The 45,221-nt window shown below is 60.7% G+C and carries 39 protein-coding genes and 6 pseudogenes; 24 read left to right on the top strand and 21 right to left on the bottom strand.

The window, feature by feature from the left end:
- Both RT91_RS00335 and RT91_RS00330 read left to right on the top strand, forming a co-directional pair.
- The coding region (locus RT91_RS00335) for a transposase (protein WP_035184985.1) at window positions 1-596 on the top strand (596 nt) is incomplete at its 5' end.
- A gap of 84 nt (window positions 597-680) precedes the next feature.
- Window positions 681-1,925 (top strand): RNA-guided endonuclease TnpB family protein, encoded by a 1,245-nt coding sequence (locus RT91_RS00330; protein ID WP_035184960.1) that lies wholly within the window; start codon window positions 681-683, stop codon window positions 1,923-1,925.
- Here RT91_RS00330 and RT91_RS21900 read toward each other — a convergent pair.
- A complete protein-coding gene (locus RT91_RS21900) occupies window positions 1,905-2,072 on the bottom strand; it encodes a hypothetical protein (protein ID WP_160321833.1) in 168 nt (55 codons plus the stop codon). The genes RT91_RS00330 and RT91_RS21900 overlap by 21 nt on opposite strands.
- A gap of 140 nt (window positions 2,073-2,212) precedes the next feature.
- On the opposite strand from RT91_RS21900, the gene RT91_RS00325 reads away from it, so the two are divergent.
- Window positions 2,213-3,358, top strand: coding sequence for a hypothetical protein (locus RT91_RS00325; protein WP_082468500.1), 1,146 nt, complete (start codon window positions 2,213-2,215; stop codon window positions 3,356-3,358).
- Window positions 3,359-3,411: 53 nt separating this feature from the next.
- On the opposite strand, the gene RT91_RS20035 is transcribed toward RT91_RS00325, so the two are convergent.
- Window positions 3,412-3,858, bottom strand: coding sequence for a hypothetical protein (locus RT91_RS20035; protein ID WP_035184954.1), 447 nt, complete (start codon window positions 3,856-3,858; stop codon window positions 3,412-3,414).
- 161 nt (window positions 3,859-4,019) lie between these two features.
- Window positions 4,020-4,577, bottom strand: coding sequence for a hypothetical protein (locus tag RT91_RS00315; protein WP_051788106.1), 558 nt, complete (start codon window positions 4,575-4,577; stop codon window positions 4,020-4,022).
- A 242-nt stretch (window positions 4,578-4,819) separates the two neighbouring features.
- On the opposite strand from RT91_RS00315, the gene RT91_RS00310 reads away from it, so the two are divergent.
- The 4 genes from RT91_RS00310 (at window position 4,820) to RT91_RS00295 (ending at window position 8,042) form a co-directional block, all read left to right on the top strand.
- Window positions 4,820-5,374, top strand: coding sequence for a nucleoside 2-deoxyribosyltransferase (locus tag RT91_RS00310; protein WP_035184980.1), 555 nt, complete (start codon window positions 4,820-4,822; stop codon window positions 5,372-5,374).
- 167 nt (window positions 5,375-5,541) lie between these two features.
- Window positions 5,542-7,017: an AAA family ATPase gene (locus RT91_RS00305; RefSeq protein WP_035184952.1), complete on the top strand. Its 1,476-nt coding sequence runs from the start codon at window positions 5,542-5,544 to the stop codon at window positions 7,015-7,017.
- Window positions 7,018-7,170: 153 nt separating this feature from the next.
- Complete coding sequence (locus RT91_RS00300) at window positions 7,171-7,524, top strand: MbcA/ParS/Xre antitoxin family protein (RefSeq protein ID WP_011930676.1); 354 nt, start codon at window positions 7,171-7,173, stop codon at window positions 7,522-7,524.
- On the top strand, window positions 7,521-8,042 hold the full coding sequence (locus RT91_RS00295) for an RES family NAD+ phosphorylase (protein WP_011930675.1): 522 nt from the start codon (window positions 7,521-7,523) through the stop codon (window positions 8,040-8,042). The genes RT91_RS00300 and RT91_RS00295 overlap by 4 nt, the downstream gene beginning before the upstream one ends.
- Before the next feature lie 3 nt (window positions 8,043-8,045).
- On the opposite strand, the gene RT91_RS00290 is transcribed toward RT91_RS00295, so the two are convergent.
- Window positions 8,046-10,670, bottom strand: coding sequence for a sigma factor-like helix-turn-helix DNA-binding protein (locus RT91_RS00290; protein ID WP_035184950.1), 2,625 nt, complete (start codon window positions 10,668-10,670; stop codon window positions 8,046-8,048).
- A 644-nt stretch (window positions 10,671-11,314) separates the two neighbouring features.
- Entirely contained in the window at window positions 11,315-11,452 is a 138-nt protein-coding gene (locus RT91_RS21895) for a hypothetical protein (protein ID WP_155856302.1), read from the bottom strand.
- 276 nt (window positions 11,453-11,728) lie between these two features.
- Between RT91_RS21895 and RT91_RS00285 the strand changes: the two genes are divergently transcribed.
- From RT91_RS00285 to RT91_RS00270, 4 genes and pseudogenes are all read left to right on the top strand, one after another.
- Window positions 11,729-11,995, top strand: a complete 267-nt coding sequence (locus RT91_RS00285) for a helix-turn-helix domain-containing protein (protein WP_035184947.1) — start codon at window positions 11,729-11,731, stop codon at window positions 11,993-11,995.
- Entirely contained in the window at window positions 11,992-13,305 is a 1,314-nt protein-coding gene (locus RT91_RS00280; RefSeq protein WP_051788103.1) for a type II toxin-antitoxin system HipA family toxin, read from the top strand. The genes RT91_RS00285 and RT91_RS00280 overlap by 4 nt, the downstream gene beginning before the upstream one ends.
- Window positions 13,281-13,559 (top strand): annotated as a pseudogene (locus tag RT91_RS00275) (ATP-binding protein); the annotation flags it as partial. The gene RT91_RS00280 and the pseudogene RT91_RS00275, both read left to right, overlap by 25 nt.
- A gap of 166 nt (window positions 13,560-13,725) precedes the next feature.
- A pseudogene (locus tag RT91_RS00270) lies at window positions 13,726-13,969 on the top strand (IS3 family transposase); the annotation flags it as partial.
- Between the two features lie 47 nt (window positions 13,970-14,016).
- On the opposite strand, the pseudogene RT91_RS22410 reads toward RT91_RS00270, so the two are convergent.
- Window positions 14,017-14,281 (bottom strand): annotated as a pseudogene (locus RT91_RS22410) (hypothetical protein); the annotation flags it as partial.
- A gap of 260 nt (window positions 14,282-14,541) precedes the next feature.
- On the opposite strand from RT91_RS22410, the gene RT91_RS00265 reads away from it, so the two are divergent.
- The 3 genes from RT91_RS00265 (at window position 14,542) to RT91_RS00255 (ending at window position 18,404) form a co-directional block, all read left to right on the top strand.
- Window positions 14,542-17,004, top strand: a complete 2,463-nt coding sequence (locus tag RT91_RS00265; protein WP_035184944.1) for a phosphoketolase — start codon at window positions 14,542-14,544, stop codon at window positions 17,002-17,004.
- A gap of 210 nt (window positions 17,005-17,214) precedes the next feature.
- Window positions 17,215-17,607, top strand: a complete 393-nt coding sequence (locus tag RT91_RS00260; protein WP_035184941.1) for a hypothetical protein — start codon at window positions 17,215-17,217, stop codon at window positions 17,605-17,607.
- Window positions 17,608-17,846: 239 nt separating this feature from the next.
- Window positions 17,847-18,404 (top strand): DUF2867 domain-containing protein, encoded by a 558-nt coding sequence (locus RT91_RS00255; protein WP_240314125.1) that lies wholly within the window; start codon window positions 17,847-17,849, stop codon window positions 18,402-18,404.
- Window positions 18,405-18,985: 581 nt separating this feature from the next.
- Here the strand turns inward: RT91_RS00255 and RT91_RS20015 are convergent.
- The 4 genes and pseudogenes from RT91_RS20015 to RT91_RS00240 all read right to left on the bottom strand — a co-directional run bounded on the left by RT91_RS20015 (window position 18,986) and on the right by RT91_RS00240 (window position 24,180).
- The gene (locus tag RT91_RS20015) at window positions 18,986-19,231 is read right to left on the bottom strand and encodes a WGR domain-containing protein (protein ID WP_240314127.1); all 246 of its coding nucleotides are present in this window, start codon (window positions 19,229-19,231) and stop codon (window positions 18,986-18,988) included.
- Between the two features lie 1,172 nt (window positions 19,232-20,403).
- Window positions 20,404-20,652: pseudogene (locus RT91_RS22775) on the bottom strand (GDP-mannose 4,6-dehydratase); the annotation flags it as partial.
- A 170-nt stretch (window positions 20,653-20,822) separates the two neighbouring features.
- Window positions 20,823-22,580, bottom strand: a complete 1,758-nt coding sequence (locus RT91_RS00245) for a thiamine pyrophosphate-dependent enzyme (RefSeq protein WP_240314124.1) — start codon at window positions 22,578-22,580, stop codon at window positions 20,823-20,825.
- Complete coding sequence (locus RT91_RS00240; protein WP_035184934.1) at window positions 22,552-24,180, bottom strand: FMN-binding glutamate synthase family protein; 1,629 nt, start codon at window positions 24,178-24,180, stop codon at window positions 22,552-22,554. Before RT91_RS00240 ends, RT91_RS00245 begins: the two co-directional genes overlap by 29 nt.
- 589 nt (window positions 24,181-24,769) lie before the next feature.
- Between RT91_RS00240 and RT91_RS00235 the strand changes: the two genes are divergently transcribed.
- The 3 genes and pseudogenes from RT91_RS00235 to RT91_RS20005 form a co-directional block, all read left to right on the top strand.
- Entirely contained in the window at window positions 24,770-25,636 is an 867-nt protein-coding gene (locus RT91_RS00235) for a MipA/OmpV family protein (protein ID WP_011930660.1), read from the top strand.
- 78 nt (window positions 25,637-25,714) lie between these two features.
- Window positions 25,715-26,002 (top strand): transposase, encoded by a 288-nt coding sequence (locus RT91_RS22770; RefSeq protein ID WP_082468498.1) that lies wholly within the window; start codon window positions 25,715-25,717, stop codon window positions 26,000-26,002.
- A 45-nt stretch (window positions 26,003-26,047) separates the two neighbouring features.
- Window positions 26,048-26,475: pseudogene (locus RT91_RS20005) on the top strand (transposase); the annotation flags it as partial.
- A gap of 71 nt (window positions 26,476-26,546) precedes the next feature.
- Here RT91_RS20005 and RT91_RS22765 read toward each other — a convergent pair.
- Window positions 26,547-27,446: a hypothetical protein gene (locus RT91_RS22765; RefSeq protein ID WP_256363786.1), complete on the bottom strand. Its 900-nt coding sequence runs from the start codon at window positions 27,444-27,446 to the stop codon at window positions 26,547-26,549.
- Window positions 27,427-28,860 carry an Orn/Lys/Arg decarboxylase N-terminal domain-containing protein gene (locus tag RT91_RS22245; protein ID WP_205408935.1) on the bottom strand — a complete coding sequence of 478 codons (1,434 nt, stop codon included), beginning with the start codon at window positions 28,858-28,860 and terminating at the stop codon, window positions 27,427-27,429. Before RT91_RS22245 ends, RT91_RS22765 begins: the two co-directional genes overlap by 20 nt.
- Before the next feature lie 127 nt (window positions 28,861-28,987).
- Between RT91_RS22245 and RT91_RS00225 the strand changes: the two genes are divergently transcribed.
- The 4 genes from RT91_RS00225 to RT91_RS00210 all read left to right on the top strand — a co-directional run bounded on the left by RT91_RS00225 (window position 28,988) and on the right by RT91_RS00210 (window position 34,542).
- Window positions 28,988-31,309 carry an Orn/Lys/Arg decarboxylase N-terminal domain-containing protein gene (locus RT91_RS00225; RefSeq protein WP_035184971.1) on the top strand — a complete coding sequence of 774 codons (2,322 nt, stop codon included), beginning with the start codon at window positions 28,988-28,990 and terminating at the stop codon, window positions 31,307-31,309.
- 67 nt (window positions 31,310-31,376) lie between these two features.
- A complete protein-coding gene (locus RT91_RS00220; RefSeq protein WP_035184929.1) occupies window positions 31,377-32,609 on the top strand; it encodes an arginine deiminase in 1,233 nt (410 codons plus the stop codon).
- Between the two features lie 14 nt (window positions 32,610-32,623).
- Window positions 32,624-33,619, top strand: coding sequence for an ornithine carbamoyltransferase (argF, locus tag RT91_RS00215; RefSeq protein ID WP_035184927.1), 996 nt, complete (start codon window positions 32,624-32,626; stop codon window positions 33,617-33,619).
- Complete coding sequence (locus tag RT91_RS00210) at window positions 33,619-34,542, top strand: carbamate kinase (RefSeq protein ID WP_035184924.1); 924 nt, start codon at window positions 33,619-33,621, stop codon at window positions 34,540-34,542. The genes argF and RT91_RS00210 overlap by 1 nt, the downstream gene beginning before the upstream one ends.
- Before the next feature lie 82 nt (window positions 34,543-34,624).
- Here RT91_RS00210 and RT91_RS00205 read toward each other — a convergent pair whose 3' ends face one another.
- A complete protein-coding gene (locus RT91_RS00205) occupies window positions 34,625-36,265 on the bottom strand; it encodes an amino acid permease (RefSeq protein ID WP_205408934.1) in 1,641 nt (546 codons plus the stop codon).
- A 42-nt stretch (window positions 36,266-36,307) separates the two neighbouring features.
- Here RT91_RS00205 and RT91_RS00200 point away from each other — a divergent pair, with 42 nt between their 5' ends.
- Both RT91_RS00200 and RT91_RS21890 read left to right on the top strand, forming a co-directional pair.
- Window positions 36,308-38,710 (top strand): HAD-IC family P-type ATPase, encoded by a 2,403-nt coding sequence (locus tag RT91_RS00200; RefSeq protein ID WP_240314123.1) that lies wholly within the window; start codon window positions 36,308-36,310, stop codon window positions 38,708-38,710.
- A gap of 79 nt (window positions 38,711-38,789) precedes the next feature.
- Window positions 38,790-38,954 carry a hypothetical protein gene (locus RT91_RS21890; RefSeq protein ID WP_160321832.1) on the top strand — a complete coding sequence of 55 codons (165 nt, stop codon included), beginning with the start codon at window positions 38,790-38,792 and terminating at the stop codon, window positions 38,952-38,954.
- An 82-nt stretch (window positions 38,955-39,036) separates the two neighbouring features.
- Here the strand turns inward: RT91_RS21890 and RT91_RS00195 are convergent, their stop codons facing one another.
- From RT91_RS00195 to tnpA, 8 genes and pseudogenes are all read right to left on the bottom strand, one after another.
- Window positions 39,037-39,852 carry an amino acid ABC transporter ATP-binding protein gene (locus RT91_RS00195; RefSeq protein WP_082468497.1) on the bottom strand — a complete coding sequence of 272 codons (816 nt, stop codon included), beginning with the start codon at window positions 39,850-39,852 and terminating at the stop codon, window positions 39,037-39,039.
- 2 nt (window positions 39,853-39,854) lie between these two features.
- On the bottom strand, window positions 39,855-40,631 hold the full coding sequence (locus RT91_RS00190; protein WP_035184920.1) for an amino acid ABC transporter permease: 777 nt from the start codon (window positions 40,629-40,631) through the stop codon (window positions 39,855-39,857).
- Window positions 40,632-41,498 (bottom strand): ABC transporter substrate-binding protein, encoded by an 867-nt coding sequence (locus tag RT91_RS20000; protein WP_160321831.1) that lies wholly within the window; start codon window positions 41,496-41,498, stop codon window positions 40,632-40,634. It lies immediately after the preceding gene.
- Complete coding sequence (locus RT91_RS00180) at window positions 41,449-42,198, bottom strand: GntR family transcriptional regulator (RefSeq protein ID WP_082468496.1); 750 nt, start codon at window positions 42,196-42,198, stop codon at window positions 41,449-41,451. The genes RT91_RS20000 and RT91_RS00180 overlap by 50 nt, the downstream gene beginning before the upstream one ends.
- Window positions 42,199-42,347: 149 nt before the next feature.
- Window positions 42,348-42,512: pseudogene (locus tag RT91_RS22945) on the bottom strand (zinc ribbon domain-containing protein); the annotation flags it as partial.
- A gap of 12 nt (window positions 42,513-42,524) precedes the next feature.
- Window positions 42,525-42,842 carry a transposase gene (locus RT91_RS22235; RefSeq protein ID WP_205408933.1) on the bottom strand — a complete coding sequence of 106 codons (318 nt, stop codon included), beginning with the start codon at window positions 42,840-42,842 and terminating at the stop codon, window positions 42,525-42,527.
- A gap of 136 nt (window positions 42,843-42,978) precedes the next feature.
- Window positions 42,979-43,362 carry a helix-turn-helix domain-containing protein gene (locus RT91_RS22230; RefSeq protein WP_205408932.1) on the bottom strand — a complete coding sequence of 128 codons (384 nt, stop codon included), beginning with the start codon at window positions 43,360-43,362 and terminating at the stop codon, window positions 42,979-42,981.
- Window positions 43,363-43,764 (bottom strand): IS200/IS605 family transposase, encoded by a 402-nt coding sequence (tnpA, locus tag RT91_RS00170; protein ID WP_035184912.1) that lies wholly within the window; start codon window positions 43,762-43,764, stop codon window positions 43,363-43,365.
- 1,041 nt (window positions 43,765-44,805) lie between these two features.
- Here tnpA and RT91_RS00165 point away from each other — a divergent pair.
- Window positions 44,806-45,221 (top strand): transposase (locus tag RT91_RS00165; RefSeq protein ID WP_035184962.1); only part of this gene is annotated, 416 nt, incomplete at its 3' end.

The following is a 45,221-nucleotide window of genomic DNA, read 5'->3' as shown; positions in this document are numbered from 1 at the left end:
GGGGCGCCAACGTCGTCGCGGAGGTAATGGACGGCCATCGCCCCGCTATCTGGATCTCCGATCTCTATGGCGCCCAGCGCGGTCATGCCGATGACTGGCAGATTTGCCTCGCCCACCAACTCCGGGACTGCAAATTCGCGATCGAGGCGGGTGATACGATCTTCGCACCCAGAATGAAGGCCCTGCTGCTCCGCGCCGTCGTGCTGGCGCGGCGCCATCGCACGCTCGCGGACGCTACAAGACGCGCCTGGCGGCGGCGCCTCGACCATGATCTCGACGCCGTCATGGCGCTCGCCCCGATCAACCACCACGGCAGACGATTGCGCCGACGATACGGCAAGGTTCGTGATCATCTCTTCACCTTCCTCGACCACCCGGATATCGCCGCGGACAACAACGGCTCCGAGCGCGAACTCCGGCCTACCGCGACATATCGCAAGGTCACCGGAGGGTTCCGATCCAACTGGGGCGCCGATTTCTTCGCCAACGTCCGATCCGTCGTCGGGACCGCCGCGCGGCACGGCCTTGATGCCTACACCGCTATCAAAAACGCCGTCACCGGAGCATCACTGCCCATCGCCCCCCTACCGGGTTGAGCAGATACGGGCGGGGAGGAAAGCGACATCTACCGCAGAAATAGGTTGAATTGGCTGGACCCGTTTCTTTAGAATGAACGGTATATGTTGAATAGAGCGTTCCGCTACAAGCTGAAGGTCGATGCTGCACAGGACTCTGTGTTTCGCCAGTACGCAGGTGTAGTGCGTCTGATCTATAACGTGGCCCTTGAGCAGCGCAGTGTCTTCTGGCGACAGCACCTGGCTCGCACGGGGAAAGCAATCTCCGTAACCACGCAGTGTCGCGAGTTGACCGCGCTCCGCGCCGAATACGACTGGATCCGGGCGTTGCACGTAACCCCGCAGCAGCAGGCGCTACGGGATCTCGACAAGGCGCTCGGGAACTTCTTTGCAGGCCGGGCCGACTATCCAAAGCCACGATCTCGTCGTGAGAACAACGCCTTCCGGTTCCAGGGAAGAGAGGTTGACGTCGAGACCTTGTCCCGGAAGTGGGCGAGAGTTCGCCTCCCGAAGATCGGGTGGGTGAAGTTCCGCCTGACACGACCGCTCCGCGGCACGATCAAGAATGTCACCGTCGCCCTGGACCCGCTGGGCTGGCACGTCTCGTTCGCCTGTGCGATCGAGCATGAGGCCGCAGAGAGCAATCTCCCGGACGTGGGCATGGATCGGGGTGTTGCCATAACCGCGGTCCTCTCCAGTGGTGATCGTCTCCGCATCCCGGGATCTCTCGCCTTGATCGAGAAGCGGAGACGCCAGGCACAAAAGATCGTTGCCCGGAGGAAGAGAGGTTCCAACCGCAGAGCCAAGGCTCTGCGTCGGGTAGCTAAGCTCTCAGCCAAATCCGCTCGTATCCGCCGGCATTGGCAGCACCGCGTGAGCCAGAACCTTGCCTCCCGCTTCGGTACCGTCGTTGTCGAAGACCTCAAGGTCCGGAATATGACGGCATCCGCCGCGGGGACCGTGGCGGAGCCGGGACGCAGCGTCCGTCAGAAGAGTGGACTCAACCGGAGCATACTGGAGCAGGGCTGGCACAGCCTGACCACACTCCTCGAGTACAAGCTTTCCGAACATGGCGGTCACCTTGTGGCCGTCGATCCCAGATACACGTCGCAGACATGTTCGTCGTGCGGAGTCGTGGACCCCAGAAGCCGCAAGAGCCAAGCGCGTTTCCAATGTGTCCATTGCGGCTTCCGAGCCCACGCCGACTACAACGCTGCGGTCAACGTGCTGCGCCGGAACACGGCGCCTATGCTCGTGGAGGGATGCGGTTGCGCGCCCGTCGAAGCGAGAACTGGACGGAGCCGAATGGCTCCCGAAAATCCTCCGCCTTCAGGCGGGGGAAGATGTTAAGTCGTTGGCCAGGATGAAGCGCGGCGCCGAGGGCAGCATGTCCGCGACCGAGATGATCCGCCGGATCGAGGCTGTTGCCGATTGCAGCGCCCCCGGAACCGCGAGGATCCTGTCCCGCATCGCGACGACCTGATCGCAAAGAAGCATCCGAAATCTCCCGCCTGCGCCCGTTAAAGCAGTCGGCTAACGCCTGCTGCAATACAAAATTGGTGGATATTTCCGAAGTTTCATCTTCGTTTTTTGCACATGCAGGATGTATCCTGGCCAGGAATTCCGGAGGCGAATCAATGAGCGGACACAGCCAGCCAGGCCCGGCGCACCCGGAAGCGGGCAATCGCGAGCACTATGTGTGGCACCACATGCGGCAGCCGAACGGCTTCACCTGCGGATCGACCTGCGTGCGCATGCTTTCCAGCATCCTCCTTGCTGGCGAGCCCGATCCGCCGCGCCTCCATCCCGAGGTCATTGCCGGCATGATGGGGACCAACCCCCGGACCGGGACGACAGAGATCGAGATGAAGCGCGGCCTCGATCTCTATGGCATCCCGCACGAGCGGATGCCGCCGACCGCAGACGGTGCGGGGCCGGGCCGGATGGAAGACCTGATCGGCTGGCTGAAGGCCGGCAACATGGCCATGCTTAGGTGCCTCTTCTTCGGCATGAAGCACTGGATCCTCGCGACCCACGCGGACGCTCGGGGAATCCATGTCCTCGATCCAGCCGCCCAGAGTCCCGGCATCCTCTCCCCCGACCGCGTCGCCTCGCTCATCCAGCCGCGTGGGTGGGAGTTCTGGAAGATCCCGGCCAACGCGCCCTGCCGGGAGTTGCATTTCGGCCGGCTGCCAAGACCCGGCATTGCGACCGAGGTGATGCAGGACGCGGTCGTGGGGCTCCTCCTCGATCATGGCGACCTCGATCGGCGGATGATCCCGCCCGAGGCAGCCGGCTGGCTCGTCGGGCAGCTTATGCGCTCCGAACGGAGCTATGGCCTGTGGGATGGCAACCGGCTCCTGGCTACCCACATCGCCAGCGGCTGCCAGCCGTGGAAGGTCCTCGAGGATGCCGGCTTCACGGTCGACGAGGCGACCATGGAGCGTCTTCGCGCCCAGCTCGCCCGCCTGCCCGGCGCGGTCTACCATTCGCTCGCCACCGCAGTGCATCCGGACGTCGAGGAAAATGGCGGCCGATGGCTGGTCGATGCCGCGCCAGGGCTCTTCGGCTTTGCCGGCGTCCACGGCATTGAGCGCGCCGATGAGGCAGCCGGGGGGAGGGCTGGCGACACGCTTTTGGAGCTCCGCCATGACGAGATGCGATACTTCGTCCGGGAGGCGCCGAATTTCGACGGAGTGGCCGCTCTTGAAGAGGTTGTGACGGGCCCGACACGCGGGCCGTCCGATGAAGATGCGCAGGGGCCCGGGCCATCTCCGGGGTGAGAAGGCGCGCAGGCCCTCCGGCCTGTCCCCTCATGCAGTCGCAGCCGAGGCGTCTACGCCTCCGGTGATGGCGATCCGCGTGGCCGATCAAGCCCGTAGCGCCTGCGCATCAGGCCAGCATCGATCATGACATCGGCCAGCCGGTCATGATAGCCGAGATCAGCGCCGATCCGGCACCCGAGCTCATAGCCGCTGATGGCCGCAGCCAGGCCGCCCGGAGAGTAGAGGTGCGCTCCATGCCCGTCATCATCCTCCAGCATCCTGGAATAGAGGGAGAGTTCGGCGCCGAGACCCAGGCCCCGCCACGGAGGAGCGACGAAAATCATGCCGTAACCTGAAACGGCGACGACGCCCCCCTCGTTTGCGCGGCATGCAATGAAGGGTATCCCAGTCTCGGTGTCACGAGCATCGGCAAGGCAGATGGAAATCCCCTCCGCCCCGCAGGCATCCGACGAGAGAACCTTCGCATCTTCCACCTGCCGTAAAAGGGGCCGCAGCATCCGCTCCGCAGAGGCCGCGTGCGCCTCGCCAATTTCGAGCCGTGAGAGACTCCCGTGCCTACCCAGCAGAAATGCAGGGGCACCAGTCTGCCACGGGCCCCGCCCTGACGCTGCCACCGCGGCGATGGCACGGGCGAGGTGCGGCCGGGCGAAAGCCGGGGTCACGGCTGCGGCTCGGGCCCCGGCTCCGGCGTGACCTCGTCAAGATGTCCGATCTCCTGGCTGGCCTCGTCAATGAACTGCGCCATCAGGCTGTCCGTGCTGCCGCGGAAGATCGACTTCGGCGTGACCAGCATCGCGCTGCCGCCAGTGGCCTGCGGCTCAGGCTTGCTGCAGGTCCAGGCCGCCGTGACCCGGATCATCTGCTGGGGCATGCGCGCGGAGATGTCCTGCAGCACCGACAGCCACGCGTCCTCGTCGATATCGACCGTGACCATGTCATCGTCGCCGCTGCCCCCAGCCGCCGCGGCTTCCAGTGCCGCGGCGAGGGTGCGGCCGACACCGGTGGCCTTGTCCGGAAGGCTCTCGAATGCCTTGCGCAACTCCGAGAGACGCATCTCCAGGAAGCCCCCGGCCGTCTCGCTGGCAAACAGATGAATCAACTCACCGTCCGGCTGTGCATCCTGAAAGGCTGCGTCCAGGATCTCGCGCTCCAACGTGGAAAGCAAAGCCAGCGGCAGCGGCTCATGAACGGCGACGGTGCTGTAGTAGTTGGTCATGATGGGTCTCCAGTGGCTTTCCATGCTATAGAAATTGGAAGTCGTTTTTCAATGTATGATTGATTTTTGTCGGGTCGCCGCCCATAATGCCCGACACCCGGTTCTCCTGCGCTGGAGAGGTGCCAAGCAATGCCGTTCGCCATCCCTCACGAGCCCCTCAGCCGGGGCTGGCTCCCCTTCGAGCATGTCGGCGGGGAGGAGGCCATCACACATGAGACCGTGGCCGAGGCGCAGGCGGCATGATGAGGAGCGACAAGCCCCGCATCTATCTCGCAGGCCCGGACGTCTTTCGGGTCGATTCCGACACCCATGGTGCACACCTCATCCAGCTTTGCGCCGCGCATGGCGTGACGGGCGTCTACCCGGCGGACAATGATATGGTCGCCGGCATCAACGCGATGCTGCGCGCCGGCCAGCCACCTTCAGAGGTCGCGCGGGCGATCTTTCGAGCGAATGCCGATCGCCTCCGCACCTGCGACGCGGTGCTTGCGAACATCGACCCCTTCCGCAGCCCGGGTGCGGATAACGGCACGGCGTGGGAGATGGGGATGGCTTATGGCCTCGGCCTCCCGGTCTTCGCGTACGCCTCAGACCTGAGGACGACCCGCGAGAAGATCTCGAACTGGCATTGCGCACCATTCTCGGTGCAGGACGGCATCACCCGGGACCGTGATGGCATGATGGTCGAGGACTTCGGCGAGGTCGACAACCTGATGCTCACCTGCTCGGTCGTCGGCGAGCGCGTTCACCCCGACTTCCTCTCCGCGCTCCGCGCGGCAGCCGCCCATCTCGCCTGACACAGATCACCACATGTTCTCATCTTGTTCTGGATATGCGCAATATATTGTGGGCAACGGGCGCGCGCGACCGCTTGTTCGCTTGCTTTCGCCTTGGCCGTCTGTTTGATTCGCGGCGTGGCGCTGCATTCGGCATGCGCCCGATCAAAACTGACGGGCAGAATTAGATGACCAAGGCTTCCGGCAATCCGACCGACGATATCAGCGGCTTGCTGGAAGATGGTATTGGCGTTTTCGACGACGCTGGCGAGCTTCATGTGCCCCTGCGCCGCGGGCGTGGCGGTACACCGGTGGCAGGCACCCGCGGCGACTGGGGGCTCGAAGATCCACCCGCGCCACCGATTGTCCCGGCGCCCGGCATGAATGACCGGGTCTCGAACTGGGCGGCCCGCAACATCATCGCGCCCGCGATCCTTGCCATCATCCAGCCCACCGGGCTCGACCGCGAGCAGGCCGGGCGCGTGCATGACGCCGTGCGCCGGCTGATCCCGGCCGGCCTGCCGCCGGGGGCCCTGAACCTGCACGGCGCGGTCAAACTACTGTTCGGCATGGAGTTCCGCTCGCTGCCGCTGAAGACCCGCTGCGAGACGCTCGAGATGTTGCTCGCGTGGATGGGGCTCACCGAGGAGGTCGGCCTCGAGATCTTCGGTGAGGACATATGGCGAGCGCTGCCGTTCCACTGGAACCAGCGCGTCGCCGAGCTGGACGCGAGCGACGATGCAGTCGCACCGGCGGAGGTGGCTGCAGGCGCGACCGACCCCAGGCGGGATGTCGCCACGGGCGTCATCGTTGTGCGCGAGATCGGCAACAGCGACAATGACAGCGCGAAGCGGGCGGACAAGGCAGTGACCAGCCTGGTGCAGAAGCCGCTTCCGCTGTTCCGCTCGAACCGCCTGGATACGTTCCGCGAGCGGATGCTGGCCGACTTCCCTCATGCCGCCACCGCGATCGACGATCTCTACTGGGACCTGACGACGCGCGATCACGTCGCATGGACGCCCCGGATCCTGGTCGGCAACCCGGGGGTCGGCAAGACCAGCTTCGTCGAGGCGGCCTGCCTGGTGCTGGAGATCCCCTACCTGAAATATCCGTGTGGCGGCGATACCGACTCCGTCTCGTTCCGCGGCGCCTCCCGGAAATGGTCCACCACCTCGCCGTCGCTGCCGCTGAGCCTGATCGCCTCGCACCAGATCGCCAATCCGGTGATCATCCTCGACGAGATCGAGAAGGCCGGCACCAGCCGCTACAACGGCAACCTGCTCGACGTGCTGCTGGGCATGATGGACCGCAAGCAGGCGTCCGGCTGGTACGACCCGCATGTCGAGGCCCCGATCGACCTGCGCCATGTGAACTGGCTGGCCACGGCCAACTCCACGAAGGACCTGCCGCCCGCGATCCGTGACCGGTTCCGGATGGTGAGCCGCATTGCCGATCCGTCTGCCGAACACGGTCCCCATCTGGTGAAGGCGCTGCTCCGGCAGGTCGTGGCCGAGCGCGGTCCAGGAGCTGCGATGATCGAGCCTCTCGGCCTCGATGAGATCGAGGCGATCACCGGGATCTGGGGCGGTGGATCCGTCCGGCAGCTCCAGACGGTGCTGGAGCACTGGCTGCGTCAGCGGGACCGGTCAGCCAGCCGGCATTGAGAGTTTGACCAGCTCAAAACCTGGCTTTGACAGAACGACCACGCGACCATTCGGCGTCAAGTCGGCTGGCGGTCGGAACGCAGGTTTGCGGCCTTGAAAGCCACGGCGATTGACGCTATTTAGCGTCAGAACCCGCGGTCGATTAGGTGACACATGTTCAATATCTTGCAGTTCTCTGATCATGGCTACTTCGCGCCGCAGAAGATTGCGAAGGAGTTGAAAACGTCGAGCGAAGACGTCGCCCGCTCGGCGGGTCTCGGACGTGATGCTGTGCAGCGCGCCAATCGGGTCCAATCTGACAGAACCCAGCGCCGTCTGCGTGAAATGGTGGAGATCCTGAACAAGTCTACACCACGGTTCGGATCACTCCTGATGGCCTACGCCTGGTACCGCTCACAGCCTCTTCCCGGCTTTTCGGGGCAAACACCAATGCAGTTGGTCATGCATGGCCGAGCCAATGAAGTGCTCGAATATCTTGATGCCGTGGACGCCGGTATTCACGCTTGACGGCCGCTTCCTACAAAGGGCTTCTCTACCGGGCAATCAATCCGATTTATGCAGCCGACCCCATGTCTGGTGAAGGAGCGCGTCTTTACGGCGGTAGATTCAATCCGCGTGGCGTTCCTGCGATTTACTGTTCCATTTCAGTTATGACGGCTTTGCGCGAAGCCAACCAGGCCGGTGCATTACAGCCGACCACACTCGTTTCATACGACGCCGAGATCGAGCGTGTCTTCGACGCTCGTGATGTATCTGCCGTCGAAGCCGAGGGGTTCTCGCCGGGGACTCTTGCCTCTCAAACATGGCGCGATGAGATGAAGGCCGGCAAGCAGTCGCAAACGCAGGTCTTTGCGAGCCGTCTGATTGCCAAGAACTATTGCGCGCTGCTGGTTCCAAGCTACGTGGCGGGGGCTACACCGAGTGACCTTAACCTCGTGCTTTGGAAGTGGGGCTCATCAACACCGTCTCGGCTTGTGTTGATTGACGACCAGGGACGGCTCGCCGTGCCCCCTCTTCCCGCCTGACCGTCAGCCGTTAACCGGCTGCAGCACGCGTCCCCGTCGCACCTTGGTCCGGCCGTAAACCGAGAGCTGCGGGTCACCTGGCCGCTGAAGCGCACGGCTCACGGCATCGTTGTCGACCCAGCCCCCGGGCCCCGCATCACGCGAAAGCAGGGCTCGCATCTCCGGGTTACGCCAGCTGATGCCATCAGCGTGCACCGCATCGCGGATCACTGCCTCCAGCGTCGGCCGCAGGTCGGCGGTCGGCAGATGGCGGTCCTGCCAGTGCTTCGGTGCGCGGGCCAGGCCGAAGCGCGCGAGGAGCGCCAGGTGAGAGGCCGGCGTGTGCATATCGCGCTGGTTGGTGGTCCGTCCGATCAGCGTCCAGGATATCTCCCCCATCCACCATAGGGTGATCATGGAGGCGAGGAACCGGTCCGCCGGCGGCAGGGCATACTCGTCCGGCTGCTCGGTCTGGTGATGCTGCTTGCGATCAGACATCTCGGCCTTGACCGCCTGCCACCGCGTGATTTCGTCCTCCGCGATCGGCCACATCCGCGGATCGACCACGTCGAAAAGGGCTCCCGCGACCTTCTTGTTGGCGTGTTCGGCCGCCCAGCGAGCCAGCCGGTATTCGAACGCCATGTCCCAGATCGGGTAGATCCGCGCCGCGGCCGGCGATACGCGCCTGGCGTCAGCGTACGCCCGGGCAATCCGGTCGGCGAGGAACACCTCCGGAAGCGCCCGCCGCGGGTCGGTCAGTTTCGGCAGCTGCTCGACGAGCCCGTAGATCCCCGGCGAAAGGTGCACGAAGTTCGGATTCATCTTCATGATCGGCTGGGCCCCGCTGAGCGTCTCGCTGCGCGACCCATAGTTCTCGGGCAGGGTGAGTTCCGCGAGATCCAGCGTGCGGATGGGACCGTGGCGGGTGATCTGGCCATGCAGGAAATGGGCAACCGTGTTCTCGCCGAATGGCCGCCGCCAGATGGAGGTCTGCGACATGTCCGGCCGGATCGTGTAGGGCAGGGGGGCGTGCCCGGCCGGGCGTTCAGGCAGCTTCTCCTGTAGCGGGAACCAGATCCGGTCGATCACATTGAGGAACATGCCCTTCGCCCCGGCAATGGCGCGCGGGACGCAGTTGGGCATGTTGTTCTCTTCCGGCGTGGCCGCCGCATAAGCCTCGCAGAGGCGCGTCAGGTCGAACGGCGCGCCGTCGTCCAGCTTGATCGCGAGGTCATAGAGCTGATAGGCGCGGCGCTCGTTGAGCTGGTCGATGTCCCGGATGATGTGGCGGCCGACGATCGCGGCGCCGGGAACCATGGCGACGGCAGCACTGATCTCGCTCGTCGTTGCGCCGGCCGCCTCCATGGCGTCGGACACCAGGATGGCGTTGCGCCGGCCGCGCAGCCTGGTCGACAGCAGCTTGCTGGTCGCCTGGGCCCGCCCGCGCGCCTTGTCGTCGAGGCCAAGCAGCCAGCCATTGCCTTGCCGGGTGCCGTAACGGTTGGCCAGGTCCGACGCGCTCGGGAACAGGGCCTCGAGGCCCAGTACCACGGTTCCCGGCACGCCGTGGGCGATCATCGCCTTGCGGTTGATCTCGCCGGATGCCTCATCGGGCAGGTAGCCGGTTCCGTCGGTCAGGATCTCGATCAGTTGAGGCAGATGCGCCTCGATGATCGGCTCGACCTTCTGCCGCGAAGGCTCGCGGCCGAGATGCTTGACCGCCTCCACCTCGATCTGGCGCACGCGCTCCTTGGTGATCCCGACGGTATTGGACACGACATCGAGCGTCGCCGGCTTGTCGAAGAAGCCGTAGCGCATGGCCAGGATCTGCGCCTGCTTCTCATTGCGCATGATGACGCCGGGGAAGCCGGGAAGCTCGGTTGCGCGGTTCTTCCGCCCGTGGCTGCCACCGAGAAGGTGATGCGCGGGTTCAGCGAGGAAGGCTGGGAGCGCATCGCGGACCTTGTCGAGGTCGGCGCGCCCGATCATGTGCTGCAGCGGAACCGGAATGTCGCCGGCCAGGATGCCGGCAAGGTTCAGCCGTTCGGTGGCGACATCCTTCTTGCTGACAACGCTGGCCACGGCCTCGGTCGCGCGCAGGAGCGCGCCGTCGACCAGCAACTTGAGGTCTGTCGTGCTTTTGGCCCCGAAATTGTCGGCTTGCTGGAGGCGGGTCATGATCCCTTTCCAGTCCGAGAGCAGGTCGGCCAGCGTGCGGACGCCAGCCCGCCAGTCATCCTTGCTGTCCCGTGCCGCGACGAAATCCTCGAGGATCCGGCGCAGCCGGATAGCGGGGTCCGCCTCCATCAGCGCTTCGGGGAAGGGAACAAGGGCAAGCACGCGGAAAACCGCCGCGAGAGCCGCGACGCGCGCGTCGTCTTGCTGGCGCGCATTCATCTGGGCCCGGGCCGCGCCGGCATGCGAGTAACCCGCCTCGTCGAGGTGGCTGAAGATCTGCTTGAGGATCGGCACGGAAAAGCCCCTGAAGGAGACCTCCCGGCTCAGCAGCGCGTTTCTGAGGTCGAGTACGTTCGCGACGCTCATGGTCATCAGCGGGCTGTCGGGATTCTCAGAGACCGCCTGGGCGGCGGGCCGGGTCAGCTCGATCTCGTCCAGGGCGTCTCGAAGCGTCGTGCCGGAAGCATTCATGTGTTTCAGCCTGCTGACCCTCTGGAGTTGGGATAAAAATAGAATATATATAGAATGCATTTATATCAACAAATACGCGACTGCATTTTCGGAAAATCTGATTTAAATATTGAAATTCAGATGACTCACAATCGATACAATATCGATCTAGATTTGGTAGTATATTAGGTGGCTTAGTTCACGATGTTCTATAGAAATACTTTTCTGATCCCCGTAAGAAATTATGAAATTCCTGAATGCAATGCTTCAAACGTTCGAAGCGGGACGAATTAAGACACAAACGTACTGCATGCCTTGAATCATAAAACCAGTTTGTGTGGCCAACATAATTTTGAAACGGCGGTGGAAATATAGAATTATCTGCTCAATTCACACTTTTCATGATTCCGAAGCCATATACAGTGGAATCATCTATGATCAAGACTAATAGGACTCTGATCCGACCGGCTCAGGCAAGACAACAGTATTGGGCAGCCTCCATCGCCGACGCGATGCGTCGAAAGCCCGGCCTGATCGCTTTCGGCGAAGCTCGCGACGGTCCGACGACCGAAGAATCGGTCACCGCTTTCACCACCGCCCCCCTTGCATCTCGACCATGCACCCGATCGGCGTGTCGAAAACCGCCCGGCGCACGATCATGGCCATCAGTCCAGACCAGTCGCGCGGGCATTGGCATTGAACTCATCGATTTGACGCGCTGCTTTGTCGCCCAGATCTTGGTGTTCAAAATCGGAGGTGGTCGTGTTGCCGTCCCAGAGCACCTTGTCTTCGATGCGGCTCATCTAGGCCCGATGGAGCAACGGATCTTCGACTGGTCCGACCGGCGTAACGACCCGGAGATGATGGAAAACCTACTCGATTGCTTGGACGAACCAGATCGGATCTGCTCCGGCGGCGCATCGCCGGAACATCGCGCGCCTAACCCTATGGCTTCCCGAACGGTAAAAGCAAAACCGCCCTGCCCGGGTTTGTCGAATTTCATACCGATCGGGCAGAATTGCGATTGAACACCCTTCCAAGGTCATTTATCTTACCGATCGGTATGACGGATTAATGTAATGATCAAAGACGCCCAAGCTTTTGGTGCGCTGGTCCAGGCACGCAGGAAATCACTGGGGCTGACACAGCGCCAGTTGGCGCTGGCGATCAATTCCGGCGAGCGGTTCATCGTGGATCTCGAGGCCGGGAAGACAACCTGCCAGCTGGGCAAGGCACTCGCCGCTGCCAGCGCCGTGGGGATCGAGCTTGCCGACACTGGGGCGCGGGGCGCGTCAACAGAGCGACGGGGTGAGCAAGAGCTCGACCTTCCTGAGGTCGACTTATGAGCGACCACACGCCGGTTTTCTATGAGGCCCTGCTGGTTGGTATGATCCATACGGACACCAGGGGCTCTTGCTTCACCTATGACGAGAGCTGGCTGTCACGGACAGGCAGCTTCCAGATCTCACTCAACATGCCGCTTGGCCGCCCAGCGGTGGAGCACCATGTCATCATGCCATGGCTGGCAAACCTGCTGCCAGAAGGCGATGCCATCAGCACGATCGCGAGGCGGTCCGGAATAGCCACCGGCGATATTCTCAGCCTCCTCATGGTCGTCGGCAGGGACACCGCGGGCGCGTTGAGCATTGGTCAGCCTCGCAGCCGCGAGGGGCGCCATTATATGACGATCGCCGGTCAGGACGCGCTGGAGCGGCTCATCGAAGATTTACCGCGCCGGCCGTTGCTGTCGGGAGATGACGGCGTCTCGATGAGCCTGCCCGGCGCGCAGGAGAAATTGCCCGTCGTTCTCAATGACAACGATATTGCGCTTCCGCTAAACGGGGCGCCGTCAACCCACATCATCAAGCCCAACAACCGAAGACTGCCAGGCAGCGTTCAGAACGAGGCACTCTGCATGGTTCTGGCACGACGGGTTGGGCTCGATGTGGCCGGCGTCACCACCGGCCAGGCCGGCAAGCGCTCCTATCTTCTGGTTGAGCGCTATGACCGGATCCAGCGTGGCGGCGTGTGGCGCCGGCTACACCAGGAAGATTTCTGCCAGGCACTGTCGCTACCTCCGGCGTCGAAGTACCAGCACAACAGAACGGGTATCCCTGGGCCAGGACTGGCCGACCTCTTCCGGACCGTCAGGACTTTCATGACGGCGCGCGATACGATCAGGCTTCTCGATGCGATTATCTTCAACGTGCTGGTCACGAACGTCGATTCCCATGCGAAGAACTATTCGATCATGTTGACTGGGCGTGCCCGGCTCTCGCCACTTTACGATCTGATGGCCGGCGATGCGTGGTCCGAGGTTACCCAGAATCTCCCTCAGGACATCGGCGGCAAGAACCGCGGCCAATACATCAATCATTTGCACTGGCGTCGGATGGCGGAGGAATCCGGTCTCAGCGCCGGCGCCGTTGTCCGGCGGGTGATCCAGATGGCAACGGCCCTTCCATCCATGCTCGATCAGGCGGTTGATGAGGTTCGGGCAATGCCGGCCGGAGATCATTTCATCCTCGGGGTGGCAGCCAAAGCGATACGACGTCGCTGTGCGACGGTGATCGCCAATATGGATACCGAGGACGAAACCCGCCCCGAGCCGGATGCGCTCGGCCGCACCATGGACGACTCGCCGATTTCGCAATGAGGCTCGACTTCCTCGTCCTCGACGAACTCGGCTATCTCCCCTTCGCCCAGACCGGCGGCCAGCTCCTCTTCCATCTTATCAGCCGCCTCTACGAGCGGACCTCGATCATCGTCACCACCAACCTCGCCTTCGGCGAGTGGCCCAGCGTCTTCGGCGATGCCAAGATGACCACCGCACTCCTCGATCGCCTCACGCACCACTGCGAAATCATCGAAACCGGCAACGACAGCTGGCGCTTCAAAAACCGCGCCTGATCAAACCCCCTCCCCAGACCCCACCCCCGGGACTTGCCCAGATGGGCAAACAGGCAACCTCCCGCGCGCGTCGCTCCGTCGCTCACAAAGGCACTCCGCAACACGCGCGGGTCCCTCCTGTTCGCTATCTGGACAAGCCCCAAAACCAAGCAACAGGTGGGTCCCTATTCCACGCCGATCCCGGGTCCCAATTCAGTGCCGTTTGACAATCTGCATCGTACTGGATGGCCTGCGCGGCGAGGACAGTGTTGCCGAGCAGTGCCGCAAGGAAGGCATTGCCCAGAGCTTGTCTTACTCCGGTCGAAGGAGAGTTCATGGAAGCCGGCAAGCGGCGCCTGGCCGGTGACACCGCCCGTGCTGCGACCACCGGCGAGGTGCATGACCTGCGCCGCGAAGCCCGCGCCCTCAAGATCACCGGAAAACCGGGATCTTTGAGCGATTGTTAGCGCGACTGCACCAACTGTCTGATCTCGAGCCCGACCCGGACGAGTTCGGGCGCATGCCGGTGCAGGGCCCGCGGCAAGCACCTCCGGCTCGCTCGCCCTCTTGCCCCGCCAGACTAGCTTCCCGTTCTCCACAACGTGAATGGCGGTGTCTTTGTCCGAAACGTCCAGTCCTGCGTAGTGCGCCATGATTACCTCCCTGAGCTCCAACAAGCGGATAACTCGCTCGCATCGCGCCCCATTTTGACAGATCGAACCGCCGGATCGCGATCGCCGCATGTCGAGCGGCTCTTCGCGTGGATGACTCTTAACACGCTACTGGCAAAAGACTTCGCGGTAAGCATTGAAGCCTTCCTCTACGCCGCTTCCAGCGTGCTCCGCTGAGACTAATCGCTCGTTGAATATCCGATTCGAAATGGACTCTAAGAGAAGCGAACCAGAATCATGCTGATCACCTCAAGGTTTACCTCGGCCCACCTTGACTGCAAGTTCGGGCCACCTCAAGTCATATTAACTTAAACAAAAGGGAATTCGGGACGATGCGCTTGAATAATCCGCTTTTGACGGACGGCGACATCGAGGCCATTTCGTCATACGGTCCGGCGCGTGCGACAATCCACGGTACGCCACTGAACCCGGACGAACTCGAAAGGCTTGATGCCTACTGGGATGTCAGTCTCTATCTCTGCCTCGGCATGCTGTATCTGCGGGACAATCCGCTGTTACGGACAACGCTCCAGCCCGAACACGTGAAGGCGCGACTGCTCGGCCATTGGGGCTCGGACGCCGGGCAGTGTTTCACTTACATCCATTTCAATCGGCTGATCTGCAAACATGACCTGAACGCAATGTATATTTCGGGACCAGGGCACGGAGCGCCCGCGGTGCTGTCGCAAGCCTATCTCGAAGGAACCTATTCGGAGATTTATCCTGAGATCAGCGAAGACCTCGCCGGGCTAAGGCGTTTCTTTAACCAGTTTTCGTTTCCCGGTGGAATTGGCAGCCACGCGACCCCCGAGACACCAGGAAGCATTCATGAAGGCGGTGAACTGGGTTACAGCCTGTCGCACGCCTTTGGTACTGTGTTCGACAATCCGGATCTGATCACGCTGGTGATGGTCGGTGATGGTGAAGCGGAAACCGGCCCCTTGGCGACAAGTTGGCACAGCAACAAGTTCCTCAACCCGATAACAGACGGCGCAGTACTGCCGGTGTTACATCTCAATGGATACAAGATCAACAATCCGACGATCCTCGCTCGGATCAGCCACGAGGAACTGGAGGCGCTATTTATCGGCTACGGCTACACCCCCTATTTCGTCGAGGGTAGCGACCGAGCCAGCATGCATCAGGCGATGGCGGCAACAATGGAGCATTGTGTGCAAGAGATTCGCGCGTCGCAGGGGGAGGCGCGGCGGACTGGCAAAGCATTCCGGCCACGGTGGCCGGTCATCGTGCTGCGCAGCCCAAAGGGCTGGACCGGGCCGCGGCTAGTGGACAACCATTACCTCGAAGGATCCTGGCGCGCCCATCAGATCCCGATAGCCGATGTTCCCGGTAATTCCGACCATCTGAAGATCCTGGAAGACTGGATGCGCAGTTATCGACCGGAAATCCACTTCGACGGGGATGGTCGGATCATTCCAGAGTTGAGGGCAATGGCCCCAAGGGGTTTGCGGCGAATGAGCGCCAACCCAGCAGCCAATGGCGGGACTATTCGGCGTCCGCTCAATCTGCCCGATTTTCGCTCCTTTCAAGTTGATGTTGATCATCCAGGAGTGATGAGAGCAGGCAACGTGCCGACCCTCGGTCCGTTTCTGCGTGAAATCATCCGTGAAAATCAAGATAATTTTCGCATATTTGGCCCCGACGAGACGCAGTCGAACAAGCTTGATTCGATCTATACGGCCAGCAAGAAATCTTGGCTTGGCGCCTATTTTCCAGAAGACGAGGACGGAGGCAATCTTGCAATGGCTGGGCGGGTCATGGAAATGCTCAGCGAGCACACCGTCGAAGGTTGGCTTGAAGGCTATCTGCTGAGTGGGCGCCACGGCCTGATCAACAGTTACGAACCCTTCGTGCATGTGATCGATTCGATGTTCAACCAGCATGCCAAATGGCTCGAGAAATGTAACGAGCTAGCGTGGCGGGCGCCGATATCGTCGCTCAACATTCTAATCACAGCACTGGTGTGGCGGCAAGATCATAACGGGTTTACTCATCAGGATCCTGGGTTTCTTGATGTCGTGGCCAACAAAAGTCCAGATGTCGTTCGCATCTATCTGCCACCGGATGCAAACTGCCTGTTATCTGTGGCTGATCACTGTCTGCGTAGTCAGAATTATGTCAATGTCATCGTCTCCGACAAGCAGATACACCTCCAGTATCTCAACATGGACGCCGCAATCGCCCATTGCGCCAAGGGTGCAGGCATCTGGAATTGGGCAAGCAACGACCACGGGCAAGAGCCAGATGTCGTGATGGCAAGTTGCGGTGACGTGCCGACTGTGGAGGCACTGGCAGCGACCGCCCTCCTGCGTACACATCTACCTGACATCAAAATCAGGTTTGTAAATTGCGTCGATTTGTTCAGATTGGTCCCGAACTGGGAGCATCCACACGGTCTGACCGACAGTGAATTCGAGGAGCTGTTCACCGCGACAAAGCCGATAATCTTCAACTTTCATTCTTATCCGTGGCTCATCCACCGGCTGACTTATCGCCGGCCCGCCCAACACAACATCCACGTTTGCGGTTATGGTGAAAAAGGCAACATCGATACACCCCTCGAGCTCGCCATCCGCAATCGGACTGACCGCTTCAGTCTGGCGATCGACGCTATCAGCCGGATCCCACGATTCCGTGACTCCGCCGCCGATGTACGTGAGGTTTTGCTGGAACGGCGACAAGCCTGTGTTCAGCACGCTCACGAATTCGGAACTGATCCAAAACATATCTCCGACTGGACGTGGCCGAAAGCATACTCTGAAGGACGATCTTAATGGGGTGCCGTGCTCGGGATTCCGGCTTCCCGAAAGTGACGCACGGTTGATATCGCGGCAATTCCGAGGCGAACGCCTATGAGCGTATGGTTCTTACGGGGGCGGATTAAAAGCTCTTGATAGCTGGCCTCATCGGATCTTCCGCAAGTCTTCAGCGACAATATAGCGTCGCTATAGAGACTGAGGTATAGCAATGCTATTTCATGCAGCATGAATGCCGGCGCCACTCTGCCAAATGCAACCTTGAAGGTCCTGGAGGAGGAAGGCGAGCCAGAGTTCTCGACGCGCGATGTAAGCGCGATCGCGAAGGTGATAGCATCGATACTCTACCATCACATTGGCAGCGCCGACATTCCCACCATTGAAGAGGCTTTCACGCTCCTGATTGCGTGTGTTGCAGCAATTGCCGGTGAAGGGAGACTAACGCAAAAAGCCGATGCGGCTGCCGATATCATGTGGGCGTCTACGAAGGCGGCATCGCTTCTTTATGTCACCGCGTCGCTCCGCAAGCTGTCGACGCCCACCGCTGCCGTCCGCGAGCAAATCCGCCAGGGCGCCTTTCGGTCCATCCTGAAATCCAAATCGAATGTCCAATCACAATGAGAGTCCTTGTCACCGGGGCACGGGCCTGCGTGGCAGCCACCTGATCCCGAAACACGTCGCGGAACCACATCGAATATTGGCCGTCGCACGCTCGGCATCGGTTCAATGGCGTTGGCTGGCCAGAATTGTCGCGATACAGCAGATACCGGCATCGCTCGTCGGTGTGCCCGAGTTAGAACTGGTCGGGCAGGGGTGTAGTTGATATCATCACTGCCCTCAGCATTCCTGGGGAGATTCCCGTGCTACCTTCTTCGCATCTGCCTTCTGCGCCCGGCTTGCGTCGAGCGTCTGGCAAGAAGGCACACCTCATAAGCCCTCCCTCTGAGAGCGCAATTGCGGACTGGTTTATCGGTGCCGATCTGGTCGACGCCTATGCCATCACGCTTCCCGATTGGGCTCCCCGTGATATCGACACCTTGGCGCGCGAGGCGCTGGAACACCCACCAGCCTGGTTTCAGGCGTTGCTCCGCCTCCGCGACGGTATCGTCTCGTTGGGTGGAGTAAAGTCCTCTCGGCGGATACGGCAGGACGCCGATTCCGAAGATCTCGCGACCGTGGCGTTCTTTCCGGTCCTGGCGCGTTCGGAGCGGGAGCTTGTGCTGGGGGAAGACGACCGGCACCTCGATTTCAGAGCCTCGGTCCTGATACGGGTCACGACAGACGAGGGGAAGCGCGATCTTATCATGACCACGGCCGTGCGCTGCCATAATCTGCCGGGCCGCGTTTACCTGATGACGATCGCCCCGTTCCACCGCCTTATCGTGCGAAGCAATCTCGAACGCTTTTTAGCGCGCTGACCGTTCAGGGGTGCTCGCATTCTCTTGGCGCCTATTTCCGAAGGTGCAGAGGGATTGGGGCATCGGTTTCAGACGGGCGGCAGAAAAGCCCTGTCTGGGAACGTTTTCTCCACGACGACGGGGAAAACGCGCACCTTCGCCCCGACAAACCGGCGGGAGCTTTGCAGTGCCCGGCGTTCTGCTGGCGGCGCTGACAGCGGTCCTCAGAGAGCGATGCGCCCCGCCGCGACATCGTCGGAGACCAGCAACCTGGCCAGCACTGCGGCCCCGGCACTGGCCAATACCGCTCCCAAAATTTCGGCTTCGAGAGAAAGAAAGCATCCCCGAGACAGGAGAACGCCCGCGATTACGCTATGTGTGGAAAATTGCCCTATTGAGTCTCTGCGGAAATCAACAGTCGTGCCGGCCCTAGTTCTCAAGGCTGAGGTGCGGCGTGGATGGCGATTGCCCTCAAGAGCAGACTGTCTGCCTGCCCAACGCGACCCCCGCGGCCACTTCAAGCGCCCGACCTAGCCCGCAACCGGGTGCGTCAGCCCGCCACACATGAGATTGACGGCGTGCCGGGCCTGGCATCTGGCTGATCAGTCCGGAAAGTCGAGATCTCTTGACACGATATGCATAGCGCGACGGGCCAGCCGATCCTGATAACCACGCTCACGTTTCGCCCTAGCGAGATCGGCGAGGCGATCCAGCGCAGTCCCGAGATCGGGCGCAGGATCGAACCGGCTTCTAGACGAAACACCGATGCGTCCCCAACAGCGCAGGATTCCGATTGTACCAAACAGGTCGGTCAAAACCTCTATTCTGTAGTAACGGCGCTCATTCATCGCGGGCCGGATGCGCACGAGGTCAACGACGTCGGGAAACAGAGGAAGCTGAACGGCGGCAGGGCTGGGCACAGATGGCATGCGCGGGCGGCGTTTGACCACCGGTGGCACGGCCGGTGCGGATGGTGTCCGCTGCTTCCGGATCTCCTGGCGTGACAAGACCGACATGAAATGAGTCTAGCACGACCACTTTTCAAGCGAATCCCGTAAACGACCGGCAGACGGATTTTATTCTATCCGCTCTCCAGATTTAATGGCGAGATCCTGGTCAGCCGAGGCCGGCCCAAGGCATCGGACGGACGGCTTGAGAACGGCCCTACTGTCGGCCCGATGATCGCGGCCTGCCCGCACAAATCCGCACCAGCGTTGAAAACGTCCACCACCGAGATTGCACCACCAGACACGCAGACGCACGTTGCTGGGCTTTACGTTGGCGGGTGGGGAAAACCGCCTAACTTATAGGCGAAGGATCGGGGACGTGGCCCGGCTTGGCAAGCTCGCCGGCTAAAGTCATCATCGAACTGCGGGCTTCCGATCTGGCAAATTCACTACGAATGTGTATATCGTAGAAGATATCTTATGGAACCTCGTGGTGCCAATTTGGCCAGATTATCAATCTGGAACGAGCCATTATGGATGGAACGCGAGCATGTCTTTTATGGCTGATGGCTTCCAGCCTCTGTAGGTTTTGGTGCAGTTACGCCTTCTATCTGCTCGAACGCCCACTTTATGATCTGCCTTGGATCGGCGTGAATTGCAGATTCGATTTTGTTCCAAGAAACACTATCAGCGGGAGCGTCCATCCAGTTTGATATGCCAACCTGGAGCTCGCTCATCTTTCGCGCCCCCAGCAATTTTGGCAGCTCGCCTGGCTCAAACACCCTGGTTCAGTTCCGGCAAGCGATCGGCGGCTGCGATAGCTGATGGCGCGGCCGACATCCGTATCTCCGTCTCCGCAATCCGTGTGGGCGCCAGATCGGTATCGCGCGGTGTGGCAGCACGGCCGGACGGAGGCCGCGTTTGCAGCGCGGCCGGCGCCTTGCAAGGCGATATTCCTCCTCTTGCACAACGACCACCCGGCCTGCCGCCGGCTCGAGGCGAAGCAGCGCTCCATCGGGGTACAGGGCTCACGCGTTGTCGAGGCCCAGCACACCCCCCTTCCCCGCCACACGTTCCTCGGTAACCAGGTGCGCCATCGCGCAACCGCGCGTGGCGATCACGGCAACGCTCTTCTCGATCAGGACGAAGGTGCCGGTGATGTTGGTGTCGATGAAATCGCGCGGCCCGTCGATCGTCCGGTCGACATGGGATTCGGCGGCGAGATGCATCACGATGTCGGGTTGGTGGGCCTCGAAGCCGGTCCGCATCACCGCGGCATCGGCGATGTTGGCGCGGATCAGATGATGACGCGGATGCCCCAGTTCGTCCTGCGAAGCCAGCCCATGTGGTCAGAAATACCCCGCCGTCGCCCAGAGCTGGTGTCGGGTCCGGCAGGATGTCACCCAGTTCTTTTCCTCACCGGTAAAGTCCGGCGGATTATCTGCGCCACACCATAGCCCCCCCCGAATTCCAAGCTGCGCCAGCCCATCTGTCAGCGGAGAAAATTGTCGCGCAGTAGCTGAACAACTTCCCGCGAACGTCCGTCGAGCACCGCTCTTACGCCGAACAGGGCAGTCGAGGCGACCTGGCCGATCTCTACTTTCGGTGGCATGACCAGTTCGACCCGGTTCACATGGACATCAAGCAAGGCAGGGCCCTCGGCGGCCAGCCAGCGCCGCATCGCTGGCTCGAGCTCGGGGCCGGTGTCCACGCGCCAGCCGCTGATGCCGCAAACCTCCGCGAGTTTCGCAAAATCCGGGTTCTTCAACTCCGTGAAGGAATCGATTAGACCTTCTACCCTCTGCTCCATCTCGACGAAACCCAGCGAGCCATTGTTGAAGACCAGCAGTTTGATTGGCAACTTTTCCTGCACCAGCGTCAGCAGGTCGCCCATCAGCATGGTCATGCCGCCGTCGCCGCACATGGCGATGACCTGGCGGCCTGGAAAGGCGGCCGCCATGCCCATCGCCTGCGGGTAGGCGTTCGCCATGGTGCCATGCAGGAGGCTGGTCAGGAAGCTACGGCGGCCGTTTGCGGTGACATGGCGGAGCAGCCATACCATCGGGGAACCGCCGTCAGCGGTGAAGATCGCGTCGTCCGCGGCCAGCGTGTCGAGCGTCTGAGCGACGGTCTGCGGATGGATCAGCGCGTCGTCGTGCGCGCAGGCCAATTTTGCGTAACCCTCGCGATCCGCGGCCCAGCGCTTAAGCGACCTGTCGAGATGAGCGCTGTCGCTCCTCGTCTTTAGCCGGGGCAGCAGGGCCTCGATCGTCGCGCCGACATCGCCGACCAGCCCTGTCCGGATCGGCGCGCGCCGTCCGAGGTGCGTCGGGTCGCTGTCGATCTGGATCACGTAACGGGCGTCGGGATAGAACTGCGTCCACGCGAAATCGGTGCCGAGGCAGAGCATGATATCGGCCGCATCGATCGCTTCGACGCCGGCGCGATTGCCGAGAATGCCGGTCATGCCGATGTTGAACGGATTGTTCGGCTCGATAAATTCCTTGGCGCGGCTGGTATGGACGATCGGCGCCTTCAGTAGGCCGGCAAGCTGCACGACTCGGGCCGCCGCGCCGCGCGCGCCGATGCCGGCATAGATCGTGACGCGGGCCGCGCTGTCGAGATCGCGGGCGAGGGCGTCGAGCTCGTCGTCTGACGGGCGCAGCACGGAGGATGGCCGGTGGACTCGCCATTCAAGCCTGTCATCCGTCGTTTCAGTGAACATGTCGCCGTTCACGATCACCACGGCAACCCCGCCCCGCGTGAGCGCCGCCTGGGCCGCGAGCGTCGTGATCCGCCGCGCCTGGTCCGGGTGACTCACATATTCGCAGAAGACGCTGGCCTGTTCGTAGATCTTCCGCTGGTCAACTTCCTGGGGAAAGCGCAGCCCCGCCTCGGCACGGGCCACGTCGGAGGCGATCAGCACGACCGGTGCGCCGTTGCGGTGGGATTCGAAGATGCCGTTGACGAAATGCAGGCTGCCGGGCCCGCACGTGCCAGCGCAGACGGCGAGCTCGCCGGTCAAGTAGCCCTCGCCGCCGGCGGCGAGGGCGCCGGCTTCCTCGTGGCGGACATGGACCCAGCGGAGGTCCGATTTCCGGACGGCATCGGTGAAATGATTGATCGTGTCGCCGACGATGCCCCAGCAGCGGCGGGCGCCGGCTTGGCAAAGCGTATCGACGATGATTTCCGCTACGGTGCTGGCCATGAAATCTCCCGGGTTAGTGTGCCGTGCCGCGCGCCGAGGCACGGATCCTGATCAGGTCGATGGCGGGGCGGAAACTGTCTGCCCGCGCCGCGCGCCACCAGTCCGCGTAGATCGTCTCGTCCGGGGCATCGCGCAGGATGCCTTTCGGCAGGAAGGTGTGGATCTCGTCGATCGGTGCGGCCTTTTCGGGGCCGATGCGGTGCATGATGTGATGCGGCTGCAGATCGGTCGGGTGCTTGAACCCGACGGACGCAACGATTTCCGACAGAGCCTTCAGTGTGTGGGCGTGGAAGCGGGCCGCGCGATCGCCCTGCACCTCTGGGATCAGCCCGCGCTGGCGTCCCGGGCTCTGGCTGGTCACGCCGGTCGGGCAGGTCCCGAGATGGCAGCGCTGGGCCTGGATGCAGCCGATAGAGAACATGAAGGCGCGGGCAGCGTTGCACCAGTCGGCACCGAGGGAGATGTTCCGGGCGAGGCCCATGCCGGAATAGACCTTGCCGCTGGCAGCCAGCCGGACCTCGTCCTTCAGCCCGGCGCCCACCAGCGCGTTGCGCATCAGCACCAGTCCCTCGAGCAGCGGCATCCCCACCCAGTCCGACAGTTCCAGCGGGGCGGCGCCGGTGCCGCCCTCGGCGCCGTCGACCACGATGAAATCGGGCCTGATCCCGGTTTCGAGCATCGCCTTCACCATCGCAAAGGGCTCGTGCGGCTGGCCGATGCAGAGCTTCAGGCCGACCGGCTTGCCGCCCGAGAGCTCGCGCATGAGGGCGACGAATTCCATCATTTCGATCGGTGTCGAGAACGCCGAGTGCCCGCGCGGCGAGAGGCAGTCCTTATGTTCGGGAACCTGGCGCACGCGAGCGATTTCTGAGGTCACCTTGGCGGCGGGCAGCAGGCCGCCATGGCCGGGTTTCGCACCTTGGCTCAACTTGATCTCGGTCATCTTCACCGCGTCATGCGCGGCGGTATCGCGGAATTTTTCAGGATCGAAGCAGCCATTCGCATCGCGCGCGCCGAAATAGCCCGAGCCAAGTTCCCAGACCAGATCGCCGCCATGCTCGAGGTGATAATCCGAGAGGCCGCCTTCGCCTGTATCATGATAGAAGCCGCCACGCTTTGCACCGAGATTGAGAGCGCGCACCGCGTTCGCCGACAGCGCGCCGAAGCTCATCGCGCTGATATTGAGGACGGATGCGGAATAGGGGCGGTTGCACTGCTCGTTACCAACCAGGACCCTCGGACTTTCGTCTGGCTCGGACTCTGGAGCGATCGAATGACTGATCCAGTGATGTTCCTTGGCGCCGACATCGCGCTCTGTCCCGAACGGGTGGGTATCGGTTTCTCCCCGAGCCCGTAGATGGACGAGGTTGCGCGCCTCGAACGAATACGGCGTGCCGTGCAGATCGTCCTCGACAATGTACGCACGTAGGTAAGGGCGAAGCTGGTAGAACAGCCAGCGGATGCGACCGGCAACTGGGAAGTTCCGCGTTATCGTCCAGCGGCGCTGCGTGAAGTCGTGGATGCCGAGCGCGACTATGGCGAGGCACAGCAGGCCCAACCAGATCCACGATTTCACCAACAGGATCACCGACAGTACGAGCGCCGCCAGCGGAATGATCGCCCTCTTCAACAGATCAAGCATGAATTCTTTCCGAGTCTAGGATTAAGGATTGGAAGACGGTCGTCCCCGTTCAAGTTGCGCGGTGCGGATTGACCGGTCTCATCGCGGCGTCGGGGCATGATATCTGGCAGGCTGCCGAAAACGTGATGGCACGGACGAAAGACAGGACGGTCGGAATAGCTCGCAGCGCCATGATATGCGCCAGCAAATTCATATAGACGCCGAAGAAGGCCGGGATAGTGATTGCGGAGCTAAACGGGACTCCATAGCCGGACGATCTGACATCGATATGGAACCGCTCGTTCAGGTAGCTGTGTGGCACCGAACCCAGACATTAGTGAAATCGGTTGTTTGGCGGCCTGCTCATCCTTGAAATTCAGCAACAAATTTCAGGGTCCGGACATCAGAGAATCAATCAAAACAGTTCAATAACAATTATTTATGATATAGCCTCAATTATAAACATGACGTGGCTTTCGTTTTGTTGCATAGGCGCAAAAAAGGTGCCGCACGCAGGGTAAAACTCCACAGAAAATTGATTTTCGTCATTGCATTGCATAATTCATAACGCCATGTCTTCGACCTGTGACAACAACTAGGCGGAGAACATATGAACAGGTTTTCAGAATTACTCGGTTCCCGGAAACCTATCTGGCTCCTTGCTCCCTTTGCCGTCACATGCAGTGCCACCCCCGCGAGGGCGCAGACGCCTTCGCCACTCGCCGAATGGCAATACTCCTCGGGCATCCAACTCCAGCGCCTGTTCGAGCCGAAAATCCCGACCTGGCAGGTCGAGCTCGGGCTGGGCACACAGTTTGCCCCCGCCGCGCCCGGCCTTAATCGCTACCGGATCCAGGGCGGCCCCGGCATCGATATCCGCTACAAGAATCGCTTCTTCCTCTCCACCGGGGAGGGGCTGGGCGTGAACCTATTCAGCTTCCGCCATATCAGCTTCGGCACCGCGATTTCCTACGATCTCGGCCGCTCCCCCCATGTCGACGGCGAGGCGCTGAACGGTCTCGGGACTATCCATCCGGCGCCAGAGCTCAAGGTTTTCGCGACTACGGTACTCACGGAGGGCTTTCCGCTGACCATCCGCGTCGACATCCGTAAGCAATTCGGCGCATCCTTTGGCTATATCGGTGATGTCGGCGCCTACATGCCGATGCCCGGCAGCTCTAAAACATTTTCATGGTTCCTCGGCCCCACCGTCACCCTGGCCGACGCGCGCTACATGAACACCTATTTCGGCGTCAGCCACGCCCAAGCAGCAAGCTCGAAATACCATTATTACCACGCCCATGGCGGCTTCCGCTCGGCGGGCATTGGGATATCGGCAAATTATTTCGTCACCCCGCATGTCATCATCAACCTCAACGCAGCCTATGAGCGGCTGCTCGGCAGCGCGGCGAAGAGCCCGATCACGCAGACCGTAAACGAAGGCGTCGTCTCCCTTTCGGCGCTGTACAAGTTCTGATCGACGCTCCCTAGGTTCCGTACCTATTGCCATGACCACGGTGGTTTTGATTCAAGTCTCCTCGGAGGGCCTTGGAAGATGTCGGAAGTATTCTGGCTGAACGACGCGCAATGGGCTGCGATCGAGCCGCTGTTGCCCAAGCCCGGCGGCAAACCGCGGGTGGACGATCGCCGGGTTCTGAGTGGCATCCTGCATCGCTTTCGCGAGAGCTTGCGGTGGCGCGCACTTCCGGAGGCTTATGGGCCGCGGTGTTCAACCGGTTCAACCGCTGGAGCCAGTGCGGGTGTCCCGCTCGTCACAAGCTATTGTAATCGTCCAATGGTTCATTTCGACGCGCCCGCAATATTCCCAACAGTGTACTCCTAGGAGCAGGTCGGAAAAAGAAAAAACCCTGCCCCTCTGTGATGCCGATGGGCCTTGATCGAACCGTTCATACCCTTGCCGCCGCATCGAGGCCGACCCCGAACAGTGGCGCTGCGAATGATTGTGGAGGCCATCTTCTAGATGCTGTCGACCGGCTGCCAGTGGCGGAGGCGGCTCAAGGTTCCGCCTGCGGAGCAGTGGAATGCCGCCGGAGGTGGCAGATCCCGAAGGAATTCGCGCCGTTCACGACCGTGCAGGGGCATTTCTACAGCTCCTGTCTAGACGGCACCCTCGATCGTATCAATCACGTCCTGGTCCTGCAGGCGCAGGACATGTCCGGACGCAAGGCTTCGCCCACAGCCGGTGTGATCGACAGCCAGTCGGTCAAGACCACCAAAGCCGGCGGGCCGCGCGGGTTCGATGCCGGAAAGAAGATCAAGGGACGCAAGCGCCACATCGTCACGGATACAATGGGCCACTCAGATCGTCATCGACCGACTGGCTTCACGTCGGAATCCGCAAAGCCCGTCCCCATCGGAGCCAGATTCTACTTCAGAGCCGCAGGAAACTCAGAAAATCTCATTCCCAGATAATCGCCATCGCGAATCTCGATGCCGTGCGTGTCGTGGGCGAAAGCGGCGAACTGTTGATCGAATGCCTGAAGGGCAGCGAGGTAATTGAGTATCGGGCCAGACTCCGAGCCCAGCGCTTCACCCGGCATCACTAGAGGAATACCAGGCGGATAGGGCACGATGGCAGTAGCCGCGATGCCACCGGCAAGTCCGGCAATTCCGGCGACGGCGCCGTTGCCCCGGACCAGCCGATCATACGCGTCTGCTGGCGTAAGTAGTGCCTGAGGCTCGACATCGTAAGCCGCTTGCAACAGTTCCGGAATTTTCGCCTCGCGCAGCGCCGTGAACATCCGCGACGCAAGGTCACGCAACCCGATAATGCCATAGGCCGACGGATTGCCCTGCACCAGCGCCGGCATGGCCCGCGAAAGCGGCGCGTTGGCATCGTAATCGCGCTTGAATTCCAGAAGTGCATTGACCAGTGAACCCCATTTTCCCTTGGTCACCCCAATTGAAAACAGGAACAGGATCGAGAAATTCGCGGTCTTCTCGGCTACGATTCCATGTTCCGCTAGGTAGGCGGTAAGCAGCACGGCCGGTATACCCTGCTCGGTCAATTCACCAGAAGGGGCCATACCCGGTGTTGTCACCGTCACCTTGATCGGGTCCAGCATGCAGTAGCCTGGCTCAAGACCGGGGAAGCCGTGCCATACGGCCCCGGGGGCGAGCATCCAGCACGATGGTTCCTGTGCAAGCATATCGGGCGGAGCATCGGCAAAGGCGAGTTCCGTATCGCCGTCGCGCACGCGATCGGGCTGCCAGACGCCGAAGAACCAGGTTCCCCTGTCGGCAAATTCACTGGCTAGCCGCGCCATGGTTTGGCGGAACGAAACGGCCTCTGCGATCGCCTCGCCAGTCAGTTGCGCCCCCCCCCACACCGTCCATCATCGCCGCGCTGACGTCGTTGGACGCGATGATTGCGTATTGCGGGGAGGTGGACGCATGCATCATGAATGCTTCATTGAAACGCACATGCTCTACCTTTGCCCGCCCCTCTCGCACATGGATCATCGAGGCTTGGGACAATGCTGCGAGCAGCTTGTGCGTGGACTGCACGGCGAAGACGGTGGGACCGGTGCGCAGCGCCTGCGCCGGTTCGCCGCGCATGGCGAAGCGGTCCCGATAGATCGGGTTGAAGCGCGCATAGCCAAACCATGCTTCGTCGAAGAGAATACGGTCGACCGAAGGGCCGAGCAGTTCCTCGACCCGCGCAGCATTGTAGCAGAGACCGTCATAGGTCGAGTTCGTCACGATCGCGAGAGCCGGCTTCTCTTTCACGGCGGCATTCAGTGGCGCGTGGGCGATACGGCTTGAGATATTGCCGGCCAACAATGCCGCCGGAGGGATCGGGCCGATCAGCCCGAGATGATTACGGTGCGGCATAAGGTAGACTGGCACCGCGCCGGTGAGACTCAGGCCGTGCTCCACCGATTTGTGGCAGTTGCGGACCGCCAGGACCACCTGCCCGCGCGCGACGCTCGCCATCATCACCACGCGGTTGGACGTCGAGGTCCCGTTGGTGACGTAGTAGGTGCGATCGGCGCCGAACACATGCGCGGCATAGCGTTCCCCCGCGCCGATCGGCCCGCTATGGTCGAGCAGCGATCCGAGTTCGCCGACTGAAATCGACAGGTCCGAGCGGAACAGCGCCTCGCCGAAATAGTCGTGGAATATGCGCCCCACAGGCGAGCGCATGAATGCGGTTCCGCCTGTATGCCCAGGGGTATGCCAGGAGTATTCGGCTTCCGCGGCAAAGGACATCAGGGCGCCGAACATGGGCGGCAATATCCGGGCCCTGTAGCGCCGCGCAGCGGCCATGATCCGCTCGCTGATGAATTCCATCGTGTCTTCCAGCAGCCAGACAAACTCGTCCGTCTCGCTCATCACTTCGACCGGAATTCTGGTCGCATCGCCACGCTCGGCCAGCAGGAAGACAGGTACTTGCTCGTTGTGAGCACGTAGGTTTCGCAAAAGTTCCGTCGCATGTCTGTGCTCCGGATCACGGTGCAGATCCCAATCCACGATCACCGCCTGCAGGTGGGGATTGGCGCCGATCACCGCCATTCCGTCTTCGGCAGACCTGGAAACGATGGCCTCCACCCCGTGGCGTCGCAGATCCTCCAGCAGGCTGCGTGCGGCGCGCCCTACGGCGCTGGCTTCCTCGATCTTGTCGTTAATCAAAAGGATGCCCATTCCAACCGACGGGGCCCCGGGTTCCTGCGTTGTCATCTTTTACCCTCCGGAAGTAGCACCGCATCCTATCCACCTTGGCCATCGTGCCCCTTGATCCCGGTCAATGCGAAGAACCATCGCGAGACTAAAGTCCCGCCCACAATAATGGCAGAGGATGTTCGATATGCGCTTCGAAGCGATGTTCCGCTTCCTGCTCGCCGTCGACAGCGCCGCCTTGGGCGATGTCGAACGGCAATATCTCGACGGCATCCGAGCCGGTATTGCCGCGCGGGATGTGCGCATGATCGGTGCCGCGAACCTTGCGGACGCCACGCTGGCGATCCGGGCGGACACAACGATCGGCTGTATCCTGCTGGAATGGGGCGCCAGCCGGAACTTCGGCGACGTGTCCGGTTTCATCCGCATGGTGCGCAACCGGGGACTGGAAATGCCGATTTTCCTGCTCGCGCGCCGCCATAAGTTCCAGGATATCGACGCCGAGACGCTCCGGATGATCTCCGGCTATGTCTTCATCGCCGAAGACACGCCAGAATTCATTGCGAAGAACCTGGTCGACCATCTTGTCCGCTACGCGGAAAACCTGAAGACGCCCTTCTTCGGTGCGATGGTGGACTATGCCGAGGAAGGGAACCAGCTCTGGACCTGCCCAGGTCATAATGGTGGCGTCTTCTACCGTAAGAGCCCGATCGGCAGCATCTTCGTCCAGCACCTTGGCGAGGCCGTGTTCCGCAACGATCTCGACAATTCGGTCGTAGAACTTGGCGATCTGTTGACGCATGAGGGTCCAGCCCGCAAGGCAGAGGCGGAGGCCGCGAAAATTTTCGGTGCCGAGCGTACTTATTTCGTGCTCAACGGCACATCGACATCCAACAAGATCGCACTGTCCGCCATCATTGCCCCCGGCGACCTCGTGCTGTTCGACCGCAACAACCACAAGGCCGCGGTCCATGGCGCGCTGCTCTTCGGCGGTGGCATTCCCATCTTCCTGGGGACTACTCGCAACCCGCAGGGGTTGATCGGGCCGATTGCACCGGAGGCGCTTGACGAACGCAGCATCCGTGACGCCATCCGCGCCAGCCCGCTTGTGGCAGACAAGACCAGCGCCGACCGGACACGGCCGTTCCGCGCGCTGGTGCTGGAACAATGCACCTATGACGGCACAATCTACAATGCTGAGATGCTGCTCAAGGCGCTCGGCCCGCTTTGCGAATACATCCTGTTCGACGAAGCCTGGGCCGGTTTCATGAAATTCCATCCGCTCTTCGCCGGGCATTTTGCCATGGGGCTCAACCTCGGCCCGGACGATCCGGGCATCATCGCCACCCAGTCGACGCACAAGCAACTCGCCGGATTCTCGCAAGCATCGCAGATCCATGTGAAGGACTCCCACGTGCAGGGGCGGGGACGCGTCGAGCCGCGCCGGTTCAACGAACTCTTCATGCTGCACGCCTCAACCTCGCCCTTCTACCCCCTGTTCGCATCGCTCGATGTGGGCGCACAGATGATGAAGGGCCGGTCCGGAGAGGTGCTTTGGGACGACACGATCCGCATGGGGATCGAGATCCGCAAAAAACTACGTCATTTACAGAGAAGTTTCGCAAAGGCGGCGCGGGCTCCAGAGGAGGCATGGTTCTTCGACCCGTTCGTCCCGAAGGACGTAGGCGACACGCCATGGGAGGATCTGCCGACCGACGAGCTTGTCCGCAACCGCGATGCCTGGACCCTCGGGCTAGAAGCCACCTGGCATGGCTTTCCGGGCATGGTTCCCGGCTATGCGATGACCGACCCGAACAAGCTCACCCTCCTTACCCCCGGCTTCGACCCCGCCAGTGGCGACTACACCGCACACGGCATCCCCGCCCCGATCCTGGCGGAGTTCCTGCGCGAGCGCCGCATTGTGCCGGAGAAGAACGACTTCAACTCGATCCTGTTCCTCCTCACGCCTGGGCTCGAGGCGAGCAAGGCGGGCACGCTCCTCGCCGCGCTGGTCGCATTTAAGGAACTCCATGACACAAACGCCCCGCTCGACAAGGTGATGCCAGACTTCACCCGGCGTTTCGGCGGACGATATACCGGGATCGGGCTACGCGACCTCTGCGCGAGTCTGCACGATTTTTACCGCGAGCGTCAGGCAAGCCGCCTGCAGCGTGAAGCCTTCGAGGCCGCGCATCTGCCCGAGCCGGTGCTGCCGCCGCGAGCGGCTTGGGAGAAACTGCTGCGCAACGAGGTGGATTACGTTCCCATCGCGCAGATCGAGGGCCGCGTCGCCGCTACGCTGGCGCTCGTCTATCCGCCGGGCATCGGCCTGATTCTGCCCGGCGAACGATATGGCGCAGAGGAAAGTCCGGTGCTGGACTATCTGCGTCTCGTGGAAGAGGCGAGCAATCGCTTTCCCGGCTTCGAGAACGAGATCCAGGGCATATATCGCGAGACCGATGCGGAAGGCCGCATCGTCCTACACACCTATGTTCTCGCAGAAAGTTGATCCTGCACAATCAGATCTGCGACGGGTGCCCCCGGCTTGCCACGACAAATCAGACGGAGCGTCATTTATGACCACCCCCATTCCTGACCCTGGCGTCCATTCAGAGGTTGGCAAACTGCGTGAAGTTATTGTCCACCGACCCGACCTCAGCCTCGGCCGCCTCACCCCGGCGAATTGCCACGACCTGCTCTTCGACGACGTGATCTGGGTGAAGAAGGCCCGCCAGGAGCATGACGCCTTCGTCGACGTGATGCGCGAGCGCGGTGTCTCCGTCATGGAGTTCGGCGAGGCGCTGGCGGACACTCTGGGCGATGCAGATGCACGATGCTGGCTATTGGATAAGCGCCTCGGCACGGCAACCGGTGTCACCGGCGTCGATGCCGAACTGCGGGCATGGCTCAACGAAATGCCCCAAGCCCAGCTCGCGAAATACATGATCGGCGGCATTGCCCGCGCGGAACTGCCCTTTGCGCCACATGGACTCTATTCCCTCACCCGCGCACCGAATGAATTCGTGTTGCCGCCCCTGCCCAACCAGCTCTTCACTCGCGATACGTCCTGCTGGGTAGGCAACGGCGTGTTCATCAACCCGATGCACTGGCCGGCGCGACAGCTGGAAGCCGTGAACGCCGCCGCGATCTACACGTTCCACCCGCGCTTCCGGAGCGCGAAGTTCCACAAATATTTCAATGCCGCGGAGGAACATGCGGGATCGGTCAGCCTGGAGGGGGGCGATGTCATGCCGCTTGGTCAAGGGATCGTGCTAATCGGTATGGGTGAGCGCTCCACGCCGCAGGCCGTCTCGCAATACGCACACCGCCTGTTCGAACAGGGCGCCGCCACGCATGTGATCGCCGCGCTGATGCCGAGCGATCGCTCGTTCATGCATCTCGACACGGTATTCTCCTTCTGCGACCGCGATCTCGTCACCATCTATCCCGACGTTGTGCATCGGCTGCGCTCCTTCTCTCTGTATCCCGGAAAAGGATCCGACCAATTGCGGATCGTCGATGAGCCGAAAAGCTTCCTTGATACGGTATCGGCCGCGATCGACAGCACTCTTCGCGTTATCGAAACCGGTGGCGATACGTACGAGGCCGAACGCGAGCAATGGGACGACGGCAACAACGTCTTCGCGCTCGAACCTGGCGTCGTTATCGCCTATGACCGCAACGTCTATACCAACACACTGCTGCGCAAGGCCGGCATCGAGGTCATTACCATCGAGGGTGCGGAACTCGGCCGCGGGCGTGGTGGTGCGCATTGCATGACCTGTCCCGTTCGCCGTGATCCGATCTGAAGGAGAGACAATCCATGACACATCTTCGCGGCCGCAGCATCCTCTCGCTCGAGACCTTTTCCCGCAGCGAAATCCTCGATCTTCTGAAACTTGGAGCCGAATTGAAAGCTGCCAAGCGCGGCGGTTTCGAGGTAGCGCGCCTGACCGGCAAGACCATCGCCCTCATCTTCGAGAAGGATTCTACTCGCACACGCAGCGGGTTCGAGGTGGCGGCCTATGACCAGGGCGCGCATGTCACTTATATGGGGCCAAGCGGCAGCCATATCGGCCACAAGGAAAGCGTGAAGGACACCGCCCGAGTGCTGGGGCGCATGTTCGATGCGATCGAGTTTCGCGGCTTCGCGCAGAAGGATGCGGAGACCTTGGCGCAATATTCAGGCGTGCCGGTATATAACGGCCTCACGGATAATGCGCACCCGACGCAGGTGCTGGCCGACTTCATGACCATGCCGGAATTCTGTAACAAGCCCTTGCCGGAAATCCAATTTGCCTTCCTCGGCGATGGCGGCAACAACATGGCGCTGTCGCTCGCCATGGGCGCTGCCAAGCTCGGCATGAAGATGCGTATCGGCGCGCCGGACGCATTCTGGCCTGCACCCGACGTCATCGCCCGGATCGACGAAGTGGCGGCCGGTAGCGGTGCGCAGATCAGCTTCGAGGCGGACCCGCAGAAGGCGGTCGCCGGCGCAGATTTCCTCTATACCGATGTCTGGCTCTCGATGGGGGAAGACGAGCATCTATGGGCTGATAGGATTAGGGCGCTCATGCCATATCAGATCAACATGGGGCTAATGGAGGCCACTGGCAATCCGGCCACGAAATTCATGCACTGCCTGCCGGCCTTCCACAACACGGAAACGAGTGTTGGCAATGATATTGAAAAGCGCTTCGGCATCTCTGCTATGGAGGTCACCGATGAGGTGTTCGAATCCGAGCGCTCTATCGTTTTCGACCAGGCGGAAAACCGGATGCATTCGATCAAGGCCATCCTCGTTGCGACGCTCGGCTGATGCATATTGTCGCGGCGCTCGGAGGTAATGCCCTGCTTCGCCGGGGTGAAGCGCCGACACCCTCCGCGCAGCAGGCGAATATCGCGCACGCCGCCGCTGCGCTAGCGAAACTCGTTGCGGCCGGGCATCGGCTCACCCTCACCCATGGTAATGGTCCGCAGGTCGGTCTGCTGGCATTGCAAGCCGAGGCCGGCCCGAAAGACGCCGCCCAGCCGCTCGACAGTCTGGATGCCGAAAGTGAAGGCTGGATCGGCTATCTCCTGGAGCAGGAACTGGCCAACGCCCTGCCACCTGGCACCGAAATCGCCACGCTACTCACGCGCATAGAGGTTGATGCCAACGATCCGGCATTCGCCGCGCCAAGCAAACCGATCGGCGCGGTCTTTGACGAGATCACGGCACGCGAATTGAGGGTCACGCGCGGATGGGCAGTCGCACCCGACGGCACGGCCTGGCGCCGCGTCGTTCCCTCCCCGGCGCCGGTCGCGATCCTCAACGTCGCTAGCGTCGAGCAACTCACCCGGGCGGGTACGCTGGTAATCTGCGCCGGCGGCGGTGGCATACCCGTGATTCGGGACGGGGCCGGCAAGTGGCATGGCGCCGAAGCGGTCATCGACAAGGATGCCGCTGGCGCATTGCTGGCCGAGCAGATCCGGGCCGATTTCTTCCTCATGCTGACCGATGTCGATGCGGTTTATCTCGATTACGGCACCGAGCGGCAAGCCGCACTTCGCAAGACATCGCCTCGGGTACTGCAGGAGAAAGACTTCGCCGCCGGCAGCATGGGACCGAAGGTCCAGGCGGCTTGCCGCTTTGCGCAGAACACTGGCAATCCGGCCGCCATCGGCCGGATGGAGGACGCATGGGCCATTGTCGGCGGTCAGGCCGGAACACTCGTGCGGATCGACGATCCGCACAGCTGATAGCGCCGCCATACTTGCTGCCTGAAATGGAAACCCGGCCGAAAGTCTCCGGCCGGGTTCCGGTTGCCGGGATTACGCCAGCTCAGCCAATACTGATCGTGCCGGTGCCGATAAGAATGACCGAAATCACCGCGGCGATCAGCAGCACCATTGCCGCCACGGCTTCCCTGCCGGTGAAGGTTGGCGCACCGGAAGCCTGCTCCCGTTGCGCATACCAGTAGAACGGAATGCCAATCGCGTAGACGATGGTTGAAAGCAGAACGAATTGCAAACCCGCCGCATAAAGCAACCAGACGGCGTAAACCGAACCGAGCAGGCCGCTGGTAAACGCGGCCCCCTTGTGTTCCGTGCCATGGGCAACGGCGAATTCCGGCTGGCCGGCATACCGGAACAGGAACGCCGTACTTGCGAAATAGGCCGGCAGTATCATCACGCCGGTAATGGCAACCAGCCAGAGCCACGCATTGTTGGCAAAGAGGACAACAAACATTGTCGCCTGCATCACGAGCGTGGACAGGAGCAGTGACGGGGCCGGCGAGTGGTGACTGTTCTCTCGCGCGAGGAATTTTGGAAACACACCGTCCCGCGCACCGACGAACGGCAACTCGGCGACGAGGATCGTCCAGGCCAGCCAGCAGCTCAGCAACGACACGAGGACGGAGATGATCATCAAAAGCGCACCCCAGTGCCCGACGACATGCTCCAGTACATAGGCTGCGGACGGACCATGCAGCGCCGCCAGTTCCTTTTGTGTCAGCAACCCGAAAGGCAGAACGGACACGAGAAAATAGAGCAGGAGGCAGACCATAAGGCCAAGGAAAGTCGCTCGTCCCACATCCTCCGTCTTCCTTGCACGTCCCGAGACCACCACGGCCCCCTCGATGCCGATGAAGACCCAGAGTGTGACCATCATCGTGCTTTTAACCTGACCCAGAATGTTGCCGAGATGCCCGGCACGGCCCCAGATGTCGGCGGTGAAGTGGGCGCTGCTGAGAAACACGGCGGCAATGACGATGAATGCGATGATCGGTATGATTTTTGTTGCCGTCGCAAGGGCATTCAGGAATGCCGCCTGCTTCACGCCTGCAAGCACGACGAAATACATGCCCCAGATGAGTATGGAGCCACCGAGAATGGCCCCCCAGGATTTGCCGGAGATCAGGCTCGGGAAAAAATACCCCAGTGTCTGCATCACCAGAACGGCAAACCCGACATTGCCGAACGCCGAACTCAGCCAGTAACCCCAAGCCGAATTGAATCCGGCATAGCGGCCAAAGCCCTCGCGTGCATAGGTGTAGATACCTGCCTGGAGGTCCGGCCGCTTGTCGGCCAGAGTTCGAAAGGTATTGGCGAGAAAATACATACCAACGCCCGTAATGATCCATGCAATCACTATGGCGCCAAGTCCTGCGCCGGCCGCCATGTTCTGCGGCAGGTTGAATACTCCACCACCAATCATCGACCCGATGACCATGCCGAGCAGGCTGAAGAGACCAACAGCGCGGGTATCTGGCTGATTCATATCAGTCTTTGCTCGCCCCGAAGGCAACGGGTCTGTCGTCTTCAAAATGTCATTCATTTGCTGTGTTCCTGATATGGCAGAACGATTTGGTGGCAGCACGCGCCAAGTGTGCCGACGGTCGCCGGGTGGATTTTCTATCCAATATCCATTTTGGGCAGACCGCTCATTGACCAGGATCAACACCTTGAGGAACGTCGTCATGTGCCGCGATGCAATAAGAGGAAGGCACTCAACGAAGTACAGTTGAAGGACCACGTAGGCCGGGCAATTGCAATTTTCGGCATATATGCGGAGATGATTACGGATCAGCGGACAGAGCTGAAGGATCCCGTGATGAGCGAAAATAATGACCAGGGTTTATCGAGAGCAGAAGCCGCAAGGCTGTTGCGCGAGTTCGGAGTAAATGTCGTTGCCGACACCTCTGAAAGTTGGCTGCATGCGCTAGCGGCGAAGCTTTGGGCGCCATTGCCCTGGATGCTGGAAGCGACGATTCTGCTGGAGTTGTTTCTCGGCCACGTGCCGCAGGCCCTGATAATTTCACTACTGCTGTTGTTTAACGCCGTGGTGGGAATGACCCAGGAAGCCCGTGCCAAGGATGCAGTGGCGGCGCTGAAACAGACGCTCGCGGTTATGGCCTCGGTCCGGCGCGATGGCCTCTGGACACGCATCGATGCCTCCGGGCTGGTACCCGGAGATCTGGTAAAACTGGCGCTTGGCGCTGTGGCACCTGCTGACATCAAGCTCGTCGCCGGAAGCGTGCTGGTAGACCAATCAATGTTAACAGGTGAATCTCTGCCCGTGGACCGCAAACCAGGGGAACTGGCCTACGCCGGAGCGATGATTCGCCAAGGAGAAGCGACGGGGATCGTGGTGGCGACCGGCGCGCGTACCTATTTTGGCAAAACGGCCTCGCTGGTGCAGGATGCACACGGTGTCAGCGGCGAGCAGCGCGCGGTGTTGGCGGTAGTACGGGACCTTGCTTTGGTCAACGGTGTGGTTGTGCTGGCGATGCTCTCCTATGCGCATGCAATCGGCCGCACATTCGATGAAACCGTGCCGTTGCTGCTGACTGCGCTGCTCGCTTCGATCCCGGTGGCACTGCCCTCAACCTTCACTCTTGCGGCTGCACTTTCAGCACGGCGGCTGGTACGTGGGGCCGTGCTGCCCACCAGGCTGGCAGCAATTAACGAGGCGGCAACAATGAGCCTGCTTTGCTCGGACAAGACCGGGACACTGACGCAGAATGCACTGTCGATTCAAAGTGTCGTGGGCTTCGATGGTGCCGCTGAGGATGCTGTGCTGGCGGCGGCTGCCGCTGCGTCGTCGGAGGGCGGTGATCCGGTTGATCAGGTGATTATCGACGCCGCACGGGCACGGCGCGTAACCGTTCCCGTTCCTCGCCATTTTGAGCCTTTTGATCCAGCCCGCAAATACGCCGAAGCGCAGCTAGCAGATGGTGTTCTGCTCCGTAAAGGAGCTCTCGGCGCACTGATATCTGTGCCGCTATCCGCTGAGCAAGAGAGAGCCCGGAAACATCTCACCGAGGCGGGTTGTAGGGTACTTGCCGTGACCCGTACCACCGCTACCTCGACCGTTCTGCTCGGATTGCTCGGCCTTGCCGACCCTCCTCGCGACGACGCAGCAAACCTGATTACCGCCTTGCGCGACCTTGGTGTACGCGTGGTCATGGTAACTGGCGATGCGCCGGAGACCGCGGCAGTCATTGCTAAAGCCGTTGGGATCACCGGCGGAATCTGCGATTCGGCGGAACTGGAGACACTCTCTGCGCCAGACGATTACGGCGTGTTTGGCGGCGTGTTTCCGGAGCAGAAATTTCGTTTGGTAAAGCTATTTCAACGCGAAGGCCATGTGGTCGGTATGTGCGGCGACGGCACCAATGACGCTCCAGCGCTGCGGCAGGCGCAAATGGGTATCGCCGTTTCCACGGCAACCGATGTCGCCAAGGCGGCGGCGGGGCTGGTGCTGACGTCGCCGGGGCTGGCCGGCATCCTGGACGCGATCCGTGAGGGACGCGCAACCTTCCAACGCATCCGAACGTATACACTCACGATGGTGGTCAGAAAAATTGCGTTGGTGCTCTATCTCGCACTGGGGTTGGTCATCACGGGGCATGCGGTATTGACGCCGCTGCTGATGGTCCTTCTGCTGATTATCAATGATTTCCTGACCATGGCGATCACCACGGATCATGCTTTGCCCTGTTCCCATCCCCGGCATTGGCGAATTGGCCGGATCATCGGTGAGGGTGGAATTTACGGGCTGGCAACTCTCGGATATGCCACACTCATGCTGCAAATAGGCCGCAGCTTTTGGTATTTGCCGCTGGCGCAGATTCGGACGCTTTCATTTTTAACCCTGATGCTGGCGATCCAGGCGAGCGTATATGTTATGCGGGAAGAACGCTGGTTCTGGTTGTCAGCGCCGAGCATTTGGCTGGCAGGGGCGACGGTCGCTATGGTTGCCTTTAGCCTTCTTGTCGCAGGTTTTGGCATATTAATGGCAGCACTTAGTTGGAATGTTCTGATTATAGTTACAATCAGTTCTCTCCTTTTTACTCTTCTGCTCGACTCACTGAAAAGTGCCGTTACCCTGGTCAGCGCCAGATATTATAGGGCTTCAACTTAGGTCGATCGATATCAGTAGGTAGCGTCTCAGAGAGGTACACGATCCAGTCAACGGGCTCGAGTTGGAGAGTAGCTTTGGAATGCTGCTCGATGAACTGCATGAGGCTGCAACCAGCGGTTGTCAGCTGACTGCGGCACATAGCCAGATCATCGGGGTGATCAGGGAGCACGTCGAAGCAATGTGGCCAGAGACGGTGTCTGGTTATCGCGGTGATCTTGAAGTCCCGCCAACTGGCGAGGCGTAGGCGCCGCCTGACCGAAAAGTCGCCTGTTCACACGAAAGACGGCCCGTCACGGATAGCCGTAATACCATTCAGTTACAGGTTCTCACAGAATCTTCGATAAGAACAGGCGCGTGCGGTCGTGGTCGGATGACCCGAATATCTTCATCGGCGATCCTTCTTCGATGATCTCCCCATGATCCATCATGACGACGCGGTCTGCGACCTCTCGGGCGAACCCCATTTCGTGGGAAACGACAACCATCGTCATGCCTTCCCGCGCGAGTTGCCGCATCACCGACAGTACTTCTCCAATCATCTCGGGGTCGAGGGCGCTCGTGGGTTCGTCGAACAGCATCAGGCGCGGCTGCATCGCCAAGGCCCGTGCTATCGCGACACGCTGTTGTTGTCCGCCGGAAAGATGGGCCGGATAAGCATCTTCCTTGTCCGCGAGTCCGACGCGGTCCAGCAATGCCTTGGCTCGTGCGCGAGCCTCGGACGCCGAAAGGCCGAGCACGCGAACAGGTGCTTCGGTGATATTGTCGAGCGCCGTCATGTGATTGAAGAGATTGAACCGTTGAAAAACCATCCCGATCTCGCGTCGTTGGAGTGCGATGTTTCGCGGACGGTCTTCAACCAGCCGGCCCCTCTGTTCCCGATAGCCGATCAAATGGCCGTTCACCAGGATTCGACCTTCCTGAATTTTCTCGAGGTGATTGATGCACCGTACGAATGTTGTCTTTCCGGAACCTGATGGGCCTATGATAACAACCGTCTCGCCACGTCGGACCGTCAGTGACACATTCTTAAGTACTTGCAGCGGCCCGTACCATTTGCTCACGTTGTCGGCGGCGACAATGATGTCAGCAGACTCCTCTGGCGAAGCAGGCACCACCGAAGTAGCCAATTGGTCAGCTTGCATTCTCAGCTCCTCTGAAATGCCCTTGCAAAGCGAGTCCCGAAGAAGCGAGATGTAAAGTCGGGTCGTGCCTCGCGCAATTGAGAACGACTGAATCGTCGCTCGATATATCCTTGCGCAATCCCCCACAATGTTGTAAGTGTTAAGTAATACAAGGCAACAACTGCGTATAGTTCAAATACGCGGAATGTGGCGGATGTGAGAGTCTCAGTCGTAAGTAGTAGTTCCTGCACACCGATTACGCTCACAAGCGTACTATTTTTTAGCATAGAGTTAAATTCGTTGCCCAAGGGCGGAACAATAAACCGTGCTGCCTGAGGCAGAACGATACGGCGCATCAGCAGTGGATACGTCATACCCAACGACCGAGCGGCTTCCGTTTGGCCCTGATCAACGGAAGCAATGCCGGCGCGGATGATCTCCGCCATGTAAGCGCCTTCATTCAGGCTGAGCGCGACAATCCCCGCCTGCACGTTCCCTGGAATGACGAGCGGACCGAGATCAATGTCATGGAAGCGCAGGATGTTTGCTGCGGCAAGGCCGGTGTAGATGAATATGATCTGGACCAGAAGCGGGACCCCGCGCATTACCCAGACGTATGCACGAACGATGCTGACGATCGGCTGGATATTCGATATACGGCCGAGCGCCGCAAAGAGGCCGATCATCGTCCCAAGCGTTTGTGATGCGACGCTGAGGACGATCGTGAGCATCAGGCCATGTAGATAGGTGGCGCTCGGTGTAAGGAGATAGTGCCAGAAGAATGGCCAGTCGAAGTGCATTTACTGTAATACGCTTTGCTCAAGATTGTCGCCAGAAATCCCCCACCTTTTCAGGATTTTATTGTATTTTCCGGTTTTATGTAGATTATCTATCGCCTTTTGAATTGCTTTTGCCAGTTCCGCATTGTCCTTCCGGACGCCGACTCCGGTGAGTATCTTATGGAAGGGTTTACCCGCCACGGCGAAGGTCGCCGGATGAGTCTTGATGTAATAAGCGCCGGTTTCGAGTGTTGTTCCATAGGCATCAACCTGCCCTGTGACGAGTTCTTGCAGAGCGTCGGTATCAGTGGGGAAAACAATGATATCCATTGGCTTTTTGCCAATTTTTTGAAAGACTTTGTTCTGCTTATGGAGGATATCCGCAATCGTGGTGCCATTTTCGACCGCGACTTTCAAGCCAGAAAGATCTGCAAGACCGCGAATACCGTGGTCGTGACCTCTTTTAACGAGCAGAGCTTCACTGGAATACATGTAGTCGACCATGTCGATCACTTTGCGGCGCGCCGGTTTGTCGAAAAGCTGTGAAATAATTGCGTCGCAGTGGCCCGCCAGAAGTGCAGGAATAATGCCGCTGAACGGAATGTTCTTCCAGACAGGTCTCAGTCCCATCTCTCCGGCGATCGCGTCGCCTATTTCAATGTCTGAGCCGACCGGCTTTGATTTGGTATTATAGTACTCAAGGGGCGGAGAGGAAATATCAGAGCAATAGATGATCTTTCCGCTGGCCGCGAGTTTTGGCGGAGGCGCGACGTTTGCGGCAAGTACGGGTGATCCGGTAAGTGTGGCCAAGATAAGCGCGCTGGCCGCTATGCAATTTTTATTTGCGAGTATAAACCGCTGAATGGGCGTTTTCTTGTGACATCCCATTGTGCTTCTCCTTATACTTGGCATTGGCGACACGAAGCGCACCATCTCGGCATCGCTGAATATGACGCTTCGTGACTTCTGCAGCCCGCGCTCCATCCCTTTCGACGACCGCCGCGACCAAGTCGCGGTGTTCCTGGCGTGTCACCGACCATTGATCAAACCAGAGAACGTCGATCCATGTGAGAAGACGGAGCTGGTCATAGATCTGAAGCAATGCCTGGCAGATCCGGCTATTGCCGCATTCCCGGGCGACGATCTCGTGCAGGGACAAGGCCAGTTTGACCTCCTCATGGAGTTCGTCGGCGGTCAATGTAGGCATGGCTTCGAACCGAGCGAGCTGCTTCATCAAGTCATTGAGTTCGGCGATCGCATCGGCGGTGATGCGTTCGGCGGTCAGCCTGCAGGCACTTACCTCGAGGACCTCACGGAATTCGTAGAGCTCAGCGATATTTTCGCAATCGAATTCCAGGGCGAAATAGCCACGTCCCGGTCGGCTGATGGCGAGACCATCATGTTCAATGCGGCTCAGGGCTTCGCGCAAAGGTGTTCGACTAACCTGAATGCGGCGTGCAAGATCTCGTTCGCTCAAACGCTCGCCGGGCCTGATGGCACCGGAGAGGATTATTTCTCTTATCGAGTCGTAAGCGAATTGGCTAAGCGATTTGAGATCTTCGTCCGACGAGTGCTCGCTGGATGGCATACCAAACGGTATACCAGCGTTGCAGCAGTGACAAGCAAAAATAAGCTGGCGGTTTGGTCTAGTATCGGGGAGCACGGATGGCTGAGACGGGTTCCGGAGTGATTATGGTGAACACTGCGCCAGCTAAAGCAGGCGGCTTCCCAGGGAAGCTAGGCCGCAACCGGCTTGCTTCGCCCCTGATCGCACGTTCCATGCGGGAAGTTCGCCCGTTGGAGCACGACGCGGGCCGCCGCCACATCTCGGTCGAGAGAGCGTCCGCAGTCGCAGCGGTGCATTCTCTCCGAGAGTTTCTTCGGCTTGATCGTGCCGCAGTCCGGGCAGGTCTGCTAGGTTCCACGAGGATCGACCAGCACGACGACGCCACCAGCGTTTGCAGCTTTGAAGGTGACGTGCTGAACGAGCATTCCCCTCGCCATCCCGGCCACATTAAGGTTCTCGAAGGCGATGTGCGTGAAGCGGTCCACCAGCGACCGCGAGAGCTTGTGCGAAAAGTCCCGGCGCTGGTTGGCAATGCGGGCGTGCAGCCGGGCGACCCGCAGCTTCGCTTTGCGCTGCCGCCTGCTATGGCGCTTCTTGCGGGAGACGACGCGTGGGGCGCGGCGCAGGGCCTTGGCGGCTTTGGACGTCCACGGCGGCGTCGGCACCGCTTCTCCGGTGGAAGGTGGAAAGCGCCATGAGGCTGGACAGCCCAACGTCGATGCCAACGACCCCGACCGCTCTTTCGGCGGGAGCCGCATCTGGCAAGTCGATCTGGAAGCAGACATACCACTTGCCACAGGATCAGCTCACCACCGCCGCGCCCACCTTCGCTTCCGGCGGCAGATCGCGATGCCACTTTGCCTTGATCTCACCGGGAACGCCCGCGATGCCAAGCCGTTTTGTCTTGCGGATCGTCAGGCCGTCGCCCACCCGGAACTCGGCGCTGTCGAACCGTCTCTTGGGCGGGAAGCGAGGGAACCCGGCCAGCAGTTCATCCTCGGTGCGGACGGCCTTCAATTCGCGGGCTTGATTGCCGTAACGGAGGCTGATGCCCCGGCGGCGATAGGCTTCAATGCGCTGCTGCAAGGCGGCGTTGTAGCGGTCGCGGAAAGCCCTCAGCATCCCCGTGAGCGCAGCCCTCTGCGCCAGGTTCGGATACAGACGATGCTTGAACGAGAGGCGCATTCAGACGCCCTTCTGCGCTTCGATGTAGCGCCGGATCGTCGCCTCGGACACCGCCCCGACCGACGCCGCGAAGTAACTGCGGCCCCAAAGGGTCGGCAACCGCGACCGGAGGGAAGGAAACTCCTCACGCAGAAGGCGGCTGGTTTTGCCCTTGAAGCCATTGACGATCTCGGCAACGCAGAGGGCCGGATCGGCCTCCACGAAAAGGTGGACGTGATCGGGCATTACTTCGGTCGCGTGGATCGTCATGCCGGGTTCGTCCGCGATCTCTCCGAGCAATGCCTTGAGCCGCCCTTCGACGGGCGGAGTGAGGACCGGACGGCGGTATTTCGGACACCACACAACGTGGAATTTCAGCGAAAAGACCGCCCCGGCGTTCCTGGCGTAACGCTCTGCGAGCAAAGCGGTGGATTATACATGCGCCGGATACTTATTCAGCGGTCGTGTGTCGCGCTGACGCGCGACCCGGCATTCCCCTGTCGCGTGAACGCGACAGTCCCGAGCCGGAGGTTCTGATGGAGGGCCGAGGAATGCTCTGGTTGCGATACTCGGCGCTGGGATGGCTCTTTAGATTTCGCGATATCGAAACTGATCGCTGGGAGGGTTTTGTTCGGTGCACGAGCAGAAGATGGTGGTTCCTTGTTCGCCGAAGATCTTGGGGCGTCAGGATGGTGTGAGGACAGGCGGTTCGGATCAAGTTGAGTGACGAGGAGCACATCGAATTGAACCTCTTTTCGGCGCTACATGAACCAAAATAAAGTTACAAATATTAGATATCCCTACAGACAAAAAACCTCTACTAATAAAATCGTAAGGAAAAAATAAAATGATCAGCTTTATAGCTGCCTACTATCCCATAATAAAACATCCGTTTATTTTGGTGATATTGGTATCTATTTGCGGCGCTCTTGCGATATTCCTTGTGGATCGACTGTTCTACCGAGATAAATCGTGGCATAGGATTTCGCGGCGAAAAGACGATTAGCTGACCGCTGATCGGGGATATTTGACCAGGCCGCTATCGGAGAGGCGGGAATCAAAGCCTTGGGTCACCAACCGGCTGTGGTCGCCATCCGATCCAGTTCGTTGAGTCTGGCGGTTGTCAGCAACACCGAGCACTGGGTTGCAGTCGATGCTTCCGCTTTCATGCGCGTGTCAGCCTGAATTTTCGTGAATTCGCCCAGGGCTTCGCCTTGGCGCGCGCTATTGTTCGGCCAGGTTGTCCTCGCGGCGTCCGCTGCCTCGTAAGCGATCCGATCCTCAACAGCAGCCAGCCACTTTGCCGACCGGAGATCGCAGCGCACTGCCAAAACTGCCCACCATTCAAACCGCACTAGACCAGATGTTCGCCTGAGATTGGGGTGACCCGTCTCGCAGTATGCAGGTTTCCGAGGGTTGCGCCGGGAGGTCCGGTGCCGAGCCTCAATGCATAGGAGACGGGTCATGGGAAAGCATATCACTTTTATCGGGCTGGACGTGCACAAGGAGACGATCACGGTCGCGCTGGCGGAATCTGGCGGCCGCGATGACGTGCGCGAGTATGGCCGGATCGCGAACACCCCGGAGGCGCTGACGAGGGTGGTGACGAAGTTGCAGCGCGTGGGCGGGGAACTGCGATTTTGCTATGAAGCGGGTCCATGTGGCTACGGGATCCAGCGACAGCTGACGGCGGCCGGGCATGACTGCGTGGTGGTGGCGCCGTCGCTGATCCCTCGCAAGCCGGGGGAACGGATCAAGACGGATCGTCGGGATGCGGTGAACCTGGCCAGGCTGCATCGGGCGGGGGAATTGACGGCGGTCTGGGTGCCGGATCCGGCGCATGAAGCGATCCGTGACCTGGTCCGGACTCGATTGATGGC

Origin of the sequence: Acidiphilium sp. JA12-A1 (genome assembly GCF_000724705.2) — a bacterium.
GTDB classification, from domain to species: Bacteria; Pseudomonadota; Alphaproteobacteria; order Acetobacterales; family Acetobacteraceae; genus Acidiphilium; species Acidiphilium multivorum.
The sequence above is the reverse complement of the archived record's forward strand: the minus strand, read 5'-3'. Positions and strand labels throughout refer to the sequence as shown.

What these genes read in the sequence shown, in the direction of transcription:
- RT91_RS00210 (WP_035184924.1), top strand. Translation starts at nt 33,619, where the DNA reads ATGCATATTGTCGCGGCGCTCGGAGGTAATGCCCTGCTTCGCCGGGGT.
- RT91_RS20000 (WP_160321831.1), bottom strand. Translation starts at nt 41,498, where the DNA reads ATGGGATGTCACAAGAAAACGCCCATTCAGCGGTTTATACTCGCAAAT.
- RT91_RS20015 (WP_240314127.1), bottom strand. Translation starts at nt 19,231, where the DNA reads ATGAATGAGCGCCGTTACTACAGAATAGAGGTTTTGACCGACCTGTTT.
- RT91_RS00290 (WP_035184950.1), bottom strand. Translation starts at nt 10,670, where the DNA reads ATGAATGCTTCCGGCACGACGCTTCGAGACGCCCTGGACGAGATCGAG.
- RT91_RS00205 (WP_205408934.1), bottom strand. Translation starts at nt 36,265, where the DNA reads ATGACGACGTTCCTCAAGGTGTTGATCCTGGTCAATGAGCGGTCTGCC.
- RT91_RS21890 (WP_160321832.1), top strand. Translation starts at nt 38,790, where the DNA reads ATGCTGCTCGATGAACTGCATGAGGCTGCAACCAGCGGTTGTCAGCTG.
- RT91_RS22230 (WP_205408932.1), bottom strand. Translation starts at nt 43,362, where the DNA reads ATGCGCCTCTCGTTCAAGCATCGTCTGTATCCGAACCTGGCGCAGAGG.
- RT91_RS00315 (WP_051788106.1), bottom strand. Translation starts at nt 4,577, where the DNA reads ATGACCAACTACTACAGCACCGTCGCCGTTCATGAGCCGCTGCCGCTG.
- RT91_RS00240 (WP_035184934.1), bottom strand. Translation starts at nt 24,180, where the DNA reads ATGCTTGATCTGTTGAAGAGGGCGATCATTCCGCTGGCGGCGCTCGTA.
- RT91_RS22765 (WP_256363786.1), bottom strand. Translation starts at nt 27,446, where the DNA reads ATGGCGCGGCTAGCCAGTGAATTTGCCGACAGGGGAACCTGGTTCTTC.
- RT91_RS00260 (WP_035184941.1), top strand. Translation starts at nt 17,215, where the DNA reads ATGAATGCCGGCGCCACTCTGCCAAATGCAACCTTGAAGGTCCTGGAG.
- RT91_RS20035 (WP_035184954.1), bottom strand. Translation starts at nt 3,858, where the DNA reads ATGCTGCGGCCCCTTTTACGGCAGGTGGAAGATGCGAAGGTTCTCTCG.
- RT91_RS21895 (WP_155856302.1), bottom strand. Translation starts at nt 11,452, where the DNA reads ATGAGCCGCATCGAAGACAAGGTGCTCTGGGACGGCAACACGACCACC.
- RT91_RS00225 (WP_035184971.1), top strand. Translation starts at nt 28,988, where the DNA reads ATGCGCTTCGAAGCGATGTTCCGCTTCCTGCTCGCCGTCGACAGCGCC.
- RT91_RS00325 (WP_082468500.1), top strand. Translation starts at nt 2,213, where the DNA reads ATGAGCGGACACAGCCAGCCAGGCCCGGCGCACCCGGAAGCGGGCAAT.
- RT91_RS22245 (WP_205408935.1), bottom strand. Translation starts at nt 28,860, where the DNA reads ATGACAACGCAGGAACCCGGGGCCCCGTCGGTTGGAATGGGCATCCTT.
- RT91_RS00310 (WP_035184980.1), top strand. Translation starts at nt 4,820, where the DNA reads ATGAGGAGCGACAAGCCCCGCATCTATCTCGCAGGCCCGGACGTCTTT.
- argF (WP_035184927.1), top strand. Translation starts at nt 32,624, where the DNA reads ATGACACATCTTCGCGGCCGCAGCATCCTCTCGCTCGAGACCTTTTCC.
- RT91_RS00285 (WP_035184947.1), top strand. Translation starts at nt 11,729, where the DNA reads ATGATCAAAGACGCCCAAGCTTTTGGTGCGCTGGTCCAGGCACGCAGG.
- RT91_RS00195 (WP_082468497.1), bottom strand. Translation starts at nt 39,852, where the DNA reads ATGCAAGCTGACCAATTGGCTACTTCGGTGGTGCCTGCTTCGCCAGAG.
- RT91_RS00180 (WP_082468496.1), bottom strand. Translation starts at nt 42,198, where the DNA reads ATGCCATCCAGCGAGCACTCGTCGGACGAAGATCTCAAATCGCTTAGC.
- RT91_RS21900 (WP_160321833.1), bottom strand. Translation starts at nt 2,072, where the DNA reads ATGCTTCTTTGCGATCAGGTCGTCGCGATGCGGGACAGGATCCTCGCG.
- RT91_RS00280 (WP_051788103.1), top strand. Translation starts at nt 11,992, where the DNA reads ATGAGCGACCACACGCCGGTTTTCTATGAGGCCCTGCTGGTTGGTATG.
- RT91_RS00305 (WP_035184952.1), top strand. Translation starts at nt 5,542, where the DNA reads ATGACCAAGGCTTCCGGCAATCCGACCGACGATATCAGCGGCTTGCTG.
- RT91_RS00330 (WP_035184960.1), top strand. Translation starts at nt 681, where the DNA reads ATGTTGAATAGAGCGTTCCGCTACAAGCTGAAGGTCGATGCTGCACAG.
- RT91_RS22770 (WP_082468498.1), top strand. Translation starts at nt 25,715, where the DNA reads ATGTCGGAAGTATTCTGGCTGAACGACGCGCAATGGGCTGCGATCGAG.
- RT91_RS00190 (WP_035184920.1), bottom strand. Translation starts at nt 40,631, where the DNA reads ATGCACTTCGACTGGCCATTCTTCTGGCACTATCTCCTTACACCGAGC.
- RT91_RS00265 (WP_035184944.1), top strand. Translation starts at nt 14,542, where the DNA reads ATGCGCTTGAATAATCCGCTTTTGACGGACGGCGACATCGAGGCCATT.
- RT91_RS00300 (WP_011930676.1), top strand. Translation starts at nt 7,171, where the DNA reads ATGTTCAATATCTTGCAGTTCTCTGATCATGGCTACTTCGCGCCGCAG.
- RT91_RS00220 (WP_035184929.1), top strand. Translation starts at nt 31,377, where the DNA reads ATGACCACCCCCATTCCTGACCCTGGCGTCCATTCAGAGGTTGGCAAA.
- RT91_RS00235 (WP_011930660.1), top strand. Translation starts at nt 24,770, where the DNA reads ATGAACAGGTTTTCAGAATTACTCGGTTCCCGGAAACCTATCTGGCTC.